Consider the following 57671-nt stretch of genomic DNA (forward strand, 5'->3'; position numbering starts at 1 on the left):
GAGGTGGGTCAGTTTTGATCCGCTGTCAGAGGGTCACGATTCACCCGTCGCCGACAGGCACGGCTTCGTGGGTGCCGAGGACGTGGTTGCGGGCGAATCGGAGACAGCGACGCGGGCGCGGGTGCACGAGTCCCTGAGCGCCGTGCGGGAGGCGTTCGGGCTGCCGCAGGAGCCTGCCCTGAGGGACGTGACCGTAGGCATCCGCCCGATCCCGACCGGCAACGGCATACTCTGCGCACCGCTGGCGAATGCTCCGGGAGTCGTCGCACTTGCCGCGCACCCCGGTGTGACGCTCGCGGCCTCGCTGGCCCAGCGAGCGGCGGAACACGTCGGCGACCCCGATCCCCGATGGCGAAGGGATGATGTGGGAGCCGAGGAATGAGGCGTGGGAGACGAAGCTCGCCGCGCTCCGCAGCTTCCACCGCCACCACGGGTACCTCGCACCACGGAAGGACGCGGTACGGGGCGAAGCCGAGGACGAACTGGTCGCCATCGGGCAGCTCATGGCGAACCTGCACCTCCACAGTCCCACGTAACTCAGGTGCGGGAAAGCACCGAGATTGAGGTTGGGAGCTGAACGGCCCGGCCCGCGACTGACCTGGTCTGCGGACGGGCAACGACAAGGGAACGCAACACGGCGTGACTCGTGGCCGCCGCAGAGTGGGCGGCAGCAACCTCGGCGACTCCTCCACCGCCCAGCAGGTGGCCTCCGGCTTCGGCGCCTCGAACCCGAACAATGGCGCGCAGTCCAACGGCTCCGGCTTCACCGCCCTCGGGGAGTCCAACTCCCACGAGTCGCTGGTCTGGAACCCTCTCCCGTAGCGACCGTCCCCCCAGCAACACCGGCACACAAGTTGAGCCCGTCCTCCGCACCAGAGGGCGGGCTCACCCACGTTCGCGTGGGCGTCGGACACTGTCCGAGTAGCTGCGCCACGTACGCGTGGTCCGTGGACGCTCCTGGGTACGCGGCAGTTCAGACGGCCCGGGTGGCGAGCGCGGCTTGCGGCCGGTCAAGGGGTTCGCTACCACACCCGCACCGCAGCGGCCCGGACCCAGGGCGAACCCTCAGGCGTCATCGCCATGGTCACCGCGGCAAGGCCATTGATGCCCTGATACGCCAGCGGTTCCGCCGCTTCTACCTGCTTCGTGACGCCGGTGGAGTGGCTGACCGGCATGAAGACGCAGGTCGCGTCCATCAACCCGACGGGACCAGCGCCAGCGCCTCGTTCAGGTGATGCTCGGCGATCCCCCGCATGAACTCCCGGTCGGGGAAGTCCCCGTCGAGCAGGCGCAGCGGGCCGGCTGTCAGCGACAGATGCTGGGTGAGTTTGTAGAGTGCGAGGCGGTCCTCGTCGAGGCCATCCACCGCCAGCTGCTGGTACTGGCTGTCGGAATGGCGGAGGCGTAGGAACACGTGCTCCCATTCGACATCGAAGTACAGCAGGTTCTCGATGTCGATCACGACGGGATGGCCGTCCCGGTCGACCCTGACGTGGTCCAGGCCCAGCTCGCCGTGGACGACGGAGTACTCGGCGCGCGGCCGCACCGCCGCGGTCAGCTGACGCAGCCGCTCCTCCAACTGATCGCGGGCGTCGGCGATCCTGTGGTCGCGCGCGGTCGCCTCGGCGAGGCAGCGCAGCGCGAAGGCGAGCGCCGCCTGCTCGCACGAGGCCGAGCGTGACGTGCCGCCCGCGTCGATCAGGGCCACCTTGCCGAAGGACTGTGCCCGGTGACCGCGCATCGTCGCCAGGCTCTCAGCGAGGCGCATCATGGTCGGCTCCGCGGCGCGCGGGTCGCGGTTGCGCAGGCCCATCAGGTCCTCCCCGGGCACGTCCTCGACGATCGCGAGTTCGGCCGGGTAGTGGGTACGGTCACGGTCGGCCAGATGGATCTCAAGGACCCGAAGGCCCAGCGCCTCCAGGCGCGCGTGCGCGGCCTCGAACAGGTCGAGCCCGGTACCGGGCGAGAACGGATCAGCGAGGTCGCCGTCGTGCTCGGTGGTCGGCCAGTAGTTCTCTGAGTCCTCCCACAGGTAGGCGATCGCCGTCCTGGCGTCGTCCATCGTCAGCCGGTACACACCCTTCGTGGTGCCGCCCGCAAGTCGCTCGACCGCCTCCAGCCGTCGCCCGCCGCCCAGCGCTGCCCGCGCCGCACCCGCCAACTGATCCCGCGTCACTCTCTTCGGCGCCACGCCGCAGCCCGCCTTCCTCATCGATGACTGGGGCACCTTACGCGAGCCCTCGTTCAATGCCGAACGAATTTCACCGCAGGTGTCATGCGCGATATAGGACCAGGCGCCAGGCAACGTGCCACCCCATGCGCTGACGTCATAAACGCTGCTCCCTGTCACGTACAGAGCCAGAGATGGCTGTACGTGAGATCAAGTTGCTCATGCCTGCCTTGGTTGCTCCGCCGGTGCCCGTCGGTTGTCTCGCCGCGTCTGCTCAACCGTCCTTGCCGAGGTCGGAAAGGCCGCCGGACACGGCTACGCAGATCCGCCCCCGGTCGACTCGTGTACGTGCTGCGGCATCGACTGGGCCGTGGGTAGATCCGGCCGGCGGTTCATACGGCTCTCCGTTCACGCTGCTCCTCGCGGTGAGCGAGCCGCCGCAGCTCCACCCGGGCGGCCGGGATCCGGTCGGGATTCGGTCGGGCGGGGTGAACCCGAACGGATACCACTGGATCCGGGAGGACAGGTCCGGGAGGCGACGGCGCAGGCCTGTCGGCGATCCGTAGGCGATGTGTCGGTGGCCGCTGAAACCATGGGTGCCACTTGCCCAACGGGGCAGTCCCAACCCCCTTCACCAGCACAGGAGCCCCCTCGCCATGTCGCCCACGCCCTCCACTCCGCCCTGGGACGTCCGACGGCTGCCTCGTGCCGATGACAGCGTCTTCCTGGTCACCGGCGGTAACGCCGGCATCGGGTACTTCGTCGCGGAGCAGTTGTCGGCAACCGGAGCCACCGTCGTACTCGGCAGCCGGAACCCCGACAAGGCCGAGGCCGCCATGGCTTCGATCCGTGCGCGTGTCCCCGGCGCACGGGTGCGGGCCGTCCGGCTCGACCTCGCCGACCTCTCATCGCTCGAAACAGCGGTGGAATCGCTGGAGGTGGAATGTCTCGACGCTGTGGTCCACAACGCCGGCGTCGCGCTCGACGTCCCGCCACGCAGGGAGACCGGGGACGGTCACGAACTCATGTTCGGCACGAATCACCTGGGGCACTTCGTCCTGACCCAGTGGCTCATGCCGCTGCTGTCGGCTGCGCCGGCGGCCCGCATGGTGACCATGGGCAGCTTCGCGGCGAAGTCCGAGCGGCTCGACCTGGACGACCTGCAGTCCCACAAGGACTACCGGCCCAAGCGCGCCTACGGACGCTCCAAGTTGGCGCAGATGTACTTCGGCGTCGAACTGGAACGTCGACTGCGCGCCGTCGGCAGCACGGTGGCGAGCGTGGTGGTCCATCCCGGCGGCGCGCTGGATTCCCTCACCCCGTCACGACCGCCGGTGCATGTGCGCAATACCGGCGCGCGTCTGAGCGCGGCACCTGCGGCCCTCCTCCTCCAGGGCAAGCACGCCGGCGCCTGGCCCGCCGTCCGAGCGGTGCTCGACCCGGCCGTGCGGGGAGGCCAGTTGTGGGGCCCACGCGTCTTCGGTCTGCGCGGCGAGCCCCGACGCGAACCGCTGTGGACCCACCTCGCCGACACCTCCGTCGCGGCGCGGTTGTGGGACGCAAGCTGTGATCTGACCGGCCTCGACCTCGGTGTCGCCCCCGGATAGTCGCAGCCACGCGCGTTGACCAACAGGCATGGCTGCGACCATCCCCCACTACAGCGCTCCGTCGCAGAACAAATGACTCGCCTGCCGGTCGGTGCCGCCCTGATCGCATGACTGAAGTGCAGTAGCGGCGGGTGTACGGCTGGGTCGGCGATGCGGCACAGCCCGCGTCGGAAGCACTGGATGAGGTGCTCAGCGGTGGCGATGTTGGGGAGCCGGCCTCGGCGGAGCGGGAACCAGATGCCTTCGACGGGCTGTCCTCCAGAAGTTGCCCATGTCATGTGCGCATGACCAAACCACCCCATTCGCTGCCATCCACTCCACACCGGTGTCCACATTGGGCGCCAATGGATAAATTAGGAGCGATTTGCCGAGATACAAATATCTATGAATTCGAAACGTGAATGAGTCAATTCAGGAAGTGACGTGAGTCACTTGACACGTTCATCGAACAGGTCTTTACTTCCCACGGCAGTTGAAATGAAGCCGGGAATTCTTCCCGGTCTCGACTTCTTCTGTCGCCGAATAAGTAGCTCGTTCACCACTAAAATGGAGGTGCTCATGAAGCTCGTTCGCATCATCAATAAGTTCCGCCCGGAAAAGAGCCTCAAGGCGTACGCCTGGTACGGCTGGATTTAATCAGGTAGTTTCCCTGCCGGGCTCGCGCCGGTCAGGAATTCTGGTCGGCGCGAGCTACCTACCCACGGAGTTCACCCATGCCTATGCACCGCGTTGGCGGGAGCGGTCGTGTCATCGAGTTTGCACCGAGAATCGACGAGCTGCTCACTCGTTATCGCGATGCATCGCTGTTCCGTCTGGAGCCCGACACGATCGGTATATCCGGCGCCGATCTGATGGACGGCTTGCTACGAAGCAGGCCGGCCAATGCGGAGGAAAGGCCTACCTTCAAACCCGTCCAGAGGCGGCTCGTCGGACGTGCCGATGCGGCCACCTTTATGCAAGCGGTGGGCTCGGACGTGCGAAACGCGTTGCAACGTCCCCTCGATGACACGGTCGACCTGACCGGCCGGTGGCCGCATGTGGCCCATGTGTACCTGCGGGATCTCGTATTCGGAAACGAACGTCTGCGATTCCGGGTTCTGGTCGACCGCCGACTGGAGTTGACACCGAAACTGACCTGGTCGGCCGTCGCCTCCGGTGCCGCTTTGCTGGGCAGGCCCGGGCAGGACGTGCCGCTGTCAAAGCTTGCCGCTCTCGTTCTCGATTCCAAGAGCTACAGTGACCGGCGCTATGCCATGTACCTGTACCGGCGGGTGGCCGCACCGGTGTGCTTCACCGTATCCGCGCTTGTCACCAACGCCCTGTGGCTGGGGGCTCCTTTCAGCGACGACGTGTCGAATCGGAACATCATCCTTGAGGCACTCCGGCTGCTTCCCCCTTCGTGGAACATCTTGCGAATGGCTTCGCCGGAGTTCTCGGACGTGGACGCACGGATCGGCCCGAAAGACGATGTCCTGCTGCTTCCTCTGCTGAGCCATCGCAACCCCAAGCTCTGGGACGAGCCCGACGCGTTTCTCCCCGACCGCTGGGACGAGCTGGACGGGGAAACACACCCCGGCTATCTCCCCTTCGGTCACGCAAGCGAACGATGCTGGGGTCGGCATATGGTCCTGCCCCTGGCCGAACGGCTCCTGGACATTGTGCGCCGGGACGGTCTCGTGGTGAGTCCGGACCAGACCAGGGGGAAGGTCGAACTCGACGGATTGCTCGAAGTGTCCGAAGTGCGGATGACTCGACCGTGACGGTCCTGGAACCTGGCGGCATATCCGCAGTGTGTCCGCCCAGGTAATCGCACGCAGATACTCACGTTGACCTCGTGGAGTCGTACGGGCTGACGACTGGACCCACCAGGTCCCGGCTCGCCGTGCGGTAGGGGCTTTGACCCCCAGATCTCGGTCGCTTGAGACGTGGACCTTGAGGGTCTGAGAACGGACAGGCTGTGGTCACGAAGTCCTGCCCGCCGGAGTTCACGGCGGACGCGGCCACGCTGTACGGGTCGCGGCCAGGAGCGACCACCAGGTCGGCCGCCACCGACCTGGGAGCAACCCGGAAGGCTGCGGATCGGGAGCCGGCACCCTACTGGGTACGCCGTCGCCCTGGCGCGTACGGCTATCCGCCCGCTCCAGCCACGGTGGCGAGTTCATCGAGCAGCGCGGCGATGGCGGCGTCGGTCAGCCGAAAGCCGTCGGCGGTCTCGACGATGTGGCCCGAGGCGATACGGGACTTCCACCACTCTTCGAGGAAGCCGGGGGCGTATCCGCCCGTGCGGAAGCCGTACGGCTCGGACACGAGGTCGAAGGCGATCATGAGCTCGTAGTCCGGCAGGGCGTAGGAACGCTCGTGCTCCGGAGGCGCGCTGACGTACCGCTCGAAGGAGTCGACCTGGTTGAAGCTGGTGAACAGCCAGAACAGGTAGTCGTACATCAGCATCGAGCGCGTGTCGGCGTGCAGGGCGAAGAACCCCTTGTCGCGCACGACGGTCTCCGCGAGCGCCCGCATGTGCCGGTCGGCGTCGGGCAGAACGTCCGCGACCTCGCGGAAGGCACGCAACAGGGCAGGGGAGAAGCCGCCGTCGCGCACCGTGGCCAGGGCGGCGAGCCGGTCCTGCTCCGAGGTGTCATAGACGGACCCGTCGACCAGGCCAGTGACGAACGCCTCGAAGTTCTCCGCGACCGAGGTGATCGCGAAGTCGCCCTCCTGGTCGACGTGCACCACCGTCGGCTCGCCGTGCCTGCCGCACGCGCGGTAGTCGAGGGCGAGCATGTCGTGGCCGGCCGAGGGGGTGTCGGCGAAGTAGACACCGATGTCGGGGTACTCCCACATGTCGATCCAGAACAGGCTGCCGTACTCGCCGCCGAGCGATTGCGGTCGGGTCCGCCCGATGCCCCGGATACCGGTGATCTCGATGTGGTCCTCGGCCCAGGACGTCGGCTCGGTCATGGGGAAGTGGACACGGGTCGGAATGCCGCCGTTGTGCGCGGTCATCAGCGCGATGTACGAGCCGGGCAGACGGTATCCGCCGAGCTCCTCCTCCAATGACGCGATCAACTCCCGAGAGGACGGGGCCTCCTCCACGTACTCCCCCAGCGCGTACGCCGAGTCATCCCAGAACCCCGCGACGTCGAAGCCCTCGAAGTACCCCACTGCGCCCTCCCGCACCTACTCGTCCGGCGATTCTATGTTCCGCTCCCAGACGCGACCGCGGCCGCCCCCGAGCTCACCGGTGCATCGGCATCGCTCCGATCACCGGACCGGAAAGGCTTCAGAGCCTGGGCCGGAGGAGCCCCCGTAGCCCATGTCGACGGCGACTCGCCGGATCAGTTATTCATGCTGTGAGGGTCTCGGGTCGTACGACGAGTGCGCCGCGTGCGAAGTGGGCTCGGCCAAGGGTGACGAGGTGAGGTGCGTTCACTGCTCGCCATCCGGCCCGATGCGCACCTCGTCCGGTCCCGTCCGGGCAGGGATCACCGCCCAGCAAGGGATCACGGAACATAATGCTGCCCATGAGCGACTCCGCAGACCCTGGTGACACCGGTGACACCGGTAAAGGCAAACCGTTGCACCGCCTGGTGCGCATGACGGGCCGTAACCCGGAGGAACACGGACGGACCTCCACCCCGTTGGAGCTCCTGTTCGACCTCACCTTCGTGGTCGCGGTCGGTACAGCGGCCGACCACTTCGCCGAGATGGTGGCCGAGGGGCACCCTGGGCAGGCGGTCACCGCGTTCGTCCTGGCAATGTTCGCGATCAGCGTCGCCTGGATCAGCTTCAGCTGGTTCGCCTCCGCCTTCGGCACCGACGACTGGCTCTATCGCATCCTGACGATGGTGCAGATGATCGGCGTCGTCGTGTTCTCGCTCGGCCTGCCCGCGATGTTCCACTCCGTCGATGAGGGCGGACACCTCGAACTGCGGGTCATGGTGATCGGATACGTCGTGATGCGCATCGCCATGCTGCTCCAATGGTGGCGCGCCGCCCGCGACTCCCCCGCCTTCCACGACGTCGGCATGGCCAACATCCGCTGGACCGCCATCGTCCAACTCGGCTGGATCGCGGTCGCTTTCACCCATCTCCCACTGGCCGCCGTGTTCACCGCCTTCGTCATCCTCGGAGCGCTGGAACTGGCACTGCCGCTGCTCACCCAGGGCAGCGCGGACGGCACCCCCTGGCACCCCCACCACGTCGCGGAGCGCTACGGCCTGTTCGCGATCATCGTCCTCGGTGAGGGCGTCGTCGGCACCGTCGCCTCCTCGGGCGGCCTTCTGGGGGGCGCGGACGGAATGCACTGGAGCGGGAACGGGATCGCCGTCGTCGTCGCCGGTGTCGGACTGACCTTCGGCATGTGGTGGGTGTATTTCGCCACCCCCTTCGGTGACGTTCTCGTGCACCGCCGCGGCCGCGGATACCTCTTCGGCTACGGGCACATCCCCCTGTTCATCGGAATCGCCGGCGCCGGTGCCGGACTGCACGTGGCGGGGCTCCAACTGGAGCACCACTCCGAGCTCAGTGATGTCGCCGTGGTCCTGTCCCTGGCCATCCCGGTCGGCCTCTACCTGTTGATGGTCTATCTGCTGCACACCCTTCTGCTGTCCGCGGCAGACCGATTCCATCTGCTCCTGATCTCTCTCACTCTTGTTCTGCTGCTGACGGCCGTCCTGCTGTCCGCAGTCGGCATCGCGATCGCGGTGTGCCTGCTCATCGTCATGCTCGCGCCCTTCGTCACCGTCATCGGCTACGAAACGATCGGCCACCGTCACCAGCAGCGGATGCTGGAGGCACTCGGCACGCACACGCTGAGCCGTTGAGCCGTTGAGCCGTTGAGCCGTTGAGCCGTCGGAAGTCCCTACCCCAGCGACCGTCCGACGCCCGGTTGGGCCTTGATCACCGACAGTAGACTTCCGCGAAAGCCATGCGAAGGCGTCTTGGCGTCGGCGGCCGGCCCCAAGCTCTCGGGAGGCTGGTCAGCCGCCTGTCCCGGGGATCAATGGCTCGGGCACAATCAGCAGCCATGCCTACCTCTCCCGATCCCGCGATCCTGTACCCCGACGTCGTCGGCTTCGGCAGCCTGGCCGCAGCCCTCAGGGCAGCGGCGGAGGGCTGCCTCGCCGACGTCCCTGTCACTGCCTCGGTCTCTGATCCCCTCCGCCACGCGACCGTCGCAAGCACCTTGCCGCACCGCGAGCCACTGGAGATCAGCGCTTGGTCGCACGAACGTCGGTGGTCGATCCGGGGCACCGAGCCGTTCCAGAGCATGCCTCTCATCGACGGCAGGACGGACGTCCTGGCGGACATCGCCAGGGCCACCCGGGCGTGGCACGACGGGCTGTTCCTGGACGACATTCGCCGGGCGGCTCCCTTCGTCCACCTGACCGGCCGGTTCGAGGTGCCCGACAACGATCCCGCGCGCTTGACCGAGTCCGAGTGGCAGGGCCTGCGCCAGGAGGCGGCCGAGCTGGAGTACGTCTGGCAGGAGACGCACCAGTCCCTGGTCGAAGCGGCCCACGCCGAGCCGGCGTTGCGCGCCCTCTACCCGTTCACCAGCCACTGGGCACTGCGCTTCTCCACCTCCACCCGCCCGGATCTGACCGTCGTCGGACCACGCCTGGGCGCGAACGCCGACGGCACGTACGGGGTGGGCAGCGTCATGATCGGCCAGGACATCGGCCAATTCGCCACAGCGCAGGAGGCCGTGGCCGTGGCAGTGCGCCTGCTGCCGTCCGGTCTCGGTCCCACCACGCTCGGCGGATGATCCCACCCCGCAACGGCCCGGCCGACCATGGAGGCGGGCGGATCGTCGCCGAACTGAAGTGGTGCGTCACGTAGATGATCGCCAAGCGGCCTCGGGCTCCCCAGCGTAATCGGTGTGTCCTACGGTACTGAGGGACAGTATGATCGGCCGCGTGAAGCTCCTGGAGATTCAGCACGTGGACGCCGATGTCGACTTCTACGGCCTCAGCCTCCAGGACGCCGATGATGGCTGGCTGTCGACAACGCTCCCCGAGGGTTTCGCCCAGGGGCGGTTTCTTTCGGAACAGCCGGGGCGTATCGACTTCACGAGCGCCGGGCACACGCAGACCGTGTCCTTCGACGCCGAGATCTGGAGCGGTCCCGCTCAAGTGCCCTTCGGTGAGTGGGACGAGTCCGCGACCGCCCGCATCGAGTGCCGCTCCGGTGAACTACGGCTGTGGGCTGTGGCGGGCGGGCCTGCCCCTCGAAGCATCGTTCTGCCGCACGCGTCGGCGACATGGAACGTGCGCGTCCGTTGCCGGGGCCGTGCGGCCGCGGCAAGGGCATGTCGTGTCGGTGTCCCTCATGGGCTGGAGCAGTACCTGGCGCAGTTCTGGCCTGTGTGATTCCGGTGTGGGCCGCCTGCTGCGGACCATACCCGCAGCACTGGTCAGCCGGTGATCTTGATCATGTATCCGTCGTCGGGTCCGCCGAGCAGGCGGTGCTTGGTACGGCACTGCCCGAGCGGGTTGCCGGCGTTCCCCTTCTCACCGAGCCCTGCTTGCATCCGTCGGCCGATGCGCCCTTGGCGGGCGACTCCCCGGAGTGGACCGCGGGCTGACGCCGGGACCGATGCGGTCCGACGACCGGAGGCACCGTTCGGACGCGTACCTGCGCCGGGACCAGGCCGTTCGCAAGGCGCCGCAGACCTGCGAGCGGCGTCCGCAGTAGCGCGTGCACCGAAGCACGGTGCGCTTCGCATATCTCGTACGCACGTGTGAGTGATGACAATGGTGACTATTGGCGCCCACCGTCGTTGTGACAACTTCTCTCTCGCCAGGAAAGAACTGAGCGAGGGGAACGTGCGTGAATCCGGAGTACGCCGCGTACTGCCAGGCGGACCGCCACTTCTACGACGCACCGCACCGCTCGGTCTCCCGGCCGGAAGAGGACCGCACGTTCTATGTACCGGTCCGCGGCGACGCTCCCGAGGGGTGGAGCCGCTCACGGCGCGGGGACTGGCTCTCCTACGCCCCCTCGGACATCCGGCTGCCCTCACAGGGCTGGAAGATCCATGTGTCCGCCGCCCTGGACAACGCCGAATCGGTGCTGCGCAGGGTCGTCGAGCACTGCCTGGCGCAGCGGCTGCCTTTCAAGTGCGTACCGACACCGAGGCTGTTGCACCTGCGCAACGCCAAGTACGCCGACCGGGCGGGCAGCGGCAAGTTCATCACCGTGTATCCGCCCACGCCGGAACGGTTTCCGGAGGTGTGCGCCGCGCTGACGGAACTCCTGGCCGGGGAGCACGGCCCCTACATCCTCAGTGATCTGCGGTGCGGAGACGGACCCGTGCACACGCGGTACGGGGCGTTCGCCGCCCGCTTCTGCCCCGGACCCGACGGGCGGCCGGTACCCGCCGTCGCGGACCCGCAGGGCCGTCTCGTCCCCGACGAGCGGGGGCCGTCCTTCCGCGTCCCCGGCTGGGTGACACCGCCCGACTTCCTGCACCCCTACCTCGAAGCACGGGCTTCGGTCGGGCTCACGGGGCTGCCGTACACCGTGGAGAAGGCCCTTCATTTCTCCAACGGCGGCGGCGTCTACCTCGGCCGGGACACCCGCAGCGGTGAGCAGGTCGTTCTCAAGGAGGCCCGCCCGTACGCCGGGCTGGCGGCCGACGGAGCCGACGCCGTCACCCGGCTCGTACGCGAACGGACCGCGCTGGAACAACTGGCGGGCCTGGACTGCGTACCGGCTGTCCGGGACGTGTTCGAGGTCGGCGACCACCACTTCCTGGTGCTCCAGTACGTTCCCGGCTCCCCGCTCAACACGGTCTTCGCCCATCGCTTCCCGCTGTCCCGGCAGAATCCCACGAGCGAACAGCTCGCCGAGCACGTGGCGTGGGCGGAACGGGTGTACGACCAGGTGGAGCGTGCCGTCGAGGCGGTGCACGCACGTGGCATCGTCATCAGCGACCTGCACATGAGCAACGTCATGGTCGACGAGGAGACGTCCCGCATCGTGCTCCTGGACTTCGAGGCCGCGTCCCGGACCGAGGAGCGGGCCCGCCAGATCGTCGCCAACCCGGCCTTCGTCGCCCCCACCGACCGGCGCGGCACCGATATCGACCGCTACGCGCTGGCATGCCTGCGGCTCGCACTCCACCTGCCGCTCACCACACTCTTCGCCCTCGACCGCACCAAGGCCGTCGGCCTCGCCCGGAACGCGGCCCGCGTCTTCCCCGTCGACGAGCAACTGCTGCGCCCTGCGGTGGACGAGATCCTGCGCACCACGGGCGATCCGGCGGGGCCCGCGGGCCCGGCGGAACCGGACCGGCGCCCGCCCGCGCCCGGGGACTGGCCGCGCAGCCGCGACTCGATGGCCCGCGCCATCGCGGCCTCCTGCACACCGGAGCGCGAGGACCGGTGCTTCCCCGGCGACATCGCACAGTTCGCCACGGCGGCGGGCGGCCAGTCGTTCGGCTACGGGGCCGCCGGAGTGCTCTACGCGCTGCACGAGACGGGCGCCCGGCAGTGCGAGCCCGCCGTCGACTGGCTGCTGCGCCGGGTCAAGGACCCGGCCTCCGGCACCCCGCTCGGTTTCTACGACGGACTCACCGGCATCGCCTGGACCCTGAACCGGATCGGCCGCCCCGCGGAAGCCTCCGACCTGATCCGGGTCGTTCTCGAACAGCCCCTGGAGGGACTGCCGGCCGGCCTGCACAGTGGTTACGCCGGTATCGCGCTCGCCCTCGACGACATGGCCCGTACCGCCGCCGTCGACGGCCCGGCCCTCAGCGCGGCGGCGGACCGCTGTACCGCTCTCGCCGTCCGCGCGCTCGTGGAGGATCCCCCGTCACCCCGGACCGGCCTCATGCACGGCGCTACCGGCGTCGCCCTGCTGCTCATCCATCGGTACGGGAAGACCGGCGACACCGCCCTGATCGACCTGGCCGCCGCCGCGCTGCGTCGTGATCTCGAACGGTGCCGGGCGGGCGACGGCGGACTGCTCGTCGTGGAGGGGAAACGGCTGATGCCGTACCTCGCCTCGGGCAGCATCGGCATCGCAGCCGTCATCGACGCCTACCTCGCCCGACGCCCCGACGCCGCCCTGGAGGCCGCCGGCCGCGCCCTGCTCCCGACCGCGCTGTCCGCCTTCTACATCCAGCCCGGACTCCTGCGCGGATCGGCCGGACTGCTCGCCCACCTGGCGGCCACACCGCTCCTGGAAGCTCCGGACCGTGCGCGGGCGATCCGCCTCCACACCGACCTGCTGGAAAGCCACGCCATGTCGTACGAAGGTGAACTCGCCTTTCCCGGCGAGCAGTTGATGCGCCTGTCGATGGACCTGGCCACCGGGACAGCCGGGTGCCTGCTCGCCCTGGGCGGCGCACTCGGGCAACCGGCCACGCTTCCCTTCCTGCCGCTCGCGCGGCACACCCTGCCGCGTTAGCGGCCCCAAGGACCGGCCCCATCAGGGGTCGTCGCAGTACACGCCGACACAACAGTCCCTGAGAAAGGACATCATCATGGCACTTCTCGACCTTCAGGCGATGGAGACCCCGGCCGACGAGGCCTTCGGCGAGCTCGCCACGGGCAGCCAGGTCTCGCTCCTGATCTGCGAGCACAGCTCGCTCAGCCTGACCCTCTGCACCCCGTAATGCCGGGCCGTCCGGTCCGCCGGTGATCCCACCGGCGGCCCGGACGGCTGCGGGTGTCCGGCGGTCCGGGCCCCAAGACGCGGAGCCCGCGCCACCGGAACCTGCGACAGACCGGGCCCGATGCCGCCGAGCCCTCAGGGCTGTCGTCGTACCGCCCGAAGCCGGAAAGGGACCCACGTGCGGCCGAACCCACCCGCCGGGGCGGCTCTCGCCCCCGTACCCGACCGGCCCCGAAAAGCTCCCCGGGAACGTGCCGGCCATTCGCCGCCGCCCTCCGGAGCCCGCCCCCTCGAACTCGCCCGGCTGCGCCCGGCCGCCCTCGTGTGCCTGCTGCTGTGCTCCACCGGCGGGACGCTCGCCGCCCTCGCCCTCCCCGCCGCGCTCGGCCACACCGTGGACCGGCTCATCGTCGGCGGCCCCGTGCCCTGGTCCGGACTGCTGCTGTGCGCGGCGCTGACCCTCGCCGAGACCGCGTGCGATGCGGGTGCGGCGGTGGTCGGGACGAGCACCACGGCCCGGCTGACCGCGGCGCTGCGCACCCGGACCGTGGCCCGCGTGCTGGCCGCCGAACCCCGCCGGACGCTCGATGTGCCCACGGGGGACCTCACGGCCCGGATCACCACCCAGGCCGCCGACGCCGCAGCCGCGCCCACTACCGCGGCCGGGTCCGTCGCGGGAGCCCTGCTCCCGGTCGGCGCGGTCGTCGGACTCCTGCTCATCGACCCGTGGACGGCGGCCGCCCTGCTTCTCGGCGCCCCCCTGCTCATCGCGCTGCTGCGCACCTTCACCCGCCGCACCGCCGACGCGAACGCCGACTATCAGCGGGCGCAGGCGCTCATCGCCGACCGTCTCACCGAGGCGCTCGACGGCGCCGAAACCATCCGCGCGGCCCTCACCGGGGCACGGGAGTACCGGCGCGTCCTCGAACCACTCGGGGCGCTCGCGGAGCACGGACGCCGCACCTGGGCCGTGTACGGAAAGGCGTCCGGCCAGAGCGCCCTGCTGCTGCCCCTGCTCATGCTGCTGGTGCTGGCGGTCGGTGGGCTGCGGCTCGACGCGGGCGCGATCGGCGTCGGCGACCTGGTCGCCGCCGCCCGCTACGCCGGCCTGGTGGTCGGCATCGGCTCGCTGACGGGTGCGCTCAGCTCGCTCGCGCGCAGCCGGGCGGCCGCCGACCGCCTCGATCCCCTCCTGGCCCTGCCGCCCGTGCCGCACCGCTCACTGGGGCCGGTGGACGGCGCCCCGGGAAAGCTGGAACTGCGCGACGTGGGCGTCGGACGCGAGGGACGGCCGCTGTTGAGCGGAGTCGGCCTCGTCGTCCCCGGCGGCTCCTCCCTGGCCGTCGTCGGCCGCTCGGGCTCGGGCAAGTCGGTGCTCGCCGCGGTGGCGGGACGGCTGATGGACCCGGACACCGGCACCGTACTGCTGGACGGCGTCCCCCTGGACGGCATGGAGCCGGACCGCCTGCGCCGTGAGGTCACCTATGCCTTCGCCCGGCCCGCCCTGCCCGGCCGCACCGTCGGGGAGACCGTCGCCTTCGGGGCCCGTACCGCCTCGCACGAGGAGGTACGCTCCGCCGCGCGCGAGGCCCGTGCCGACGACTTCGTGGCGCTGCTCCCACAGGGGTACGCCACCCCCCTCACGGACGCCCCGCTGTCCGGCGGGGAACGCCAACGCCTCGGCCTGGCCCGCGCCTTCGCGCATCCGGGCCGTCTCATGATCCTGGACGACGCACTGTCCAGCCTCGATACCGTGACCGAGCATCATGTGCAACGCGCGCTCGCCGGGCGAGCAGGCCGCAGCACCCGTGTCATCGTCGCCCACCGGCTCTCGTCGGCCGCGCGGGCGGACCGGGTCGCGTGGCTGGAGGACGGCCGGGTCCGGGCGACGGGCCCGCACCACGTGCTCTGGGCCGATCCGGACTACCGGGCCTTGTTCCGTACTGATCCTCCCGACGCCTCCGGGCTGCCGGGACCGGAGGAACCGTCGTCCCACAACGCCGCCCGGCCCGCCCCTGCGGACAGGACGGCGGACCGATGACGGCGTCCCGGCCGGCAACTGCCGCGCGGCGGGCGGGCCACGGGGCCCTGACCAGGGTGGCGGGCGACGCGCGCCCCTTCCTGAGGGACCGCACCGGCGTCCTTCTCAGGCTGTCCGGCTGGTCCCTGCTGGAGTTCGTCCAGACCTTCCTCGGCGGGTTCGGTGTCGCCAAGGCGCTCGACCAGGGATTCCTGGCCGGACACCCCGCGACAGGACTGCTCTGGCTGGGCGTCGCGGGCGCGGCCACGCTGCCGGCCCAGTTCGCCACCCGCCAGGTGTTCGGACGCCTCGCGGATCTGGTGGAGCCGCTGCGCGACGGACTCGTACGGCGCGCGGTGTCCCGGGCGCTGTCCGGCGCGCTCGCGCAGCCCCTCGGCGTCACCACCCGTTCGCTCTCCCAGGTCACCCACCAGAGCGAGATCGCCCGGGACGGCTGGGCGGGACTCGTCCTGACCCTGCGGTCCTTCGTGTTCACGGCGGCGGGGGCCGTGCTCGGCCTGCTGGCGCTGGAGCCCGGACTCCTGCTCCTCGTACTGCCCCCGTTGCTGCTCGGTGGCGCCCTGTTCGCCGCGACCCTGCGGCCGATGGCCGCCCGCCAGCGCGACTACCTCGCCGCGGACGAGGCGTACGCCGCGCACACGGGGGAACTGTCCGCCGCGCTGCGCGACATCGCCGCTGCGGGAGGGGGCGAGCGGATGGTGGCGGAGTCCCGGTCACTGGCCGCGTCGCAGGCCCGCGCGGCCCGTTCACTGGCCCGCTGGTCCGCGGTCCGGGTGCTGGCGCTCGCCCTGTGCGGCCGCTTCCCGCCGCTCCTGCTGCTGCTCGGCTCCCCCTGGCTGCTGCGCGACGGGCTCACGCCCGGCGCGCTGGTCGGCGCGCTGACCTATCTCACCCAGGCCCTGGCACCGGCGGTCCAGGCGCTCATGACGATGCTGGCCACCGTGGGCGGCCGGCTCGTCGTGGTGCTGGACCGATTCACGGACGCGCCCCCGCCGCCGGAACCGGACCATGAGGCCGCCCGCCCGGCACAGGTGAACTCCGAGGCTCAGTGCCCCCAGCCCGCAGACCACACCCGCCCGGACACTCCGGGCCGCGCCGGCCCGGACCGGAGGGCGCGCCCGCGTTCCCCGGTCGCCGAGCTGCGCGAGGTCACCTTCGCCTACGGGCCCGCCGCCCAACCGGTCCTGGACCGGCTCTCGTTGCGTATCGGCCGGGGAGAGCACCTGGCGGTGATCGGGCCGAGCGGCAGCGGCAAGTCGACGCTCGCCGCCGTACTCGCCGGTGTGGAGTCCCCCACCCGCGGCGAGGTCCGGTGGCACGGCCGCCCGGTGCACCGGGACGACGCCTCCTCCGTACGGGTCCTGCTGCCCCAGCGGGCATACGTGTTCACCGGATCGCTGCGGGAGAACCTGTGCTACCTCCGCCCCGACGCCCGCGAGTGCGAGATCGCGGCCATGATCGACGCGCTGGGCCTGGATCCGCTGCTCTCCCGGCTCGGTTCCCTGGACGCGGCGGTAGCACCCGCCCTGCTGTCCCAGGGTGAACGCCAGCTGATCGCCCTGGGCCGGGCCTATCTGACCCACGTCCCCCTCCTCATCCTGGACGAAGCCACCAGTCGGCTCGACCCGTCCGCCGAGACCCGGGCCGAACTCGCTTTCGCCGCCCGGCCCGGCGCGCTCGTGGTCGTCGCCCACCGTCTCAGCTCCGCCCGCCGGGCCGGTCGGATCCTGGTGATGGACGGCGCCCGCACCCAGTGCGGGACCCCCACCGACCTGCTGCGCGATTCGGCGCTGTACCGGGACCTCAACGGGCTATGGGCGCCGGAACAACCGGAGAGACCGTGACATGCGAGGGGCTCAGATCCAGCCGGCCGATTTCGCGAGCCTGATGGCATCCTGCCGATTGCGCGCCCCCGACTTCCGGATGGCGGCCGCCAGGTAATTGCGTACCGTCCCCGCTGTCAGATTCAGCCGGGCCGCTATGCCGGCCACGCTTTCGCCGCTCTCGGCCAGCGCGAGCACGCTCACCTCGCGCGGCGATAACGGCATGTCGGCCACCTGCAACAGCCCGAATGCCAGCGACTCGTCGATATGACGCCCTCCGTCCGCGAGTTTGTGCATCACCTCGGCCAGATCGTCCACCGGGCGGAACTTGTCGATGTAGCCCCGGGCGCCCGCCTCGTAGGCCCGCCGCAGCCCGCGCGGACGGTCACCGCGGGTCAGCACCGCCAAAGGACAGGGCCGGCCGTCCGCCCCGGTCAGTGGCTCCACCTCCTGGAGCACATCCATGGCGTCCGGACAGTCGAGATCGGTCAGGAATACGTCCGGGCATCTCCCGGTCAGCGCCGCGCGTATCGCTCCCCGCTCAGCGGTCCGTACGTCGATTCCCTCAGCCGCACGGAGCAGGGAGGCCAGCGAAGCACGCCACAGCGGCACTGCGTGAACCAGCAGAACGTCTGTCATCAAGCTGCCCTCAGCATTTCTCTCCCGACATGCGCATCGCAGAGTGCGATAGCACAGGTGCACCGGGTGACGAGTCTCCAGTGGAACGCATAGGCATTCCCGTACGCCGAGGAATTGGCGGAATACCGCGTCGACCCGGACGCGGAAGGGGGCGTGCGGTAGTACAGCGGGAGCGCACATGGTCAAGGCGCCGTGAGCCGAACACCTCCGAAAGCGCCCGCGCACGCCTCTCTCCGGTCCGCACTCCCCCGGCCGGTTCACGCGCCCCCCGGCATGTTCACGAACTCCCGGCCACCTTGCCCTCCCGATTCCCTGCACGCGCACGAGGACGTGCCGGATTGATCTATCCGAACACCAACTCTCCGTATATTCTGCCTACTTCACGTAACCAGCCGGGGGGACGGTTCGGGCATGACGTTCGATCAGGAGTGGGCCGGCCTCGTGTCCGAGGCGAAGGAACGGCAATCGGTCGGGATGCGGCTCAATACCGGGGAGACTCCTCCCGGCACCCCTGGGGCCGGTTCGTCCTACGACCTGGTGGTCACCCAGGACGACCTGGGCGCGGTCGGCAACCAGGCCTTCCTGCTCCACGCCGAGCTGCGAAAGAAGGCCGACATCGCCGGCGTGGGCAGTGACGCCGGCGGAGCCGGCTCGACCGCGCAGGCGGCGAAGGAGCTGTCGGCGCACAACATGACCATGGGGGACGAGTTGTACACGACGCTCTCGGTCTGGGACTCGCAGGTCAAGACCGTCCTGCAGATGTGCGCCCATATCTCCAACCACCTGAACTACTCCAAGAAGTCCCACGCGAAGGACGACGAGCTGATCGAGGCGTCCATGCGTGGCCGTGACGGCTCTCCGATGCCGGTGTCCGAGCTTTCCAAGTACGTGTCGTAGGACGATCGGGCTGAAGGGGGCGCAGCAGCGGTGTTCACGTACAGGGATCTCGTCGAGATGGATCTCGGCAAGCTCGGCACGGCCGTCGGCGGCTGGAAGACGATGGCCGACGAACTCGGCAAACTGCGGACCGAGGTCTACGACGGCTTGGTGCCGATGTCCGATTCGGCCAAGTGGGAGGGTGTCAACGCCACGGTCACCAAGGATTTCGTGCGCGGCACCGCGAAGGAGTTCCTCGATCTGCACGCGGAGGCACAGAGCATCCACCGGGTGCTGGAGGACGCGCACGCCGAGCTGACGCATATTCAGAAGCAGGTCATATCGCTGGCCGAACAGGCCAAGGGCGGGGATGCGACCGAACACGCCCCTCCCGCGCCGCTGATGGTGTCCGTCGGGTACGGCGGCGTCGTGCGGGTGACGGAGTTGCGGTGCACGCCGGAACCGGCCTCGCAGCGCACCAAGGACTTGATGCAGTGGTACGCCGACACGATCACCGGTCTGGTGGCCCACGCCGCGGAGATCGACGGCGCCACCACTCGCGCCCTCAAGGCGAGCCACGGGGGCGACCCGCTCAACGCCGGCCACGCCGCGTACACCTCTCTCGACGAGGACCAGCTGCCGCGCGCGATGAATCTGGCGTCGCTGGGCGGGAAGGCTACCGACCCGCAACGGGGCGAGCTGCGGCGGCTTTGGGAGTCGCTGAGTCCGACCGCGCGGGGTGAGCTGTGGATGGCGCGCAGGGACGATCTGCTGGCGGCGGGCCTGCTGGATCCCACGGTCAAGCGAGCCGCGCCGGATGCCGGATCGGGGCCGTACGACGTCAAGTCGCCGGGCTTCAAGGACCGGTGGACGAGGGAGAAGATGAAGATGATCGTCGAGGGCGCCGACTTCGGAGGGCTCGACAATGCCTCCCTCCACATGGCGCACTATCTGGACAACGACGGCGATCCCCTGAAGCTGCCCGTGGACAAGATGATGTCCGACGACAAGGACTTCGAGGCCCATATCGGCAAAACGGTCGTGGAGCAGGGGGCAGTGTGGCGTGAGCAGGCACTGGAGGAGTTCCGCAGGAACGGCGGACGGCCGGTCGCCATTCCGGTGGAGACCGGTAACGACGACTTCAGCTTCGCTCAGGACAAGGACAAGAATTGGTTCTATGCGGTCGGGTCGACGAGGTCCAACGTCACCGGGGTGGTGACGGTGGTGCCTGATGTCAACGGTCAGCCTTCGGTCCGTCTCGACTACCAGGCCAATGTGTGGGACCGCTACAACTGGGACAAGGACAAGGGCGTCACCATTCTCGGGATGGGGGTACCTGACGGGGAGATGGCGAAGATGCACACCACGGGCCTTGCCCAGGAGTTCGACATGTCGGGCAGCAGCTCGGTCAAGCAGTATGACCTGGGCGGATCCGCTCCGAACGAGCAACCGCCGCCCGCCCCGGACGAGCCCGGCCGGGACAACACGCGCGAGGACCCGGGACGGGATCAGCGGGGAGTCCGCGACGACGGCGGACACCGCTGAGGCGTTCGCCGCCGAGCCCCCTGATTCCGACCACGGCTGTCCGAACGTTCGTATTCCGTGCACGTCCCCGCATCCGTGCCCGCATCGTGCCCGTTCCCGAACCCACAACGCATCAGGAGCAGTCAGTGCGCCGTCCTGTCGTCGTCCTCTCAGGAGTGCTTCTCGCCGTGGCCGGGGGAGTTGTCGCTGTCGCGTTCGCCGTGCAGAACGCGCTCTCCGACCGCGTGGACCAGGAGGAGAACTGCTGCTGGTCGAGCGGTGTCACGCCTGCCTGGATGAGCGAACAGATCGGCATCGGGATCCCGGCGGCGGCCTCCGACCGACGCGCCGGGTACAAGACCGGGGAGCGTTACGACGTGGGTCTCCTCGTTTTCACCCTGCCCACCAAGGACGTCGATGCCTACCTGTTGCCATTGAGGCCGAAGGGAACCGAGATGATCCCGAACCTGTACCCCGAGCAGAAGGGCTACAAGGCGACAGCGGGCTTCTCCCACCTGGGTCTGGTGGAACCGGAGACGCTCATCGAAGGGCTGCGGGAAGGCGGATTCTGCCCGGGTGACGTCGAATCGCCCTACGGCAAGGACGTCCAGTACTGCGTCGACCTCTTCGCGCACGCGTACGAGCCGGGTCGTACGCGGGTGTACATCAGGTCGACGATCGAGTCAGGTGTGACGCCTCCTCCGGCGGTGCCGACAACGTAGGGCCTGCCGAACTGCGGGGCCGGCTGCCCTCCGAACGTGGACCGGCGCGCCTCGACGTCGATCCATCAGCCAGGAATGCCGCGATCATGCGCGTTCTGCGGGCGGAACTGGGCATTGGTCCGGCTGAAGTCAAGTCCGTGCCGAGTGAGGTCCTGGAGGGAGCCCACTCAGGCGCGATGCCCGAGATGGAGTTCCTGGCTCGCAGGCTGCGGGCATCCGGCATCGATGCCGTCGCTGCTCGGCCGTAGGACGATGACCAGCCAAGTCCAGCGGGCTGAACAACTCGTCGGCCCGAGCTCACCAAGACGCGCCGGGACCACACGTACAGTGGCGCACGCGAAGTCGTCTCGTGGTGCGGCTGTTCGGTCTCTGCCGGCCCTGGAACGCCTCGCTTCGCTCCATCTCGCCCTCGCGCCACGGCGTAGACCCGGATACCCGAGGCGGCTCACTCGTGCTCATCCACGAGAGCCAAAACGAGCGGGCGGCGATGTCGAGAACCCGTGACCGGCTCCGTCCCTGTAGTGAACGCGGCCACCATGGGCCGCACCAGTACCGAGGAGAACCACGATGGCCAAGTATCTGCTGCTGAAGCACTACCGCGGTGCCCCGGCTGCGGTCAACGACGTACCGATGGACCAGTGGACGCCGGAGGAGATCTCCGCGCACGTGCAGTACATGAACGACTTCGCGGCCCGGCTGGAGACGAAGGGCGAGTTCGTCGACGGTCAGGCACTCGCGCCCGAGGGGGCATGGGTCCGCTACGACGGCGAGGGGCGCCCGCCGGTCACCGACGGACCGTTCGCGGAGACGAAGGACCTCATCGCCGGCTGGATGATCATCGACGTCGACAGCTACGAGCGCGCCGTCGAGCTGGCCGGGGAGCTGTCGGCCGCCCCCGGGGCGGGTGGGAAGCCGATCCACGAATGGCTTGAGGTGCGCCCGTTCCTGACCGCGCCGCCCACCATCACGGAGTGACCACGCGGATGAACGAGGCCCTGCTGAGGAGCCTCACGCCGAGCGTGCTCGGGATCCTCGTACGCCGCGGAGCGGATTTCGCGGCGGCCGAGGACGCCGTGCAGGACGCTCTTGTCGAGGCGCTCCGGGTCTGGGCATCCGACCCGCCGCGGGACGCCAAGGGCTGGCTGGTCACCGTGGCCTGGCGCAAGTTCCTCGACGCGACGCGGGCCGATGCCGCCCGCCGGCGGCGTGAGGACCGCGTCGAGGGGGAGCCGGAGCCCGGATCGGCGCCCGCGGTGGACGACACGCTCCAGCTCTACTTCCTGTGCGCCCACCCGTCGCTGACCCCGGCATCGGCGGTCGCGCTCACGCTGCGCGCCGTCGGTGGGCTGACCACCCGCCAGATCGCCGAGGCCTACCTGGTGCCCGAGGCGACCATCGCTCAGCGCATCAGCCGCGCCAAGCGCACCGTCTCCGGCGTGCGCTTCGACCGGCCCGGCGATGTCGCCACCGTGCTGCGCGTCCTCTACTTGGTCTTCAACGAGGGCTACTCCGGCGACGTCGACCTCGCCGCCGAGGCCATCCGGCTCAACCGGCAGCTCGCGGCCGCGATCGACCACCCAGAGGTGGCGGGGCTGCTCGCCCTCATGCTGCTCCACCACGCCCGACGTGCGGCCCGGACCGCGTCCGACGGCAGCCTGGTGCCGCTCGCCGAGCAGGACCGCGGCCGGTGGGACACCGCGTTGATCGCCGAGGGCGTCGGGATCCTGCAGGCGGCCCTCGCCCGCGACCGGCTGGGCGAGTTCCAGGCCCAGGCCGCCATCGCGGCGCTCCACGCCGACGCGCCCACCGCGGAGGAGACCGACTGGGTGCAGATCGTCGAGTGGTACGACGAGCTCGCGCACCTGACCGACAGTCCGATCGTCCGGCTCAACCGCGCGGTCGCCGTCGGGGAGGCCGACGGACCGCGCGCCGGTCTGGCGGCGCTCACGGCGCTGGAGCCCTCACTGCCCCGCCACGCCGCGGTGGCGGCGTACCTCCACGAGCGCGACGGCGACCTGGCGACGGCGGCACGGCTGTACGCCGAGGCGGCCCACAAGGCGCCCAACCTCGCCGAGCGCGACCATCTGACGCGCCAGGCCGCCCGGATCAACGCCCGCCGGTGTCACTGACGGGTCGCGTTCGGATCCGTCCGCGGCACTTGGCGCGGCCCTGTGGCCAGATCGGTCGCTTCCCGAGGCATGGACGACTATGCCTCGTATTCCAACTTACGTTCTTTGCTGAGCAGTTGCTTCAACTCCGGGGCGACGCCGACCAATGGGCACAAAGCACCAGTTCAGGCTTGGACATGGGGTGCAAATATGTGCTTATATCGCTGGCGTAAAGAAGCTTTGCTAACCGCAATGATCTGTGCGGCCGGCGAGCTCAGCAAGGGGAGTGCATAAGTGAAGACGACTTGGCGCGCGGGGAGCGTTGCCTTGATCACGGCCGGGGCGGTTCTGCTGTCCACGCCGTACCTGGCCGTTGCGGACGGCCGCGGCGAGAGCGCGGAGTCCGAGGAGGAGAAGGCGGTCACCGAGCTGCTGGACACTGCTGCGGAACTCGTGAAGAACCCGATCCGCGAGGCAGAAACCGCCGAGGCGGCTTTGACCGCCGCGAAGATGCAGGACCGCCGAGTCGAGGTCCTGCAGATGCGTACGGAGACCGACACGGTCTACGCCAACGCGGATGGCACCCTGACCCGAACCTCCGCAGCCGGACCGGTCCGCATGGTCAAGGACGGCCGCTGGGTGGACGTCGATCTCGACTTCAAGCGCACCGCCGACGGGGACGTCGTGGCCGCCGCACACCCGGAGGGTCTGCGGCTGGCCGGTGCCGGGGGCACCAAGGCACGCTCCTTGAAGGCCGCCGCGGCGGCCCCGCAGGACACCGCCCGCGACCTGGTCGTGCTCGGAAAGGGCGACCAGAAGATCGCCATGCAGTGGAAGGGCGGCTTGCCCGCCCCGCAGCTGTCCGACAACACGGCCACCTACCCCGAGGCCGTGCCCGGGGGCGACCTTGTCGTCGAAGCCACGCGCACCGGCTTCGAGCAGTACCTCAAGCTGCGCAAGGCCCCGCAGGACGGCGCTCCCTTGGTACTGCCGCTCGTCCTCCCGGAGGGCATGCAGGCCAAGGCCGCGGCCGACGGGGGCATCGACTTCCGCGACGCGTCCGGCGAGACCGTCGCGACCATGCCCGCGCCCACCATGTGGGACAGCCAGGTCGACCCGCGCTCGCTGGAACACACCAACCGCAAGAAGGTCGCCATGGAGGTGACCCAGTCCGGCAACACCGCGGAGCTGAGTCTGCGGCCCGACACCGCGTGGCTGCGTGACGAGCACACCCGGTACCCGGTCGTCATCGACCCCTCGACCGATGCCCTTGACGTCCTGTTCGACACCTTCGTCCAGGGCGGCGACACCACTGACCAGTCGGTGAACACCGATCTGAAGGTCGGGTGGCCCGGTGACTACGAGGGAAGCACCAAGCGCGTCGCACGCTCCTTCCTCACCTTCCGCACCTCCAACTTCGCCGACGCGCTTGTGTCGAAGGCCTCACTGAAGATGTGGAACTACCACTCCTGGTCGTGCGAGAAGCGCGACTGGGAGGTGTGGGCCGCGGGCACCGCGGACAAGAACACCCGCTGGACCAAGCAGCCCTCGCGCCTTGAGAAAATCGCCACGTCCTCGGACACCAAGTCCGCGGCGTGCAAGACCGAGGGCTGGGCCACGGCCGACATCACCAGGCTCGCCCAGACCTGGTCCTCGGCCAAGGCCGAGACCGGCAGCATCGCGCTGAACGCCGCCAATGAGTCCGACACGTACGGCTGGAAGCGCTTCTACTCCGCCGATGCCGCCGACCAGACCAAGGTCCCCACCTTGGAGGTGACCTACAACTACCGGCCCCGCAACGGTGCCAACCTACAGGCCGGTGCGCCCTTCATCTCCAACGGCGGCATCTTCAAGGTCAACACCACCACCCCGATCCTGCGGTTCTCCACCGAGGACACCAACGGCGACGACGAGATCATCGGCACGTACGAGATCACCGACATCGCCACCGGCAAGGTCGTGGCCACCGTCAACGCACCTGCGGCGGCATCGAACGCCACCTCACAGCTCAAGGTGCCCGCGGGCAAACTCACCTCCGGCAAGACCTACAGCTTCCGCACCACCACCTTCGACGGCGAGCACTACGCCAACGGCTGGTCCGACCCCGTGCGCTTCACCGTCGACACCTCCTGGAAGCCGACCGCCGCCGAGAACACGCTGGGCCTGGCCAACACCTACTCCGACGCGGCCGACATCACCGCGGCCACCTCCTCCGACTCCACCTACGCCTCCATCGCCGTGACCGAGGACAACGTCGTCTCCGTCCCCTGGGACGGCAAGAACAAGTCCATCGACATCAAGAACGGCATCATGCCCAACCAGCTCTCCATCCCGGAGGCCGGTTCCCAGGGCACCCAGGTCGGCGGCAACGTCGTCTATACCTCCACCGGCCCCGTCGACACCGTGGTGCAGCCCACTGCGGACGGTGGCTCGCGCACGCTGAACATCCTCAAGAACAGCACGGCGCCCAAGGTCTACGAGACCAACTTCCAGATTCCGGCCGGCATGTACGCCGTCACGCACGACGACGGCTCCGTCTCCCTGTACTCCACAGGCGACGACAACGCCGACAAGGCCCCCGCGAAGGAGGCCGCCGCCTTCTTCGACGCCCCCTGGGCCAAGGACGCCCAAGGCATGGACGTGCCCACCAGCTACAAGGTCGTCGGCAACAAGATCGTCCAGAGCGTGGAGTTCTCCTCCGCCAGCGCCTTCCCCATCGTGATCGACCCCGGATTCTGGTCGACCACCTGGAAGATCACCAAGTGCGCAGCGGCCATCGCCGGCGTCGTCTTCAGCCTGACCCCGATGGGCTCCTCGACGCGCATCTGGACGGCCGTCCGGCTGGTGAAGCGGATCGGCGTCAAGAAGACGGCGAACCTCATCCGCACCTACGCCAAGCACCGCAAGATGACCTCTGCCCACCGCAAGGCCGTCACAGCGCTTCTCGGCATCACCGCGATCAAGAACGCCTGCAAGTTCTAGGAGTCGTGCACCATGTTCGCTCTCACAGCGCTGCTGGCGCAGCTCACGGTGATCTTCATCCACCGGGCGAAGAACAAACCCCGCTCCCGGCCCGACTCGTACGCGCTCTGCACCGGCCTGTGCCTGCTCGGCATCGCGATCGGCTGGCTGGCCATCGGCCGCCCGGAGATCACCTGGAACGACGGCCCTCTCGTCCTCATCAGCGGCCTGCTGATCACCGTCGAAGCGGCCGACGCGACAGTGAAGCTGGGCGCGCCCCGGTGGGCGGACAAGGCGGTGTGCCTCCTGTGCGGGGCCGCGGCCGCGACGTGGATGGCGCCCGGCTGGATCCCTTGGGCGTAGCCACGGCGGGGGGCCGGCGCCACCGCCGTCCCCGCATGTACAGCTCGCGGGCGAGCCTCCAGGAGGGCACCGCGTGAAGAGGGGCCCGTGATGTCGGACAACTGACACCACGGGCCCCTCTTCGCGTCAGCCGGCATGTCCGGGCCGCGCGCACAAGCGACGGTCGGGCAGGGGCCGGAGCGGCACCGGGTGGTTGGGGTCGTTCGAGGTGGCGACGGTGGGCTGTCTCAGCGGGCGGAAGCGGGCCCCGACCACGTTGGCCCAGGACGCGAACGTCGGGGTGAGGCACAGCTCGCCCCGCCCTCGCAGGGCCTCACCTCGGGAAACCGCGATGCGGCCCCGAGTAGCTCTGCATAGTGCTCCGACTCCGTGGCATCCGGCCACACCACCCACGCAAGAACCCATTTGGCGGACCACGGCGACCGCTGCTATTTTTCCGGAGGCCGTGCGAGAGAACGAGGAGGTGGTACCCGTGAACGCAGTATCGACATGGGTGCTCCCCTCCGGGGTCACGGTCGGGCGATAGGTCGTCCGGGAGCGCCGTTCAAGAGCACTCCCGAAAGGCACGACCATGCAATTCACTTCTGAACAGCGCCTCCCCGACGGCGTCCTCGCACGCGAATTCACCCTCGGCGAGATCCCCGGCACCCTGTGGACGCCCGGATCCGCACCGGCCCCGCTGATCCTGATCGGCCACCCCGGCGGCTTTCACAAGGGGCTTCCCCGGCTGGTGGCCCGGGCCCGGCACTACGCGGCGCAGTACGGCTTCGCGGTGGCGGCCATCGACGCCCCCGGGTGCGGTGACCGGCCCCGTTCCGCCGTCGCTGAGCAGTCACGCGCCGACCTCCGCCGGGCATCACAGGCCGGCGAGCCGCTCGACGAGATCCTCGACGCCATGATCGTCCCGCTGGTCGAACAGGCGGTCCCGGAATGGCGGACCACCCTGGACGCCCTCCTTTCGCTGCCCGAGATCGGCGGAGCGGTCGGGTACGAGGGGATGAACGCCATCGGCATCCGGCTGGCGGTGGTCGAACCACACATCGCGGCCACCGTTCTCTTCGCCGGGAGTTTCGTACCGGGCCTCCTGCGCGAGGAGGCCCGGCAGATCACCATCCCGCTGCAGTTCCTGCTGCAGTGGGACGACGAAGGGAACGACCGGCAGGCGGCCCTGGACCTGTTCGACGCCTTCGGCACCAAGGAAAAGACGCTGCACGCCAATCTGGGCGGGCACACCGGTACCCCGTGGTTCGAGGTGGACGACGCGGCCCGGTTCTTCGCCCGGCATCTGAAGTGAGGCCGGACTGTCAGGCCGGCAGCAGGCGGTAAGTGGTAGGCGGTGTCGGCCAGGATGCTGCTCTCGTCGGGGAGAGGACCCGGCCTTCGCCGCTCGCTGCAACGTGGGCCCCTGCCAACTCGGCAGGGACCCGCGAAAAGTGATCCGTCCCCCAGTGCGGTGCGGCTGACAGTACGGCCCGTGGAAGTAGTGCTCCGGCTGGAGGAGTTGCTGTTCCCGACATCGACTCACCGACCGCACCCGCACCCGCACCCGCACTGAGCACATGGCCGTCTTCGCCGGGTTCCCACCCTGCCCTCACATACCGGCTTCGTCGAAGGGCGTGGCAACCGGTTCAAGCTGCTCAACGTCAGATGTTCGGCCGCGCCGGATTCAAGCTCCTCCGGAAGCACGTGCTGCTCTCTCCGTGAACAAGGTGCCGACGCTCAAGACAGAGGTCACCTGAAGCGGCCAGAAGGCGAGAAGCTGGTGCCATGCACACAGGAGAGCAGGATTCTGGCCGACTCCTACGGGCTCGATACCCCCGAGCGCGGCAACCTCGTCGACGCCATCCTCGACCGCCAGAACCGCAACGCCCTCTGGTGGCACCACCGTCTCACCGCTCCCGACCGCCGCGTGGCTGACAGCGAGCAGATCCTCGCCCGGATCGCCTGGTCCCGGCGTGAACACGAACACACAGCCGCCAACCGCGCTGTCTTCGCGAACGCTCTACGCTGACCGGGATCGACGGGATCGAAACGGGGCTGCAGAACTCGCCTACGAACTCGCCGCCATGGCGGGGCGGTCGGCTCCGGGCCCCGGGCTCGCAGGGGGACCGCGCGGGCGCAGGACGCGGACAGGGCGTCGCAGAGCCCGCCGTGCCCACGACGGTGTTCACCCACCAGCGACAGCTCTACCTGCGGCCGGATCGAACCATCGGACCATCGGCGCACAACACCGCGTCCGCGAGTTCGAACAACGCGTCCGCACGCCTGGTCAGACAGGAGTAGAAGTGAACCCGGAAGCCGGACAGTTACGCGTGATCAAGTACGACGAACCGTTCGGACTCCGAGGTGGAAGATCGAGCCGGGCGACGTCAGTGGTGGCCCATGGCAGGCTGGGCGCCATGACTGACTCAATGGCACGCCCGGGACAACCGGTAACCGTCCTGCGGGACGGCAGACTTCGGGCCGCGGGCCTCAGGTGGGGGGACGTCGTCGCCTATGACTGGGGCTTCGAACAACAAGGACAGCACTACATACAACGCAGCTTCGTGTTGCTCGACGACGGGATCCAGATCAATCAGCCGGTCCTCTTTCCTCCTGAGCAGCAGGGCTGGTGGTACTGCGATCTGGTTGCTGTTGTCCAGGACGGTGGGCTGCTGCGGGTTGACGACCTGTGGATCGACGTCATCGTCGGGCCGCCCGACCACCCCTACCGTCTCCTCGACCTTGACGAATACGCTACGGCCATGGCCGACGGCCAACTGAGCCCCGCTGAGGCCGCGGACGGCCTGATCCGCACCCAACGCTTCCTGGACCGACGGTTGAACCGCCGACACGAAGGAGAACGCGGCTGGCCGGACTTCCCACCCGCCGAGGTCAAGGGCATGCTGTCCATCGACCTTCCTCTCGACTGGACGCTGATGGAGAGCTAAGAGGTCGCACAGGTGGGGCTCGGTCCGGCAGCAGAGAGCGGCCATGCGTCACCATGTGTCTCGGCTGTCGGCCATCGGCGTACTAGGGCGTGGCCTACGCTGAGCCAGTGTCGGACAACGGCGAATCGCCGAGAGTCCCGGGCATTGACGAGCCGGGCATTGGCGTGGACCTGCCCGCCACGCTGCACATCGCCGGGCTTGCGTTGAGACGGACGGAGGGCCCTCCATCCCTGGCCTGCTGGGCCGGCTACTTCCCGGGGTCGGCAGGCGGCAACCCTGCGGGGATCAGTCTGGTGATCGAGCCGGCCGCGCCACCTGAAGAGGCCACCCTCCAACTCGCTCACGAGGTTGCGAGCCATTTCGACGTCCTCGTCGCCCAGGCCCTGCGGTACTGTCGGGCCCGACTCCGGGAGTCGCACTTTGAACTCACACCCGAGGAACTGAGCTGGCTGGACCTTCCAGAGTTGCCATTGGCAGTTCCCGAAGCAGTGGTGTGGGCCGACCAGACCTGGGCAATCCGCTTCACGGAGAGCAGGCTCCGGCTGGCGGACCCATACGGAATCCTCGTGACCTTCAACGGAACGCAGCCTGTCGACGTCCAGGGCGTCGAGGACGAACAATGAACCGCTCGTCCTGCCGCGTCCTGCGGCGAGGACGTGTTCGCGCGGACTGACCGGCCGGGTGCGGTAACAGGGCAGCAGTCGTGGGCACGAGCCCTCCATAGGGCGGCTTGTAGGGTTCAACTGTTCCGGCATGAGCGGTCATCTCACCATGTACCGGCGGGCTGCCGCCTCCGCCGGTAATGCTTACCCTCGGGAATCCGGCAGCAGGCCCAACGGCGGCTGCCTGAGCCTCATCCGACTCCGGGGCAGGAAGAGACGCCAGGGATGCCCCTGGCATGACCGGCAACGGCGACTTCAGCATGTGTCCGGCCCCGGTCTGGACCGGGTCACCAGCACGACCGCGGGTCTTGTACGTGCTCTGGCGAGTGCCGGTCCTCTCCCCTGCCCAGGCCGGTCCGGACCAGGAAGCCGGGGTCCGCGTCCCACGGCGGGGCAGCGATGTGCACCCGCTGGGTACCGGGGATGCCCACCTCGACGAGGACCCCGCCGCGGAACATCCACAGACCGAACAGGTCGTCATCCTCGTCGTGCAGCATGACCTGCACGCAGGCGGGCTCGTTCCACGGCAGGGACTCCAGGTCCTTGAGCACGCCGCGGCGCCGGTTCCACCGCTCGAACTCGATGTACCAGCCCCATGCCCACATGTCACACCGTGCCGGGTACCGAGGGCAATCGCTTTGGGACCCGGAGCCGTCGGGGCTCCTTCCGTACGCGGAGTTCCGCTGCCCAGGACTTGTCCGGTCGGCCATGTTCGGAGCCAGCTGGTGAGGGCTGCGGCGGTAGCGGTGCCGAGGTAGGCATAACGGCGTTTGTCGTAGTGGGTGGTAACGGCTCGGTGCTGGTTGCCGGTTGACGGCCCGTTCGACGGTGCTGCGTTTCTTGTACCGGTCCTCGTCGAAGGCGGGTGGTCGTTTGCCGCGTGAGCCTTTGCGCAGACGGACGGCCTGGCTGTCGGTCTTCTCCGGGATCGTGTGCCGGACGCCCCGGCGCCGCAGGGGTCGTTGCTGTAGGCCTTGGCCGCGACACTGTCCGGCGTCTTGCGTGGCCTACCCGGGCCGGACTTCCGGACGCGGGTCTTCTCCAGAACAGGCTTGAACTGGGTGCAGTCCGCACGTCGGCCTGGGGTGACGATCAAAGAGAGCGAGCGTCAGCGGCCGTCCGCGCTCAGGTGAAGCTTGGTGGCGAACCCGCCGCGCGAGCGGCCCAGGCCCCCACCTCCCACACCGCCTCCACCAGCGGGCGTGCAGTCCCTGCCACGCGGTTTCGTCCTGGCATTCTGGGACTTTGCCCCCTTTGAGAGGCGGGTGCCGACAGCCCGCAGTTTTCTGCCGTGTTGGCCGGGGTGCGGGTGCGCGGGCCGGTCGGACGTTCGCGCAGCCGACCTGGCACCGTGGTCGGCGACACGATGTACTCCTCTCGCGCCAACCGCGCCCACCTGCGGAGACGGAAGATCAAGGCTGTGATCCCGGAGAAGGCGGACCAGGCGGCCAACCGGAAGGCGCCGACGTCTCCCGCTCAGCGAGGACCGCGCTTCTCGCGTTCGGCTTCGATCAGCTCCTCCATGAGTTCCTCCGGATCCACCGTGTACTCGGTGTCATCGAGGCCGTCGTAGTCCTGAGTGCTTAGCGGCAGGCCGAGCTCGGCGAGTTCGACGGCCAGTTGTGTGAACGCGATTCGCTCATCGGGCTCGTCCTGGTAGCTTGCCTGCTCGGCGGCGGACCCCTCGGTCAGGGTGAGGCCGACCAGGCTCCAGAAGGTGAACTCGGTGTCCAGCTCTATGAGGTGCCAGGCACGGTCCGTGGGTTCGTCGGGGTGCAGCCAGTAGCCGATCCACCCCTTTCCGCCCTTCGCCACGAGCTTGACGTACTTGGCCATCTCCGCGGTTCCGGCGTTGACGGCCTGCATCTCCGGGTCCGCGAGTTCCTTTTCGCTCAGATAGCTGGTGTCCAGGAGCGGGTGGACTTCTCCCGTCTCGAAGAAGTCGAGGTTGAGAAGATGGGTGAAGTCGGTGCGGCCTTCCCACTGCGCCACCAGCAGCACGCGCAGATCGTCGGGTATGGGACGGCCGTCCAGCCGCTCGCGGGAGAACTCGGCGAGCCGTTCGTCGTACATACGCCCTCTCCAGAGGTCGAAGCAAGATCCTCGCGCCAACGTAGCAGCGGGGTCTGACAAGAGGTCGGGTGCTCCGGCGACTGCCGACCACCCCGTGATCCGGACTCGGAGCGGGTCCTGGCAGACGCCGCCCAGCAGCAGTGGGGGTAAGGGGAGTGAATTTCGGCGTTCCGTGGGGGACCGGCGGGCCCGCCGGTCCGCCACGGATATGTGGGTGTGGAACGCTTCAACCGATGGTGTCCGTGCTGGACGGTCGCGTCGGCCGGGTCAGCCCCGGTGACCCCAGTCCAGGCGGTCGGCGAGCCCCACTGCGGTGAAGGCGGCCACCAGGTCGTCGCGGCCCTCGGTGAAGTGGGCCCAGCTGTCGTAATGGACGGGCACCACGCGGCGGGCGCCGAGAAGCTGGGCGGCCTCGGCGGCCTGGGCACTGTCGAGGACGATGCACTGCCCGTCGAAGAGAACGGGGAAACGGGGTGCGCCCGCGAAGAGGACAGCGGTATCCACGGGGCCGAACCGTTCGGCGATCTGCTTGACCAGGTCGAGCGAGGCGTTGTCACCACTGACGTAGACGGTGGGCAGACCCGCGCCGGTCAGGACGAAGCCGACGACCTCCCCGGCGAACGGTTCGACCTCCTCACGTGCCCCGGGCCCGTGAACGGCCGGCACGCCGGTCACAGTGATCGTGCCGCCGCCCGGGCGGTCCAGTTCGACGGACTCCCAGTCGGCCAGCCCCTGCGCCTTGCCGCCGAGGCGCTGACCGGCACTGGGGGTGGTGAGGGTGAGCGGGACATCCGCGAGCAGGGCGCGTCCGGAGGCGTCGAGGTTGTCGGCGTGCTCGTCGTGGGAGAGCAGGACGACATCGATGGGGCCGAGGTCGGCCGGGCCGGCGGTGGAGGGATGGGTCTTGGTCAGAGTCGGGCCGGCCGACGGGTAGTCGCCGGGGCCGTCGAAGGTCGGGTCGGTGAGAAAGCGCAGGCCGCCGTACTCGAAGAGAGCCGTCGGGCCGCCGAAGACGCGGACGGGAAACTGCCCGGTCACTGCGGTGGGGGAAGGCATAAGAAACAAACCTCACGGATAGTCGTGGTTCAACCGTGAGGTAACCTTATCCAGACCTCACGGATAAGTCCACGCCCAAGCGTGAGAGTCATGGATGAATGAAGCTTGTACCATGAGAGTCATGGAAGAGTCCGTGACCCCCGAATCCGGCCTGCCGCCCGCACCGGGCGCGGAGCAGTACCCCGCCCTCGCCCTCGCCAACAGCGCCATCGCACTGCCCGGCGGGCACTACACCGACCAGCTCGGTACCCCCGCGGGGGCGAACGAGTGGCTGACCGAACGCGGTCTCGCCCCGGTCGAGATCGGGATGCGGGAGATGTGCGCGACACAGCTGCGCTCCCTGCGCGAGCAGATCAGGTCGCTGCTCGCCTCCCGCGTCGACGGACTGCCCGCCCTCCCCGCCGCCCTGGGCGCCGTCAACGACGCACTGATCCGAGTCCCCACCGCCCCCCTGCTGCAGTGGGACGACAAGACCGGCCCCTACCGCGCCGCCCCGCACCCCACCACACAGATCGTCGACCACGCGCTCGCAACCCTCGCCGCCGACGCCGCCGACCTGCTCACCTCTCCCGACGCCGAACGCCTCACCGCCTGCGGCTCCCCGCCCTGCAATCGCTACCTGCTCCGCCACGGCCGCCGCCACTGGTGCTCCACCCGCTGCGGCGACCGCGCCCGCGCCGCCCGCGCCTACGCCCGACGCGGCAGCACCCCCCAATAACAAGGCACACGACCACGAACCACCGGGCCCACTCGGCTTCCCTCAGAACCCGTAGAGGAGGCACGAGCAGCTGAGGAAGACCGGCGAAACGCATCGACATCGACGGCAGTCGCCATGCGGTGCCGATCGAGAAGATCCTCGAACGGGCCCCGGAGCCCTTGGCCATGTGCGTCCTGTTCCTTGAAATGCCGGGATGCGCCTCCCCGTTGATCCACATGATGGACGACTGCGAACAGTCGGGCGTGTGTCACATCGGTTCCGGCAGCACCCGCCCCCGCCGAACCCCGGACGGGCGTGACGCTTCGGGTTCCAGGAGTAGCCCTCCCACGGCGCCGCGAACCCGTGCCCCGTGAGCGCCGCCCGGTTCCGCAAGCACACCGCCGCCGGCCGGCCTCTCAGAACCCATCGACCGGAACGTCCCTATGCGCAGTAGGTCCCGCCTCCTCCCGCGCCACCACCGCCCTCCTCCCGGAGACAGGGAAGCCGATCGGTCGGGCCCGATTCCTGGCCATTGCGAGGACCCTGTCGGCGAAGTACCCACCCGAGCGTGCCCATGGCCGATAACAGCGCCGAGAAAGGGCCTATCCAGTCACGGCACAAGCACCTCTCCCGAAAGAAGCGGCCTTTCCCGAGGTGACCCGAGCAACATTCCAGCCATTCCCACTCGGTAGACAGTTTACGAGGTTTTAACAGTGGTAACGCGAGAGGCGTGAGGGACTCAAGTGACGTGCGTGGTTTCCTATCGGCCCGAACAGTTGGCCGGAAAATAGACTTCCTATCGCCCCGGGCGGGACGATGAGGCTGTTAGTGTGAGTCCGCCAAATACCCAGGAGGGTGGTTATGCGTTCCGTTGGAATACAGGCCCTATCCGTTCACCTGCCGGACACCGTGCGCACCAATAAGTGGTGGGGTGCGGATTCCGCTTCCGTGGAGAACTCGCAGCCCGCACAGCCGTCCGGACCGAGGCCGCGAAACTTATTCGACGCCGCAATGCAGCCGTACATCGACGATCCATTCTTCGGGAGCGTCGAGCGCCGAATAGCCGCTCCCGGTGAGGGATCGGTATCGCTGGGAATTAAAGCTGCCCGCAGCGTGCTGGAGACCGCGAATATCGGGGCCGACGAAGTGGACGGCCTGATCTCGGTGTCCATGTTCCCCGACCGGGTCGGTGCGGGAGACGCCGGCTACCTCGCCCAGGCTCTGGGCACGGCCGGAGGCGCGTTCAGTCTGGAGGCGACCTGCTCCGGTTCCATGTCCGCACTGCTGACGGCCAGTTCGCTGGTGCAGTCGGGACTCAAGGAACGGGTTCTGGTGGTCGTCGCGTCCATGCTCTCGCGGGCCATCGACGCGGACGACGTCACAGCGCGACTCTGCGGAGACGCCGCGGCGGCCTTCCTGGTCGGCCCGGTGGACGACGGCTACGGGCTGCTGGGTTCCAAGACCCTGCAGACGGGCGAGACGTGCGGCACCTGGCTGCTGGACACCGTCGACGAGCCCGAAGGAACCACCGCCGGAGGCCGCCGCATCCGTCTGCGGGTCGACCCGACCATCACGCACGTCCTGCGCGCCACCGCGAAGCCGTATCTGCTGGGAACGGTCGAGGGCGCGCTCGAAGCAGCACAGCTGAAGATCGACGAGATCGACGTGGTGGTACCGAACACCCCCACCGCCTGGCACGCACGGTTCAGCGCGGACGCTCTGGGCGTGGACCCGGACCGCGTGGTCAACACCTTCCCCAGCGTGGCCAATATCGGGCCTGCCCTGATGCCGGTGAACACCCACCTCGCCGCGGTCGAAGGCCGCATCAAGCCGGGCGACCGCGTGCTGCTCTACACCTTCGGAGGCCAGGCGGAGGCGGGAGCCGCCGTCTTCCGCTGGCCCTCGGTACTCCTCGGCCCGGCGCCGGCCGGGGCGACGACCACTCTCCACTCCATCGGAGGCAACCATGGCTGAGGTACGCGACCAGATCCGTTCCTTCATCATCAAGGAGATCCTCAAGGGCGGCAGCGAGGACGACCTGGCCGACGACTTGAACCTCCGCGAGTCGGGGGTGCTGAACTCGCTCGCCACTATGCAACTGGTGACGTTCATAGAGGACGAATTCGGCATAGACGTCGCACTCCACGACCCCCGGCTGCACTTCACGACCGTCACCCACCTGACGCAGTACGTGAAGGATCGGCAGGCGCAGCCTGATGAGCGATAGCCCCGCACAGGCGTTGGAGGAGGCCGACCTCGCGGAGTACCTCGATGCCGCCGCGCGTTCGCCGCTCAGCCGCGCCGTCGTCGGACCGGACGGACAGTCACAGACGTACGGCGAACTCTCCGCACAGGCCGACCGGGCGGCGAGCGTCCTGCACGGGCGGGGCGTCGGCCGAGGGGACAGAGTCGGGCTCCTGATGCCCAAGAGCGTGCGGTCCGTGGCCCTGATCTTCGGCATACTCAGGCTCGGAGCGGCCTATGTGCCGGTCGATGCGTACGGATCCCCGCAGCGCGCCGCGACCATCTTCGAGGACTGCCAGGCGCGAATCATCCTGGCCGACGAACGGTCCGCGGGGCGGCTGGAGGAGGCTGCTCCCTCTCTCGCCGCGCGCACGCTGATCACCGGCGACTCCTGGCCGGACCCGCACGCTTCGGGGAAGCCGAGCTATCCGCGCGCGGAGAAGGACCCCGACCGTCTGGCGGCGCTTCTCTACACGTCGGGGTCGACCGGGACGCCAAAAGGCGTGATGATCACCCACCGGAACGCCGTGTCCTTCGTCGAGTGGGCGTCGGCCACGTTCGGGATCACGGAGACCGATGAGGTCGCCAGCCACGCGCCCTTCCACTTCGATCTCTCGGTCTTCGATCTCTTCGTGACCGTCAAGCACGCCGCGTGTATCCACCTGATCGACACGGATCTGGCGGCCAGCCCCCGGCACCTTCCCGAGTTCATCGCGAAGTCCGGTATCACCGTCTGGTATTCGGCCCCCGCGATCCTGGGAATGATCGCCGAGTCGCCCAGAGCGGAGAAGTTCCGGCAGAACAGGCTCAGGCTCGTCCTGTTCGCCGGTGAAGTCTTCCCGATCGACAAGCTGCGGCGTCTGCTGCACCTCTGGCCAGCACCTCAGTACTACAACCTCTACGGCCCGACCGAGACGAACGTGTGCACCTACTACCGGGTCCCCGAACAGATCCCGGCCTCCCGCACGGCCCCCCTGACCATCGGCCACGCCTGCTCCCACTGCGACATCATCGTCGTGGACGAACAGCTGGAGCCCGTCCCCCCGGGACAATCGGGGTTTCTGAGCGTCGCCGGCCCCTCGGTCTACCCGTCCTACTGGAACCTGCCCGCACGTACCGCGGAACGCACATTCCGGTTCGGGGGGCGCCGCTGGTACAACACCGGCGACATCGTCCGGACGACGCCGGATGGCTACGCCTTCCTCGGACGTGCGGACCGCATGGTCAAACGCCACGGCCACCGTATCGAGCTGGACGAGATCGAGCACAGCCTCCGGCACAACGACGCGCTCGCCGACGCGGCGGTCGTCAGCACCGGAGTGCCCGGCGAGGTCACCATCACCGCGTTCGTCGTGGCCTCCGGCGTCGAGCCTTCCAGCGTCGAGCTGCGCCAGTACTGCCACAGTCGGCTCGCCCGCTACATGGTGCCCGACGACTTCCAGTTCCTGGACGAGCTTCCCCGCACATCGACCGGCAAGACCGACTACCAGGAGCTGAGCAGTCGCTGCGGGGTAGCCGAAGCGGTGCGCGGATGACCGCGGGAAAGACGATGGCCGCAGGAAAGACCTCGACCACCAGCCCTCACGAACGAGCAGGAGGACACAGTTCAGTGAACGCAGGGGTGGCTATGTGGAGTGGATGGGACGACCACCGCTCAGCTCTCTATCAAGGCGCGGATCGATTCGCCCGTGAGGACCTGAGCTCCGACACCGCCGAACGCGATGCGCGTGGGGAGTTCGACCGGGCCGGCTGGAAACAGTGCGCGGAGTTCGGACTTCTGAAGATGCCCGTTCCCGTGGACCACGGCGGCACGGGTGCGCCTCTGGGCGACCTCCTCGCGGTCATGGAAGGGCTGGGACACGGGACGGAGGACCAAGGGCTCCTCTTCGCACTCAACGCCCACCTGTGGACAGTGGTCCTGCCCCTGTCCGTCCACGGGACACCGGCCCAGCGAGCCCAGTACCTGCCGATGCTGATGCAGGGATCGGCCATCGGTGCGAACGCGTCGACCGAGGACGAGGCCGGGTCGGACGTGTACGCCATGCACACCCGGGCGACGAAGGACGGCGACAGCTACGTCCTGAACGGGACGAAGAGCTACATCACCAACGCGCCCGTGGCCGACCTCTTCGTCGTGTACGCGACGGTGGATCCGGCGCTGGGCGCTCTGGGAGTGACCGCCTTCCTGGTCGACGCTCGGACACCGGGACTCCGCCAAAGCCCTCCGGTGGAAAAGATGGGGATGCGCACGGCCCTCATGGGACGCATCACGCTGAAGGACTGCCGTGTCCCCGCGGACGCCGTTCTCGGCAGACCGGGACGCGGTGTCAGCATCTTCGACGGCGCGATGGAGTACGAACGCGGCTGCATACTCGCCACCTCCCTGGGGGCCATGCAGCGTGAACTGGAGCAGTCCATCGAGCACGCCCGTACCAGAAGGCAGTTCGGGCGCCCGATCGGAAAGAACCAGGCGGTCTCCCACCGCATCGCGGACATGAAAGTCACGCTGGACGCCGCGCGCGAACTCATCCATCGCGTCGGTGCGCTCAAGGACGCCGGAAAGAGCATCGCACTCGCTTCGGCCGGCGCGAAACTGTTCGTATCCGAGGCCTATCTGAAATTCTCCGTCGATGCTCTGAGAATTCAAGGGGGCCGAGGCTACCTCACCGGAGCCGAATCCGAACGGCACCTGCGGAACTCCGTCGCCTCCGTGCTCTATTCAGGAACGTCCGACATTCAGCGCAACCTCATCGCCACTCATCTCGGCCTCTGACCGATCCTCACCGAATTCCGGCGAGGTACGCACCGCCTCGCAGAATAAAACCGCGCGACGACCATCGGCCTCCCCTGCGGCCGGCACCGGGCCGATGTGACTGCTTTCCCAATCGACCGGAACGCTGTCCAAGCCGCGCGGACTGCCCGGGAATCGGGCAGGAGTTGACGGAACCGTTCCTCAGCAGTGTCCAGGAGTGGGCCTTGTGCCCACGTCCCTGAACTGCTCGCATCCTGAACGGTTTTGGATGCGCTGATCCCCCGCGTTTTCGTTGCCCCGGTCCGGCAACGCGCTTCGTGTGCAAGCTCCGTGACGAGGCAGCGGGATTCCTCACGCCCTCGGTCACCACGATCGGCCTGGACGGTCCGATGCCCAGCACCACCGATCCGGTGATGCTGGGGCGGTGCCGTCCGTCACCGATCGGGTGCCCGGGGGCGCGGGCACCATCGATCTGGTGACGGCGGGGTGGTGCTGGTCGTCCCGCATCGAGGTGCATGCCGGGTCGACGGCGACGACAGCGACGCCGGGTTCGCCGGCCATGGAGACGATGCGGCATCCGTGACCGGCGGGGTGGGTCTCCATGCCCCGTGTCTCCTCCCACGATGAGCAGGCAGACGTGGAGCGGGCGGACCACCCGCCTTTCGCATCGGCCGCGTAGGCCGGGCACAAGATTGTGCAGGCCGCATCGGAGATCGCCTCGGGCGTGAACAAACCCCTTTCTCTGATCCACTCCCGCGCCCAGGTGGCGGTCAGTCATCGACACTGAGGAAACGGGTCGTTCGCGTGAACGGCTACGCCTGGGGCTTCAGCAGGGCCAGCGCCTCGCCCACCTTGTCGATGGCTTCGCAGACCTCCTCGGGCTGACGGGCGGTGAAGCAGAGGCGGAAGAAGCCGGGCTCGGAGCTGTGCATCACACCGCCGGGGAGCAGCGACACCTCGGTGGGCGCTGTGCGGAGGTAGTCGAAGAGGCACTGCTCCCTCGGGTCCAGGTCGGTGGCGGTGAGCGGGAAGGGCGTGGCGTCGCCCTGGTTGGGCGGCACGCACAGGTCGAGATAGTCCCGGAGATCGAGCCAGAAGAACTGCGCCGCGTTGTCGCCGTCCTGGTGGATGTACTTGATGCTGTGGTGCTCCAGACGGGCCTTGACCTTGTCGAAGCTGGTGCTGAGGAGGTCACGGTAGGTCCGCATGGCGTACGTCGTGTACAGCTCGGATCCCGGGCCGTTGACGGAGGCGGAGAGGACGGCGCCGACCACGTAGTGCTTGAGCGAGTCGACCGGCGTGAACCAGGACATCGGGTGCCGTTTCTCCGCCCCGGTGTCCGTGCTGCCCAGCATGGCGTCCTGGACCACGGTGTTCTGGGAGATGATGAATCCGGTGCGGAAGCCGGAGAGCCCGAAGTCCTTGGCGAAGCCCCAGACGACGTGGATGCGACTGGGGTGCTCGGCGTAGGCGTCCAGGGCCACAGCGCTGGTGAACGGCGTTGTACTGCTGGCGAGTTGGGAATGGCAGTAGATCTCGTCGGAGATGATGTGCAGGTTGGGGTCGCCGAGCGCCCAGGCGTAGATCTCCTCCAGCAGCTTCTTGGAGTAGTTGACACCCAGCGGGTTGTGCGGGTTGGTGAGGACGAGCAGCCTCGGCGCCTTGCCGGTCCGCCTCTTGTGCTCCTCGTACTGTTCCTTGATGAGGTCGAGGGTGAGCTGGAAGGCGTGGGGGCCCTCGGTGGGAAGGTGCACCGGGACGCAGGTCAGCTTGGGACGCTGCTCGAACGACCAGTTGAAGCCCTGCCAGTACGGCGCCGGAATCAGCACCGCGTCGCCGTCCACCAGTGGCGGCGGGCCGCTGGGCTCGCTGTTCTTGAGCGCGAAGGCCAGGCACTCCAGCGCGGAGGCGACGCCCGCCGTACCGAAGACATGCTCCGCCGGCACTCGGCGGCCGAACGCCTCCGTCAGCAGGTCGGCCACCTGTTGACGCAGTTCCGGGGTGCCGTACGGGGAGAAGTAGTGGATGTACTTCTCGGGCAGCAGGCTCGTGTTGGCGAACACCATCTTCTGCATCGAGTCGTCGTAGACGAGGACGTTCTCCGCCACGGACAGGTCGATCGCGGTGTCGGGTGCCACATGGCGGTGGTAGAAGGCGAGCGCCTGCTCCAGGTCGGGCATGCGCGCCAGAAGCGCGGCGGCTTCCTCGGGTGGGGTGCTCGGGTTCTGGCCGGTGGAAACGGGATTGGTCGTCACGGTGCTGAAGTTCCCTGTCCTGGTAACGGTCCGACGGGCCGTGCGGCGAACCTCTCAATGGGTCGCGCACGCATTGGACAAGCGGACCACGTGCCCGGGACGGCTACCAACGCTCGGCAGCCGTGCGGAAACAAGGCGGGGCAGGCGTCCGGCGGCTTGACCAGCGAGTCCACGGCGGCCGAGGAACACAGCCACTACACCCGAACGAGTACTGCTGGACGCCGGCATCGCATCAAGCAGCCAGGAAGCAGGCAGTGCTTCTGTCGCCGTCCGACGCATTTTTGCCGTCCGACGTGTGTTGTCGACCGACGCGCGTGGTCGACCGTGAAGTGGCAGCCGCCGCTCGCCCGCCAACCGACGGGGCCGCTACCTCAGCCCTGAAGGTGCACATGCGGCCGCCGCCGAAGGAGAGCGCCGTGACCGGATCCGTCGACCGATTCGATGAGCCGGCGGACTGTCTCGTCGTCGGTCTTTGCATACGGTGCAATCAAGAGGGACTTGAGATCTGTCGACACAAACAGATCATTGAGGACCTCGCTTCTCCTTCGGCAGGGAACTTCGGTTGAGCAAGCTCGAAGGGTCTCGCTGTGCGGCAACGACCTCGTGCACGTTCAGCAGAAAGCGCTGGACTGTCGCCAGCTCCGTGTCGGAGAAGGTCCGCGTCGCAGCGACGATCTCTGTGATCAACGGCCCGAAGAACGACTGTCCGAGGGTGACCGCCCGTTCATCAACTTCGAGCAGCACACGCCGTCGGTCGCGGCCGTCCCGTGTGCGCCGCACATGGCCGAGCCTCTCAAGCCGGTCGACAAGGGCCGTGGTGCCCGCAGAGTTCAGGCCGAGCTGCTGCCCGAGCCAGCCGGGCGTCGCGAGCGTGTGCGTCCGAGCGGCGTCCAACAGACAGATCAGAGCGCGCAGGTCGGTTGGGTGCAGGCTGTTGCGTTGCGCGAACTCGGCTCCGAGCAGGTCCAGTTCGACGGTGACGGCGCGTAGCTGATGAACAATCCGCTGCCCGGGCACTCCTTCATCCATGCCGTTCCGTCCTTCCACGATCGATCCCGCACGCATAATATCTCGTTCGACGAGATACTCGGTCAGCGACCTACTTCTTTGAGGGCGTCCCATGGCAGCGGACCTGACTCGCTTTCTGGCGGCGCACGACGCCGTCCTGAACCAATGGCCCGTGCCCGTCGACCGGATGGACCTGACGTCGGCGTACGGCACAACGCGGGTCACGGCATGCGGCCCCGTGGACGGGGAGCTATTGGTGCTCCTGCACGGTGGCGGCATCACTTCGGCAGTGTGGTACGCCAACGTGGCCGACCTGAGCCGCACCCGGCGCGTCTACGCCGTCGACCGGATCGGCGAGGCCGGCCGCAGCCTGCGCGGGGACCTCCGCGTCCGGACCACCGACGACCTTCTCGACTGGCTGGACGGCGTACTCGACGGCTTGGGCACGGGGCGCGCCGACCTGTGCGGGCACTCCTATGGCGGATGGATCGCCCTCGCCTATGCTCTGCGCACACCGCAGCGGATCCGCAGGCTCACGCTCCTCGATCCCACCCAGTGCTTCGCCGGATACAGGGCCGGGTACCTGCTACGCGCTCTTCCCATGCTCATCCGGCCCACCGCCCAACGGGCCCGCGCGTTCCTCGCCTGGGAAACGGATGGCGCGGAAGTCGACCCCGCGTGGCTGGACCTGTACGGGCTCGCCGCCGATTTCCCGCGTACGAAGGTCGTCGTGGGCAAACGCCCCAGGCCCCGGCAACTGCGGGGCTCGACGGTCCCCACGCTGGTACTGCTGGCCCAGGACAGCAGGGCACATGACGTTCGGCGCGTCGAGGCAGCGGCGCGGCTGCACCTGCCGCACGTCCAGACCGCGGTACTCCCAGGTGTCTCGCACCACAGCATCCCGTTCACCCGGGCCACAGCACTCAACAGCATGGTCCTGGACTTCCTCGGCAAACCGTGAACCGGGATGGGGAGCCACATCATTCCAGAACGGGCCCATCTACTGGTCGGTGGGAAGCGGCGCGCACCCCGTGGTGAACCACTTCTTCGCCGCCTGGCAGCGCAACGGCCGGGAAGCCGGGCCGCTCGGATATCCAACGTCGGATGAGATCGTCAACTCCGACAACATCGGTCGGCGCCAGGACTTTCAGGGCGGCACCCGGTGTCGCCGTGGGGCTGCGGAACGAAGGCTCGCCCGGAAAGATCGAATCTACCTGCATCCGATACGCGCAGGAGGCTCGGATCGTGCCCGAGCCGGACCCGATCGATCTCACCAACCCGAACGGGATCGACCTCATCGCACTGCGGCACCTCTGACCTGAACGGTACGTCCGCCCCGGACGTTCTGGCGCACCACTTCGCGTACAACTGTCGTCCTCACATGCTCCTTTGGCTGGAGGAGGCGGCACGCTGTCAGCGGCCTCGAACACTGCCAGTACAGGCGCTGTCAGTGCTCCATCGGGGCCCGTGCGGCGTGCGCATCGTCATAGTCTGGCTGAATGCCCTTCGCAATCATTTTCCAGCGATTACGGCTGTGGCCGGTCGCTCTTCTAAGGCGCGTATTGAGTCGTGATCAATTGGTTCGTGTGAGGTCCTTGATCCAGATCATGGAGGCACGGAGATGGAGGCCGGCGAGGTAGCTTTCGGGTGTCTTGTCGTAGCGGGTGGCGATGCCCCGCCAGGCTTTCAGTCTCTTGATCAGGCGTTCGACGGTGTTCCTCTCTTTGTAGAGGTCGGTGACGTGGCTGACGGGCCGGCCGCCCCGGGCTGCCTTTCCTCTTCCGGTTGGCAGCCTGGTCCTTCTTCTCCGGGATGACGGCCTTGATCTGGCGTTTGCGCAGGTAGGCACGGTTGCCGCGGGAGGAGTACGCCTTGTCCCCGGCGACCGCGTCCGGCCGGGTCCGGGGACGGCCGGACCGGGCCACGGACCCGGATCTTCTTGAGCACGGGGATGAACTGGGGGCTGTCGGCGGCTGTCCCGCGGTCAGGACGATCGCGAGCGGGCGGCACTTGCGGTCGGCTGCGAGGTGGACCTTGCTGGTCTGCCCGCCCCGCGAGCGCCCGAGCAGGGCGGCCTTCAGCCGGAGTTTGTGTCGGCGTCGGTTACGTCGCCGCTCTTCGTGGGCGGGACCACGGTCGGCGGATCGCCCGGCTTGTCCTTCCGCCCCGCCCCCTTTTGCCGGGCCTTCTCCTCCTCGGCGGCGGCTCTTTCCAGGGCGGTCAGGACGCTCTCGTCCAGGTGCATCCCGGCAGCATCGTGGTGGGCCCGGGCGGTGGTGGAGTCCACGCTGACCAGGGACACGTCCGCCTCGCCCCGCCTCGCGGCTTCGGCGATCAGACCCTCCAACAGGGCCTCGAAGACCCCGCCGTCACGCCACTGCCGGAAGCGGTTGTGGACGGTCGGCCAGGGACCGAACTCAGCCGGCATCTCCCGCCACTGCCCGCCTGTCCTGAACTTCCAGATCACGCCCTCGAACTGCTGCCGCAGCCGCTCGGGATACGGGCCGTACCCGCCGACCGGCAGGTACGGCCCAATGAACTCCCACTCCACGTCCGCCAGTTGCACTTGCGTCATACAAGAAGGTCTACCGGTCCAAGCGTCGCCACGACGGCGAATCCCGCAGATTGATCACGACTACATACGCGCCCTAGCCCCGCGCCAGACCTGTATCCGGCTCTGCAGGACGCAATCACGGGGCTGTACGCGGTGCCGTACGACACCATGGTCGAGGTCTGCGCCACCCGGTTGCTCCTCGGCCGGTGGGTCCCCCCGGCAACGGCGCGCCGCACCGGGCCGGTGAACCCGCCCTCCACCGTAAAGAACTCCTCGACGGTGGAGGCACGGTGTGGGAGCCGGGGACGAAGCGTAGGAGCCGCCCCCGCCCGTCCCGTGACGGCGGGCACGGCGAAGGCAGCGCATGGGCGAGGAGTTCGCCGACATCGCCGGCCAGGAGCACGTTACTCGCGTCAGGAGGCGCTGCCCGGGGCATCCGGTCGCGTCCACTCGCCGGCCAGGCCCGCAACTTGTCCAGGCTGTGGCCCCTGGAGATGCATTGCCGCTGATGAGTTCTGGCGGTGCTGGAATCTTCACATCGAGATCCTTGGACCCAGGAGGCCGGGGGGAAGGGCGTGTCGTGACTGCGGTGTCTCCCCGTGGCCCCATTCCCGTCGATCACGAACGTTTCTTTGCGGCGTTGTATTACGTTTTGGGCGTTAAGAGACTTGAGAAAGCTGCTCGGAGGCTGCTGTGAGTGTCATCCGTCGTCCGGCGATGCGCGTGGTCGTGGTCCTGCCGTATGCGCTGATCGTTCTCGTCATCGTGGTGGATGTCCTCGCGGGGTCTGCCATTCTGCTGTCGCTGCTGGCGGCCCCGGCCGCGCTCGCCTCCGCCACCGGCCGCCCTCGCTCCGTACTCTTCGTGGGCGTTCTGGCGTTTGCCGTGTGCGTCGGAGCATTCTTGGCGGACGAGGGGGTCACCGCGGAGCGAGGGGCGGTGGCGCTGAGTGCGGTCGCGCTCGTCGCGCTGGCCGCCGCGTACGCCAGCGAAGTCCGGCTGAGAGCCGAGCGTCGGCTGGTGAGCGTCCAGACAGTCGCCGACGCGGCCCAGAACGTGATCCTGAGACAGGTGCCCCGGCGCAGCGGCCATTTCGAACTCGCCGTCTCCTACATCTCCGCGACCGTCGGCGCCCGCATCGGCGGCGACCTCTACGAGGCGCTGCCCCACCCCGGGGGCCTGCGCATCATCGTCGGCGACGTCCAGGGCAAAGGCCTCACGGCGGTCGGGTCCGCCGTCACGGTCCTGACCGCCTTCCGTGCGGCCGCACCGGCCGACGACTCCCTCCAGGAGGTGGCCGAACACATCGAGGAAGCACTGGGGCGCCGTGAACAGGGCGAGGAGTTCGTCACCGCGGTGCTGGCCGATTGCACCGAGCGGGGGGACGTGACCCTCCTGAGCTTCGGCCATCCGGCGCCTCTGGTGCACCGGGCCGACGGCACCGTCCTGACGGCGGAACCGGAAGTCCCGGGGCCGCCTCTGGGCCTGCCTGGAGGACTCGCCGCTCTGCACGAAAACGGACCGGGCAGATACGCGCTCCGGTTGGAGCCCGGGGACCGGATGCTCTTCTATACCGACGGCACTACCGAGGCACGCAATGCCGAAGGCGACTTCTTCCCCCTGCCGGACCACGCGGACCTGCTCGGCGAACCGGACCTCGCGGACGCTCTTGCGGGGCTGCGGGACCAACTGGCCGCCCATGTCCAGGGACCGCTCGACGACGACGCGGCCATGCTGCTGCTCCGGTTCGCCGGTCCACCGGACGGGACCTGAGAGACCCGGGACGCTGAGCTGCGCGGGCACGGACACGTGTGCGTGCCCCTGCCGGTCACCCGGTCCGAGGGCGACCGGGCGCAGTAGTGGGCGGCCGAGAAGGGGATGGCGGTCTCCGCTCGCGTCGCCGCGCGCGGAGCAGGAGGGGGTCGGCAGCAGTCGTGGCCGAAGCCATGAAGCTCCCAGCACTCCTCGGAGTACACGGTCTGCTTCTCGGGCGTATGCCGGGCCACTGGCTGTAGCGACAAGTGCGGCAGCCACCTACGCCAGCCCGTATTCGGCCGTTGGGGTGGGGAAACGATTCCGCGACCGGACGGATGCGCGTCATGAGGGCATTTCGGGCCCACCGGCGGGCGCACGCGGTAGTTGTGGCGGATGGACGATCCCTTTGCCTTATGCCCAGTACGGACAGGCGCAGCTCCGTCGGACGATTCGCGCCGCTCCGATGGCCAGGAAACCGGTCCGGTTCGGACAGCTGCCTCGCCGAAGGCCGCAACGGCTGACGCCCGGTCAGTACCGTGGCAGCCGGGCTGAGGAGGCGCGGCCCCGCTCGATCAGCTCGACGGCCTGACGCTGCCGCGGGAAGCTGCGCATGTGCTGGAGCATGCGGGCCAGCGCACGGCCGACCTCGTTGGAGCCGACGACATGCGGGTAGTGGTCGAGGAAGATGTGCCAGTGCGTGCAGGCCGCTTCGAGCTGGCCGTCGGCCACCAGCGCCTCCGCGAGGCGGGCCTGGGTGAGAGCGTAGGGGCGGTGTTGGCCCGGGTCTCGGTGCAGGACTGAGGACTGGAAGGCGAGTACAGCCTCGCCCGGACGTTGCAGTACTTGCAGCGTCCGGGCGCGTCTGTACTCGATGCCCGCCTCCGGGTAGGCGGTGAACGCGCCACCGTGGCCGTCTGCCCGGCCATGGGCGTCGGCGCTGTCCACGAGGTCGGCCATCGCGCCTTTCCCGTTGTGCCGTGCGGCATGCGTGTGGCCGCGCTGGGCGAGGACGAAAGCCAGGACTGCCGGATCGTTTCGCCCCGCGCACTCGACAGCGGAGTCGGCAAGGCAGTGTGCCTGATGGATATGGCCGAGGCCGAGGGCCTGGACGCTCATGGCGCGCAGAGTGATCGCATAGGCGGCCCGGTTCCCGGCCTCGCGGGCCAATTCCAGGGCAAGGCGGTAGTATCGGTCGGCCAGACCGTGATGCCCACTGTCGGCCGTCATGAAGGCCAGCAGGTGGACCAGCCGGGCACAGTGGTTCAGTATGTGGGGATTGACGTTCTCCCCTGCCGGAACCGATGTCAGCCGGGCCGCGTTGTCCGCCAGGTAGGCCGCCAGGGCCGAGCGGATGTAGGCACCGCCGTGAGCGCTGACCAGGCCGGCGAAGAGCTGCACCATGGTATTCAGGAACTCCTGGTCCGCCGACGCGTGCAGTTCCCCGCCCGGCCCGGGATGAAACGGGTCCGGTCTCCATACCGGCGGCGGAACCAGCAAGTAGGAGATGCCGACGAGGGCCGCCCGTTGATTCGGGTCGGCGTCCTGGCCGCACAACGCGATGAGCACGGGAAGTCCACCGCCGCCTTCCCGCCCGGTACCGGGCGGCAGACGACCGGAACCCGGCAGGCGGTCAGGATGGGTGAGCCCGGCGTCCTCGGCCGAAATCAAACGGCCGGCCCGGAGGCTGAGCGCCTGGGCGACCAGGTCGGGCACCGGTCCACGGGGCCGGGAGCCCCTGAGCCAGTGCGCCACGGACGTACGGTCGTAGCGCAGCCGCAGCCCCCGAGCCTCCCCCAGCGCGTTCACCGCACGGGCCAGATCCGCGGCACTCCAGGATGTGGCTTCAAGAAGGACAGCGAGCTTCTCGTTGGCAACGCCACGCGGCATAACCATGTCCCCTTCCGCTCCCACCACGCGGCGGGTACGCGCATGTCGCGGGTCCAGAACTGATGCCCGCCACGCCGCTCTGTACGCGCACCGGCCGAATCTGCGGTCAGGGGCGTCCGTTCCTCGCAGGGTGATTCCGAACATGCCGTCAGCGTTGAAGTACACGCTCTTCCGGTGGCGGGTGCCGCGGGTGGGTGACCAGTCATGTCACACCATCGTTGCGAGCATCCGGCTTTGGTCCGGGGTCAGTTGCTCACTGTCTGCGGCCGTCATCATCTCCTGGCTGGTGCGGTCTGATCCTGGGAATCTTCCCGTTGCCTTGTGGAAAGGCTTCTTCGATCTCGTCGGCACCGTGGGCGCGGCACAGTCGCCGCAGGGGTGCCGCAACGACGTACCAGACTGCCGGGTACGGGCTGTCGTAGTCGTGCCCGAGGTTGAACCGGTCCCGCACCGCATCAAGCCCTTCCGGGGCTGCCCCGGTGTGAAGCGATTCCGGTCCTGTCCGGCGGAAGGGCGCCCCCGCCGGAACTCACCAGCCGGTCCGCCGTCACCCACCACGGCCGTCCCTCCATGCCACCTCCTCATCACGCCTGTCGGCCCACCCCGGAAGAACACCGAAAGCACGGAACTTGGCCAGCAGGAGGACGCGTTCGCTTCGGCTGCGACCAGTTTCGGCGCATTCTCCGGCATGTGGGTTGAGCATTCAGGCGATGTGGGGCCCTCCCCGTCCGTCGGTGGTCGCGACGAGGTAGTAGCAGGTGTTGCTGAGGGAGTACGAGCCGTCGCCACAGCGGTAGGGCGCGATCGATTCGGCGATGGCTTCGGCTACGTGGCTCTGCCCGGAGTGGCTGATCGCCTGTGCTGCCGGGCCGGTCGACAGGAGGCCGCGCAGTGCGGTGCCCAGATCGGGGTATTCCCAGGGGCAGTGCACCTTGCGCCATGCGGACGGGGTCAGTCCGGCCCTGGTCATGAGGGCTCCGGGTGCGTCGAGGTCGGTGGGGTCGAGGGAGGTTGGCCGGCCTGGCGGTCCTTGCGGCATCAGTGAGCCGAGGTCGAGCAAGTAGGTGATGGCATCGCATTCAGAGGGCGGACCCCACGTCGCGATCACGATGCTGCCGCCCGGGCGGGTGACCCGTATGGCCTCCGCGACGGTGGCTGCGGGGTCGGTGGCGAAGTGGAGACTGTTGAAGGCGGTCACGACGTTGAAGGCGTCGTCGGGGAACGGAAGGTACTGCATATCACCGACACGGAACAGGCCGGCGGGGTTCCGCTTCCGGGCGATCTCGATCAGTGCGACGGAGGCATCCAGCCCGCTGACCCTCGCGCCCAGGCAACTGGCCATGCCCACGAAGTCGCCTGCGCCACAGCCGACGTCCAGCAGCGTCCTGCCCTGCCAGGTACCCAGTTCACCGAGGACGGTGCGACAGACCGGCCGGATGGTCGGCTCCTGGACGTCGGCCCAGTCACGGGCGCGAGCTCCCCAGAGCGCGCCCTCCTGTTCCGCAGGCTTCATCGTCCTTCCGTCGCCGCGTTCGCCGGTCGGGCTCACCCGCCGGCGATCGCGGTGAAGAACTCGATACAGTCGTCCTCGGACAGCGGCATGTCGCCGTCGGGCCGATTGACGATCTCGCTGTTGAGGCACACGCGGTGCGCTTGACGCAGCTGTCCCCTGTTGTCCAGCAGGAGTCTCTTCAATTCCGGGAATTTCGAGGTCAGCTCGTTGAGCGCATCGCTCAGCGTGGTGGCCGTGATCGACACCGTGCGCTGATGGTCGGCTGCCCGAAAGAGCATTCCGTTGAATTCGAAAGTCATGGACGTCTCCGTTCTTCTCGTGTCATGAGGCCGGCACACGGATCGGGCCAAGGTCTGTGGAGCCAACTGCTTCTTGGACCGTCGGCGTGCAAGCCCGGGTCCAGGACCCGCGCGCCGCCGCGACGTCCTGCCGCCGGTGATCGGGGTCCCGGTGTTCCGATCGCGCTTTTCCTCGCCATCTGCACGGCCGTGGGCCTCCCTGCCGTCAGGCTGAGGCCCATCGGGCGGTGCGACGGGACTCCGGGTTTGTCCTTACAGCGCCGAGTGCGGCTTGTCGGCTGGCGGTTTGCCCGCGCGTGCCGCCACTCCCGCCCCCAGATTGACTTCGAGGATGTCCTGGGTTCCCGCGAGCAGAGAGAGTCCGGAGAAGTCGCGCATGTACCTTCCCAGGTCCGGAGTCCCGTAGAAACCGTGGCCACCCAGCAGGACCTGGGCCCGGTCGAGCACGAACCGGACCTGCTCCACGGCGAAATACTTGGCTGCCGCGACCACCGGATCGAATACCTGCTCCGCTCGGCCGGCCGCGACGCGCCCAAGTGCGTGATAGAGCACGGCCCGAGCCGTCTCGACCGCCACGTACATGCGCCCGAGGGATGCCTCGACGTTCTTCAGCCCGGCGAGAGGTTCGCCGTAGCGGTCGATGGCGGCCAGCCGTGTCGCGCAGTCCTCCAGGACCGCCTGGGCTCGGCCGAGCGGCGCACACGCGGCCCACAGCCGCTGGTAGCTGAGGAAGCGCTGAGCGTGCGTCAGCCCGTCGGTCGCCACGAGTATGCGGTCGGCCGGCAGCGGAACCTCTTCGAAGGTGATCGAGGCCGCGCCGGCCGTCCGCATGGCAACGGGCTCGGCGGCCGTCACTGTGACGCCGGGATCATCGCGCTGCACCATGCAGGCCTGCATGTCCCCGGCCTCGTCCAGCGCGTAGGTGAGGAACACTTCGCTGATCAGCGCGCCGGTCACATAGGTCTTGTGGCCGGACAGGACGTAGTCGTCGCCTCTACGGCGCAGCAGGGTGCGAAACGAGAAGGCGTCGACATCCTCTGTGTACGCGATACCCGCACCTGACCGGCCCTGGGCGAGCGGAACCGCATACGTCTCGATCAGGTCGGCGCGGCCCGACGCGCACACGAGCCTCGCGATATCGATCTGATGATTGATGATCAGCGGAAGTGCGGAATCCGCACAGAGATATCCGATCTGTTCGAGCACCATCCCCCAGGTCAGGGCGTCGGCGTTCTCCCCGCCCACGTCTCGCGGCAGCGAGAGCGACAGCAGCCCGGTGGAACCCGCCAGAGCCATCAGATCGCTCGGCGGTGGGAGCCTCGCCTCATCCCGGTCGACCACGGTCCTGCCGACCTCGGCCAGCAGGACCCCCCAGCGGTTACGGACGAATCCGGCCACCTCGTCACGACGGTCCATGACATCAACCATGCACATGCCTCCCTCGACGAACCCACTCCAACGCCGGCAACAGGCTCCATCGGCGGAGACGACCAGCCGCATGCCCACGCTGAGGGCAATAGCTGTAGCCAGGACGGATCCCGATGGCGGGGTGCTGGCTGATTGCCGCCCCCAGGTGGGCACCTCACCATTAAGCACCCGCTTCACGGGAGCGGGAACGGGGCCCGCACGACCGAGGCATGCACGCGTTGAACGCTTGTGAACATGTGCGTCCTCTACGGCGAGAGACAGAGGCTCTGGCGTACAACACCCGCCCATGGCCCCGGGCCCGGAGCAATGCCGCAGGTCATGGGGGAAACACAGAAACGGTGTTTCCCCAGCTGCCAACCGGCACATCACGTTCGGGTACCGCGGCGGCCAGGAAATGCAGCCGTTGAAGGGGATGGGACGAGCACCCCGGGTGGCGGCCCGCTCATAGCGCCTGCACGTCCCGTGGCCCTCAGCACGCGGGTCCCGATTGGCCGGTAGTCACAGCCGCTACGACCGTGACTGCCCTTGGAGAACCATGCGTTTGCGAACCTCAGCGGGCGACAGGACGTTCGTCTCCCGGTACAGACCGGTACGGATGGCGGTCCCGCTGGTCGGCAGCCCCCCGACGAAGCCGGCGTACCTTTTGCGCCACATCTTTCGCCCGCCCTCCAGGTCGGGGTCGCCGAGCTCCGGTTCCTCGCGGAGGCTCGTGATCCTGAGCTGCCGGAGAGCACGCGCCGCGGCCCTGTGAGCCCCCTGGTGCTCCAAGGCCTTCTGCGCCGCGAGCTCGGTGTGAGGTTTCGGGGCACGCCCTGACCCGTAACTGAGCAGCCGTCATGGCCGACACCACCACCGCTGTCCGGTCCGTCGTACGGGGCGAATCCCCCACCGCGCACGCTGTCGAGCCCGGCCCCATCGGCGCCGCCGACCTCGTAGGACTCCGGGCCGCACTCGATGCATCTTCGACAGTGACGGTCCCCGTGGCGTACTGCGGCGCGAGAACCTCACCTTCCGCACCACCCGGACCACATGGGCGGCCCGCCGCACCTGACTCCCCGTCCGGCGACTATATGTTCGCCGTCGCGGATCTCGTGATCATCAACAAGATCGACCTGCTCCCGTACGTCGACTTCGACGGCGACCAGTGCGAGAAGTACGCCCGGTCCATCAATCCGGACCTACAGGTGCTGAAGGTCTCGGCCACCACAGGAGAGGGGATGACGGACTGGTACGACTGGTTGGGCGAGCGGTACTGACGCCCTGCCGGCCGCCCCGGTGGTGCTTCAGCGGCGCCGAGGTGATGTCGCCCTTGGTCCGTGGCTGTGCCTGTCGGTTGCGGGGCAGCCGGGGGCGGCGGCCGGTCGCTGACCCCGGGTACCGCGGACCGGAAAGATGAGTACGACGGCTCACGCCCCGGCGGCGCCCGCCACCGACGATGAAGAGCAACATCATCATCGAGACCGGGGACCACACATGCTCAGCCGCATAGCCGACATCCTGGCGCCGGGCGTCGGGCGACTGTCGGTCACCACCGACTCCGGCACCGAACTCACGCCGGGCAGCATCATCGCCGTGAACCACACCTCACTCGCCGACCCCGCCGTCGTGCTCGCCGCCCTGTACCGCCTCGGCATCGAGCCGGTCGTCATGGCGGCTGCGGGGCTGTGGCGCATCCCGTTGCTCGGCCGCACCCTCGCCCGTGAAGGGCACATCCCGGTGTTCCGCGGAGACCGGCGAGCCGCGACCGCGCTCGACCTGGCGGCCGGGGCGCTCGACCGTGGCCGGCTGATCCTCATCTACGCCGAAGGCGGCCTGCCCCGCCGCAAGGACGCCGCGGAGGCGGCCCCCGGTGCCTTCCACAGCGGCCTGGCCCGGCTCGCCGAACGCACCGGCGCCCCCGTCGTACCCGTGGGCCAGGCCGGCGCCCGCCGGGTGACCTCGGGGAGCGTGGCGAAGCAACTCGCCGGCCTGGCCACAGCGCCGCTGCGCCGACCGGGCCTGCACGTCCATGTAGGCGTACCGCTGGAACTGACGGGCGACCGCGCCGTGTGCACTGCGCGCGCCCGCACCGCGGTGACCACAGCGTGGCGTACGGCCGCAGCCCGCCTCGGTGAACCCGCCGCGCTCACCGCGGATCTGTCGTAGCGGGCCGGCCGGCGACGGGACCGGCCGCAGCGGGCCGCTCATCGCGGGAAGACCCGGCCGCTGTGTCTCGCTGATCGACGGGTCCCCTACCGATGACAGCCTGGGCGCAGGGGGGTCACAGCATGGCCGCGCCGGTCACCATCGCCGCGACCCCGCCGACCAGAAGGATGATGATCACACCGATGGACCTCTCGTTGCCACGGCGATCGGCCGCGAGGTCGGTCGTGTAGACGGCCAGGTCGGAGGGGGCGTAGTAGAGGGTGAGCTCGCGGCCGAGGGACCGGCCCGGGGCGGGGATGCCGTCGCGGGACAGGACGGTGACACGGGTGCCCTCAAGGGTGGTGAAGGTGACGATGGGGGCATGGTTGACGATCTCTTGGCCCTCCCCGTCGGTATAGACGTCCTTGGTGACGGCCACGACACGCGCCGGAACGGCGACGGCCGAAGCCAGCAGGGCATCGCGGGCGCGCGCCAGCCGGATGTCGGGGCTGGCCGCCGCGAAGGCCGTGACGAGGGCACCGAAGCCGAGCAGCGCCGCCGGCCAGCCCCGGATGACGGTCGCGTGGATCGCCAGCCCGATGAGGAGCAGGGCGACCGTACAGTTCGGGCCGATGCGGCCGTTCTTCTCCCCCGCGATGTCCAGCACCACGCGGAACCGGTCCGGCCGCCCGGGTGGGTAGCGCACCTCGAACTCACGGCCCACCCAGGCTTCCTCGATCGCACTGCCGTGCTTCCCGGCGTTCGGCAGGATGAACTCCTGCCCTGTGGCAGGGTCCCGGAAAGCGACCGTCACCGGTATCCCGGGCTCCTTGGAAGCGCCGTGTGCCGGCTGCCCCACCTCGACGATCCGTGCCTTCACCCAATACGCCCGCTGGGCGCGGGTCAGCCCGGCCAGCGAAAGCACGTAGCCGAGCAGCGCCAGCCCCGTGGGCACCACCCACCACAGCGCAAGCATGTCGTCAACACTCATCCGAGCCCCCGCCCTTCTCCGCAGAAGTCAGTCTGTGGAACCGGCGGAAGGCGCTTCGTACCTCGGCGCCGGAGTCACGGTGTCACGCCGCTTCCGGCATAGAGGTAACCACCGGGCCGGGCAGGATCGGCGATCAGCAGTACCGGGTCGCCGACGCGCGGGATCAGCAGCTTCGAGACAATGGTCTGGAGGGTGATGCGGTCGGCCGTACCGGACAACTGGAGCACCAGGTCGACGATCGGGTCGAAGTTGACCAGCTTGCCGGTGTCGGCGATCGACACGACGACGGCGGGTATGGTCGGCACCCCCGCGGCGAGCAACTGCTGCACGTCCAGAGCGGAGTGATGCGCGCCGATCGACTGCTGGACCCGGGCGAAGTCCTCGTCGCCGAGGAAGGCGCGCGTGGCGCGGCCGTAGAAACCCTTGCCGCCGGCCACCTGCTCGGCGATCTCGGCGGCCCGCTCCTCGCGGCTCTTGCGCTTCCCGAAGATTCCCATGGTGTTCTTCCCTTCTGGTGATGTCAGGCACAGGGGGCGGCCGACGGTCGACCGACCACCGACCTCGTCGTACGGAGCCACGAAGACGGCCGGGTCGCGTGGACGAACGTTCCGGTCATGGGTTCCCCCTCGTTGTCGGCCCTGGCTGACGGTATGGACGCTAGGCGGCCGGGGACGCCTACCGATCCCAGGTTCGTCCGCCCGTTCCCGTCGGCGTACCCTCCTCCCATGCCGCCCCCCAGCCAGCCGACCGGCGAGCGCCGACCGCGCGCCATGGTCATCGACCACGCCTGGCGTGGTCTCGGGCCGTTGGCACAATCGCTGAGCGGCCCGGGCGGGGCACCGTTGACCCGGACGGTCAAGCTGATCGTGCTGCCGCTGATCGTCAGACCGGCGCTGCGTCCCGAACTCGCGGCGGACTTTCTTGGACCGGCGCAGGCCGCGCGCCTCGACGAATTGATCCGGGAGTCCGGTACGCGCCTTGCGGCGACGGCGCAGTGGTTCACGCTGCTCAAGCAGACCCGCCGGGCGCTGGGCATCGTGGCGGGCAATCCCCAGGATCTGTACTTCCAGCGCTGCTTCGAGCTGGCCACCGAACACGGGGCGCCCTCGGCCGGTGCGGACGCGATGGCCAGGGCCGTGGTCGAGGACGTGGCGGACACGGCCGACGGACGCACGGTGGAGGCGTTGAAGAGCTATCTGGCCGACGCCGCCCGGCGCTCCCGGCTCGACGGAGAGCTGGCCACCGCCTGGGACAGCCGTCCCCCGGCCCCGGCCGCCGACCCGTCCGCGGCGGTCGCGCTGGCGGCCGAGGTCCTGGACGCCTGTGGCGCACCGGGCCGGACAGGGAACGCACCGGCGTACGTGTCCATGGTCGAGGCGGGACTCGGAGGCCTGTTCGGCAGGGCGCTGTGGGAGCACGCGAACGGTGCCTGGGGCCGCGATGACCTGCCGACGCATCTGGGGCTGACCGTGCGGCAGGTGCCGCCGCGCCCGGAGGTCGGCCGGGGCGCGTCGACAGCCACGCTTCCCGCGCCGCTGGACCGCACGCTCTTCGAGCGGCTCTTCGTCGTCCTGCAGTCGTCGGCCCGGCGGGAGGAGTTGCCGACGGTGCCGGAACTCGTCGGACGGGAGGCGGGCCGCAGTTGCGCTCCGCTCGGCCTGAACGACGAGAGCCTGCGCGTCGCCGTGGTCCTCGGCGGCCGGCTCGCGGTCGGCCTCGATCCGCTGGGCACCGGGGAGCACACGCCGGGGCGGACGGCGGCGCACCGGGCCGTCAACAGCCGCTGGCGACGGGAGGCCTCGGTCCTGCGCGCCCGCAGGATGACCGTTTCTCCCCGCCCCGACCCGGACGGCGGCGTTCTGGACGCCCTCGCCCAGGACCTCCGTACCCCGTGGGCCGCCTACATGCGGCGGCTGTGGGTACGGCTGCACGGGCGGGACGTCCGCGACGCACCGCTGGAGGACCTCGCGTCGGCCTGGGCGGTGCTCGACGGGGTCGCCCGTTCGGTGATGATGGACCACCGTGCCAGAGTCCGGTCGGCGCTGCGCACCCTGTCGGCGGCCCCCGCGCGGGCGGCCGAGTCGAGGAGCGTGTGATGGCGCGGGCCCGCATGGACGTCGATGTCACGGGGGCCGAGGACGGCACGATCCGGATCGCCGCCCCTCCCGCCCTCCGCCACGCCGGGGCCTACGACGATGCGGTCGCCGCGGGCCCCGACTTCACCCGGGCAGTTCTCGATGTCGCGGGCGCCGTTCTGAGCTGGCCCGTCCTCGGCGACCCCGGCCCGCCGTCGGCGGAGGTCCATGACACAGGACGGGCCCAGCAGTGGCTGTGGGCGCTGTACGGCGAGCGCGTCGCCGCCGCCGTCCACGACTGTGCGCCGGGTGAGCCGGCCGGCATACGGGTGGCGGCGGACTCGACCGCCCTCGCGGGCAGCGCCGCCCGGCTCGGCCTCGGGCACTGGGCGGCCCGCTGGTGGCCGGCGTCGTACACGGACGGAATACCGGCGCTCGAACCGGACATGCTCGGCCTGGAGCTGGCCGCGCTCACCCACCGGTGCCAGCAGCTGTTCGACGACGACGATCAGTCCGACGACTGCGCGGCCGAACTGATCGAGGAGCACCGGGCCGCCCTCGAACCGCTGATCCAGTGGTGGCGCTCGGCACCGCCCGCGGACACGGCACGCCACCTGGAGAGCGTGCTGCGGCTGATCGACGACGCGGCGGACAGCGCCGGGCTGGACGGGCCGGCGCTGCGCCGCCTCCGGTCCGCCCTGAGCCGGCACGGTCCGGCAGGTACACCGGCCCGCTCCGGCGCGCCGCTCGCACGGTACGACGGCTACGCCCTCGCGGCGGGCGGACCGCCCGACGCGGGCGGCCGGGTGATCGCCCGGGGCTCGGGCACCAACGACTGGCGCCGCTACCCGCCCGGCTTCGTCGACGCGGCCGAGAACGCGGTGTCCTGGACCGCTCGCGCACTCGGCGCGCG

The 57671-nt window shown here is 68.9% G+C and carries 53 protein-coding genes and 3 pseudogenes (1 of these 56 running past the window's edge); 38 read left to right on the forward strand and 18 right to left on the reverse strand.

Annotated features, from left to right (window positions below; all coding sequences use genetic code 11):
* The 3 genes from A6A29_RS46110 to A6A29_RS44920 all read left to right on the forward strand — a co-directional run.
* On the forward strand, positions 1-382 hold a 382-nt coding region (locus A6A29_RS46110; RefSeq protein WP_206745373.1), incomplete at its 5' end, for a hypothetical protein.
* Entirely contained in the window at positions 360-536 is a 177-nt protein-coding gene (locus A6A29_RS45395) for a hypothetical protein (RefSeq protein ID WP_158074458.1), read from the forward strand. The genes A6A29_RS46110 and A6A29_RS45395, both read left to right, overlap by 23 nt.
* A 103-nt stretch (positions 537-639) precedes the next feature.
* Positions 640-822: a hypothetical protein gene (locus A6A29_RS44920; protein WP_143197060.1), complete on the forward strand. Its 183-nt coding sequence runs from the start codon at positions 640-642 to the stop codon at positions 820-822.
* Positions 823-1022: 200 nt separating this feature from the next.
* Here A6A29_RS44920 and A6A29_RS45400 read toward each other — a convergent pair whose 3' ends face one another.
* Both A6A29_RS45400 and A6A29_RS23850 read right to left on the reverse strand, forming a co-directional pair.
* On the reverse strand, positions 1023-1196 hold the full coding sequence (locus A6A29_RS45400; RefSeq protein ID WP_158074459.1) for a hypothetical protein: 174 nt from the start codon (positions 1194-1196) through the stop codon (positions 1023-1025).
* The gene (locus A6A29_RS23850; RefSeq protein ID WP_073722654.1) at positions 1196-2176 is read right to left on the reverse strand and encodes a phosphotransferase; all 981 of its coding nucleotides are present in this window, start codon (positions 2174-2176) and stop codon (positions 1196-1198) included. Before A6A29_RS23850 ends, A6A29_RS45400 begins: the two co-directional genes overlap by 1 nt.
* Positions 2177-2826: 650 nt before the next feature.
* Between A6A29_RS23850 and A6A29_RS23855 the strand changes: the two genes are divergently transcribed.
* From A6A29_RS23855 to A6A29_RS23860, 3 genes are all read left to right on the forward strand, one after another.
* A complete protein-coding gene (locus A6A29_RS23855) occupies positions 2827-3777 on the forward strand; it encodes an SDR family NAD(P)-dependent oxidoreductase (RefSeq protein WP_073722655.1) in 951 nt (316 codons plus the stop codon).
* Positions 3778-4335: 558 nt separating this feature from the next.
* Positions 4336-4413: a tryptorubin family RiPP precursor gene (locus A6A29_RS48185; protein WP_365196473.1), complete on the forward strand. Its 78-nt coding sequence runs from the start codon at positions 4336-4338 to the stop codon at positions 4411-4413.
* A gap of 77 nt (positions 4414-4490) precedes the next feature.
* A complete protein-coding gene (locus tag A6A29_RS23860; protein ID WP_073722656.1) occupies positions 4491-5537 on the forward strand; it encodes a cytochrome P450 in 1047 nt (348 codons plus the stop codon).
* Between the two features lie 367 nt (positions 5538-5904).
* Here the strand turns inward: A6A29_RS23860 and A6A29_RS23865 are convergent, their stop codons facing one another.
* Positions 5905-6954, reverse strand: coding sequence for an SMI1/KNR4 family protein (locus A6A29_RS23865; protein WP_073722657.1), 1050 nt, complete (start codon positions 6952-6954; stop codon positions 5905-5907).
* 344 nt (positions 6955-7298) lie between these two features.
* Between A6A29_RS23865 and A6A29_RS23870 the strand changes: the two genes are divergently transcribed.
* From A6A29_RS23870 to A6A29_RS23900, 7 genes and pseudogenes are all read left to right on the forward strand, one after another.
* Positions 7299-8600, forward strand: a complete 1302-nt coding sequence (locus A6A29_RS23870; RefSeq protein WP_073722752.1) for a low temperature requirement protein A — start codon at positions 7299-7301, stop codon at positions 8598-8600.
* 203 nt (positions 8601-8803) lie between these two features.
* Positions 8804-9544: a DUF6193 family natural product biosynthesis protein gene (locus tag A6A29_RS23875; RefSeq protein WP_073722658.1), complete on the forward strand. Its 741-nt coding sequence runs from the start codon at positions 8804-8806 to the stop codon at positions 9542-9544.
* Positions 9545-9695: 151 nt separating this feature from the next.
* Entirely contained in the window at positions 9696-10148 is a 453-nt protein-coding gene (locus tag A6A29_RS23880; protein ID WP_143197062.1) for a hypothetical protein, read from the forward strand.
* A gap of 460 nt (positions 10149-10608) precedes the next feature.
* Positions 10609-13222, forward strand: a pseudogene (gene lanKC, locus A6A29_RS23885) (class III lanthionine synthetase LanKC); the annotation flags it as partial.
* A 45-nt stretch (positions 13223-13267) separates the two neighbouring features.
* Positions 13268-13399, forward strand: coding sequence for a SapB/AmfS family lanthipeptide (locus A6A29_RS44250; RefSeq protein WP_073722753.1), 132 nt, complete (start codon positions 13268-13270; stop codon positions 13397-13399).
* Positions 13400-13702: 303 nt separating this feature from the next.
* On the forward strand, positions 13703-15439 hold the full coding sequence (locus A6A29_RS23895; RefSeq protein WP_241838635.1) for an ABC transporter ATP-binding protein: 1737 nt from the start codon (positions 13703-13705) through the stop codon (positions 15437-15439).
* Entirely contained in the window at positions 15436-17283 is a 1848-nt protein-coding gene (locus A6A29_RS23900) for an ATP-binding cassette domain-containing protein (protein ID WP_073722660.1), read from the forward strand. The genes A6A29_RS23895 and A6A29_RS23900 overlap by 4 nt, the downstream gene beginning before the upstream one ends.
* A gap of 12 nt (positions 17284-17295) precedes the next feature.
* Here A6A29_RS23900 and A6A29_RS23905 read toward each other — a convergent pair whose 3' ends face one another.
* A complete protein-coding gene (locus A6A29_RS23905) occupies positions 17296-17901 on the reverse strand; it encodes a response regulator transcription factor (protein WP_073722661.1) in 606 nt (201 codons plus the stop codon).
* Positions 17902-18312: 411 nt separating this feature from the next.
* On the opposite strand from A6A29_RS23905, the gene A6A29_RS23910 reads away from it, so the two are divergent.
* The 9 genes from A6A29_RS23910 to A6A29_RS44255 all read left to right on the forward strand — a co-directional run bounded on the left by A6A29_RS23910 (position 18313) and on the right by A6A29_RS44255 (position 28466).
* Positions 18313-18798, forward strand: coding sequence for a hypothetical protein (locus tag A6A29_RS23910; protein WP_073722662.1), 486 nt, complete (start codon positions 18313-18315; stop codon positions 18796-18798).
* A gap of 30 nt (positions 18799-18828) precedes the next feature.
* A complete protein-coding gene (locus A6A29_RS23915; RefSeq protein WP_241838632.1) occupies positions 18829-20322 on the forward strand; it encodes a hypothetical protein in 1494 nt (497 codons plus the stop codon).
* Positions 20323-20447: 125 nt separating this feature from the next.
* Positions 20448-21023: a hypothetical protein gene (locus tag A6A29_RS23920; protein ID WP_073722664.1), complete on the forward strand. Its 576-nt coding sequence runs from the start codon at positions 20448-20450 to the stop codon at positions 21021-21023.
* A gap of 567 nt (positions 21024-21590) precedes the next feature.
* Complete coding sequence (locus A6A29_RS23925; RefSeq protein ID WP_073722666.1) at positions 21591-21998, forward strand: YciI family protein; 408 nt, start codon at positions 21591-21593, stop codon at positions 21996-21998.
* Positions 21999-22006: 8 nt separating this feature from the next.
* Positions 22007-23152, forward strand: a complete 1146-nt coding sequence (locus A6A29_RS23930; RefSeq protein WP_073722668.1) for an RNA polymerase sigma factor — start codon at positions 22007-22009, stop codon at positions 23150-23152.
* Between the two features lie 273 nt (positions 23153-23425).
* Positions 23426-26113 (forward strand): DNRLRE domain-containing protein, encoded by a 2688-nt coding sequence (locus tag A6A29_RS23935; RefSeq protein ID WP_073722670.1) that lies wholly within the window; start codon positions 23426-23428, stop codon positions 26111-26113.
* A 12-nt stretch (positions 26114-26125) separates the two neighbouring features.
* The gene (locus A6A29_RS23940) at positions 26126-26455 is read left to right on the forward strand and encodes a hypothetical protein (protein ID WP_073722672.1); all 330 of its coding nucleotides are present in this window, start codon (positions 26126-26128) and stop codon (positions 26453-26455) included.
* A gap of 571 nt (positions 26456-27026) precedes the next feature.
* Positions 27027-27749, forward strand: coding sequence for a dienelactone hydrolase family protein (locus A6A29_RS23950; protein ID WP_073722676.1), 723 nt, complete (start codon positions 27027-27029; stop codon positions 27747-27749).
* Positions 27750-28217: 468 nt separating this feature from the next.
* Positions 28218-28466 carry a hypothetical protein gene (locus tag A6A29_RS44255; protein WP_107468305.1) on the forward strand — a complete coding sequence of 83 codons (249 nt, stop codon included), beginning with the start codon at positions 28218-28220 and terminating at the stop codon, positions 28464-28466.
* A gap of 83 nt (positions 28467-28549) precedes the next feature.
* Here the strand turns inward: A6A29_RS44255 and A6A29_RS46895 are convergent.
* A pseudogene (locus A6A29_RS46895) lies at positions 28550-28761 on the reverse strand (NF041680 family putative transposase); the annotation flags it as partial.
* Here A6A29_RS46895 and A6A29_RS23955 point away from each other — a divergent pair.
* Positions 28741-29385 (forward strand): DUF402 domain-containing protein, encoded by a 645-nt coding sequence (locus tag A6A29_RS23955; RefSeq protein WP_198953179.1) that lies wholly within the window; start codon positions 28741-28743, stop codon positions 29383-29385. The pseudogene A6A29_RS46895 and the gene A6A29_RS23955 sit on opposite strands and share 21 nt — an antisense overlap.
* A gap of 107 nt (positions 29386-29492) precedes the next feature.
* The gene (locus tag A6A29_RS23960) at positions 29493-30008 is read left to right on the forward strand and encodes a hypothetical protein (RefSeq protein ID WP_198953182.1); all 516 of its coding nucleotides are present in this window, start codon (positions 29493-29495) and stop codon (positions 30006-30008) included.
* Between the two features lie 326 nt (positions 30009-30334).
* Here the strand turns inward: A6A29_RS23960 and A6A29_RS23965 are convergent, their stop codons facing one another.
* A complete protein-coding gene (locus A6A29_RS23965; protein ID WP_241838633.1) occupies positions 30335-30652 on the reverse strand; it encodes a hypothetical protein in 318 nt (105 codons plus the stop codon).
* A gap of 665 nt (positions 30653-31317) precedes the next feature.
* Here A6A29_RS23965 and A6A29_RS23975 point away from each other — a divergent pair.
* Positions 31318-31506, forward strand: a pseudogene (locus A6A29_RS23975) (IS5 family transposase); the annotation flags it as partial.
* A 17-nt stretch (positions 31507-31523) separates the two neighbouring features.
* Here the strand turns inward: A6A29_RS23975 and A6A29_RS23980 are convergent.
* Entirely contained in the window at positions 31524-32120 is a 597-nt protein-coding gene (locus A6A29_RS23980; protein ID WP_073722680.1) for a hypothetical protein, read from the reverse strand.
* Between the two features lie 267 nt (positions 32121-32387).
* The gene (locus A6A29_RS23985) at positions 32388-33176 is read right to left on the reverse strand and encodes an MBL fold metallo-hydrolase (RefSeq protein WP_073722682.1); all 789 of its coding nucleotides are present in this window, start codon (positions 33174-33176) and stop codon (positions 32388-32390) included.
* Between the two features lie 121 nt (positions 33177-33297).
* Here A6A29_RS23985 and A6A29_RS23990 point away from each other — a divergent pair, with 121 nt between their 5' ends.
* The 6 genes from A6A29_RS23990 (at position 33298) to A6A29_RS45405 (ending at position 39452) form a co-directional block, all read left to right on the forward strand.
* A complete protein-coding gene (locus A6A29_RS23990; RefSeq protein ID WP_073722684.1) occupies positions 33298-33894 on the forward strand; it encodes a CGNR zinc finger domain-containing protein in 597 nt (198 codons plus the stop codon).
* 1092 nt (positions 33895-34986) lie between these two features.
* A complete protein-coding gene (locus tag A6A29_RS23995) occupies positions 34987-35847 on the forward strand; it encodes a 3-oxoacyl-ACP synthase III family protein (protein WP_198953185.1) in 861 nt (286 codons plus the stop codon).
* A complete protein-coding gene (locus tag A6A29_RS24000; RefSeq protein WP_073722688.1) occupies positions 35840-36100 on the forward strand; it encodes an acyl carrier protein in 261 nt (86 codons plus the stop codon). The genes A6A29_RS23995 and A6A29_RS24000 overlap by 8 nt, the downstream gene beginning before the upstream one ends.
* Complete coding sequence (locus tag A6A29_RS24005) at positions 36090-37652, forward strand: amino acid adenylation domain-containing protein (RefSeq protein ID WP_073722690.1); 1563 nt, start codon at positions 36090-36092, stop codon at positions 37650-37652. Before A6A29_RS24000 ends, A6A29_RS24005 begins: the two co-directional genes overlap by 11 nt.
* A gap of 92 nt (positions 37653-37744) precedes the next feature.
* Complete coding sequence (locus A6A29_RS24010; RefSeq protein ID WP_073722692.1) at positions 37745-38890, forward strand: acyl-CoA dehydrogenase family protein; 1146 nt, start codon at positions 37745-37747, stop codon at positions 38888-38890.
* A gap of 403 nt (positions 38891-39293) precedes the next feature.
* Positions 39294-39452 carry a hypothetical protein gene (locus A6A29_RS45405; protein WP_158074460.1) on the forward strand — a complete coding sequence of 53 codons (159 nt, stop codon included), beginning with the start codon at positions 39294-39296 and terminating at the stop codon, positions 39450-39452.
* Positions 39453-39681: 229 nt separating this feature from the next.
* Here A6A29_RS45405 and A6A29_RS24020 read toward each other — a convergent pair whose 3' ends face one another.
* Both A6A29_RS24020 and A6A29_RS24025 read right to left on the reverse strand, forming a co-directional pair.
* Positions 39682-41124 carry a pyridoxal phosphate-dependent aminotransferase gene (locus A6A29_RS24020; protein WP_073722696.1) on the reverse strand — a complete coding sequence of 481 codons (1443 nt, stop codon included), beginning with the start codon at positions 41122-41124 and terminating at the stop codon, positions 39682-39684.
* A 522-nt stretch (positions 41125-41646) separates the two neighbouring features.
* Positions 41647-42153 (reverse strand): MarR family transcriptional regulator, encoded by a 507-nt coding sequence (locus A6A29_RS24025; RefSeq protein WP_073722760.1) that lies wholly within the window; start codon positions 42151-42153, stop codon positions 41647-41649.
* A 91-nt stretch (positions 42154-42244) separates the two neighbouring features.
* Between A6A29_RS24025 and A6A29_RS24030 the strand changes: the two genes are divergently transcribed.
* Both A6A29_RS24030 and A6A29_RS24040 read left to right on the forward strand, forming a co-directional pair.
* On the forward strand, positions 42245-43093 hold the full coding sequence (locus A6A29_RS24030; protein WP_073722698.1) for an alpha/beta fold hydrolase: 849 nt from the start codon (positions 42245-42247) through the stop codon (positions 43091-43093).
* Entirely contained in the window at positions 43014-43454 is a 441-nt protein-coding gene (locus tag A6A29_RS24040; RefSeq protein WP_274535829.1) for an LGFP repeat-containing protein, read from the forward strand. The genes A6A29_RS24030 and A6A29_RS24040 overlap by 80 nt, the downstream gene beginning before the upstream one ends.
* A 228-nt stretch (positions 43455-43682) precedes the next feature.
* Here A6A29_RS24040 and A6A29_RS48190 read toward each other — a convergent pair whose 3' ends face one another.
* Together A6A29_RS48190 and A6A29_RS48195 are read right to left on the reverse strand one after the other, a co-directional pair.
* Entirely contained in the window at positions 43683-44213 is a 531-nt protein-coding gene (locus A6A29_RS48190; RefSeq protein ID WP_443333362.1) for a transposase, read from the reverse strand.
* Positions 44210-44707, reverse strand: a complete 498-nt coding sequence (locus A6A29_RS48195; RefSeq protein WP_443333361.1) for a transposase — start codon at positions 44705-44707, stop codon at positions 44210-44212. The genes A6A29_RS48190 and A6A29_RS48195 overlap by 4 nt, the downstream gene beginning before the upstream one ends.
* 672 nt (positions 44708-45379) lie before the next feature.
* Between A6A29_RS48195 and A6A29_RS24055 the strand changes: the two genes are divergently transcribed.
* The gene (locus A6A29_RS24055) at positions 45380-46459 is read left to right on the forward strand and encodes a PP2C family protein-serine/threonine phosphatase (RefSeq protein WP_073722702.1); all 1080 of its coding nucleotides are present in this window, start codon (positions 45380-45382) and stop codon (positions 46457-46459) included.
* 510 nt (positions 46460-46969) lie between these two features.
* Here the strand turns inward: A6A29_RS24055 and A6A29_RS24060 are convergent.
* From A6A29_RS24060 to A6A29_RS24075, 4 genes are all read right to left on the reverse strand, one after another.
* Positions 46970-48328, reverse strand: coding sequence for a tetratricopeptide repeat protein (locus A6A29_RS24060; RefSeq protein ID WP_073722704.1), 1359 nt, complete (start codon positions 48326-48328; stop codon positions 46970-46972).
* 703 nt (positions 48329-49031) lie between these two features.
* The gene (locus A6A29_RS24065) at positions 49032-49841 is read right to left on the reverse strand and encodes a class I SAM-dependent methyltransferase (protein ID WP_073722706.1); all 810 of its coding nucleotides are present in this window, start codon (positions 49839-49841) and stop codon (positions 49032-49034) included.
* Positions 49842-49873: 32 nt separating this feature from the next.
* A complete protein-coding gene (locus A6A29_RS24070) occupies positions 49874-50140 on the reverse strand; it encodes a MoaD/ThiS family protein (protein ID WP_073722708.1) in 267 nt (88 codons plus the stop codon).
* 252 nt (positions 50141-50392) lie between these two features.
* Positions 50393-51568 (reverse strand): acyl-CoA dehydrogenase family protein, encoded by a 1176-nt coding sequence (locus A6A29_RS24075; protein ID WP_073722710.1) that lies wholly within the window; start codon positions 51566-51568, stop codon positions 50393-50395.
* A gap of 836 nt (positions 51569-52404) precedes the next feature.
* Here A6A29_RS24075 and A6A29_RS45910 point away from each other — a divergent pair.
* Positions 52405-52824, forward strand: a complete 420-nt coding sequence (locus A6A29_RS45910; RefSeq protein ID WP_079182986.1) for a GTP-binding protein — start codon at positions 52405-52407, stop codon at positions 52822-52824.
* A gap of 217 nt (positions 52825-53041) precedes the next feature.
* Positions 53042-53713: a lysophospholipid acyltransferase family protein gene (locus tag A6A29_RS24090; RefSeq protein WP_073722716.1), complete on the forward strand. Its 672-nt coding sequence runs from the start codon at positions 53042-53044 to the stop codon at positions 53711-53713.
* 115 nt (positions 53714-53828) lie between these two features.
* On the opposite strand, the gene A6A29_RS24095 is transcribed toward A6A29_RS24090, so the two are convergent.
* Positions 53829-54683, reverse strand: coding sequence for a DUF3592 domain-containing protein (locus A6A29_RS24095; protein WP_073722718.1), 855 nt, complete (start codon positions 54681-54683; stop codon positions 53829-53831).
* Between the two features lie 74 nt (positions 54684-54757).
* Positions 54758-55180, reverse strand: a complete 423-nt coding sequence (locus tag A6A29_RS24100) for a hypothetical protein (protein WP_073722720.1) — start codon at positions 55178-55180, stop codon at positions 54758-54760.
* A 228-nt stretch (positions 55181-55408) separates the two neighbouring features.
* Here A6A29_RS24100 and A6A29_RS24105 point away from each other — a divergent pair, with 228 nt between their 5' ends.
* Together A6A29_RS24105 and A6A29_RS24110 are read left to right on the forward strand one after the other, a co-directional pair.
* The gene (locus A6A29_RS24105; protein ID WP_079182988.1) at positions 55409-56779 is read left to right on the forward strand and encodes a hypothetical protein; all 1371 of its coding nucleotides are present in this window, start codon (positions 55409-55411) and stop codon (positions 56777-56779) included.
* Positions 56779-57671 carry the 5' portion of a hypothetical protein gene (locus A6A29_RS24110; RefSeq protein WP_073722724.1) on the forward strand. The gene runs 415 nt beyond the window's last position, so 893 of the gene's 1308 nt are visible here — the first part of the coding sequence; the start codon lies at positions 56779-56781; its stop codon lies beyond the right edge, outside the window. The genes A6A29_RS24105 and A6A29_RS24110 overlap by 1 nt, the downstream gene beginning before the upstream one ends.

Origin of the sequence: Streptomyces sp. TSRI0281, from assembly GCF_001905125.1 — a bacterium.
Lineage (GTDB): Bacteria > Actinomycetota > Actinomycetes > Streptomycetales > Streptomycetaceae > Streptomyces.

Bases quoted from the DNA above. Each gene is read 5' to 3' on its own strand.
- A6A29_RS24030 (WP_073722698.1), top strand. From the start codon at position 42,245: ATGGCAGCGGACCTGACTCGCTTTCTGGCGGCGCACGACGCCGTCCTG.
- A6A29_RS24100 (WP_073722720.1), bottom strand. From the start codon at position 55,180: ATGGGAATCTTCGGGAAGCGCAAGAGCCGCGAGGAGCGGGCCGCCGAG.
- A6A29_RS23905 (WP_073722661.1), bottom strand. From the start codon at position 17,901: ATGACAGACGTTCTGCTGGTTCACGCAGTGCCGCTGTGGCGTGCTTCG.
- A6A29_RS48185 (WP_365196473.1), top strand. From the start codon at position 4,336: ATGAAGCTCGTTCGCATCATCAATAAGTTCCGCCCGGAAAAGAGCCTC.
- A6A29_RS23940 (WP_073722672.1), top strand. From the start codon at position 26,126: ATGTTCGCTCTCACAGCGCTGCTGGCGCAGCTCACGGTGATCTTCATC.
- A6A29_RS24105 (WP_079182988.1), top strand. From the start codon at position 55,409: ATGCCGCCCCCCAGCCAGCCGACCGGCGAGCGCCGACCGCGCGCCATG.
- A6A29_RS44250 (WP_073722753.1), top strand. From the start codon at position 13,268: ATGGCACTTCTCGACCTTCAGGCGATGGAGACCCCGGCCGACGAGGCC.
- A6A29_RS24060 (WP_073722704.1), bottom strand. From the start codon at position 48,328: ATGCCGCGTGGCGTTGCCAACGAGAAGCTCGCTGTCCTTCTTGAAGCC.
- A6A29_RS24025 (WP_073722760.1), bottom strand. From the start codon at position 42,153: ATGGATGAAGGAGTGCCCGGGCAGCGGATTGTTCATCAGCTACGCGCC.
- A6A29_RS24010 (WP_073722692.1), top strand. From the start codon at position 37,745: ATGTGGAGTGGATGGGACGACCACCGCTCAGCTCTCTATCAAGGCGCG.
- A6A29_RS23855 (WP_073722655.1), top strand. From the start codon at position 2,827: ATGTCGCCCACGCCCTCCACTCCGCCCTGGGACGTCCGACGGCTGCCT.
- A6A29_RS23900 (WP_073722660.1), top strand. From the start codon at position 15,436: ATGACGGCGTCCCGGCCGGCAACTGCCGCGCGGCGGGCGGGCCACGGG.
- A6A29_RS24065 (WP_073722706.1), bottom strand. From the start codon at position 49,841: ATGAAGCCTGCGGAACAGGAGGGCGCGCTCTGGGGAGCTCGCGCCCGT.
- A6A29_RS23875 (WP_073722658.1), top strand. From the start codon at position 8,804: ATGCCTACCTCTCCCGATCCCGCGATCCTGTACCCCGACGTCGTCGGC.
- A6A29_RS23950 (WP_073722676.1), top strand. From the start codon at position 27,027: ATGCAATTCACTTCTGAACAGCGCCTCCCCGACGGCGTCCTCGCACGC.
- A6A29_RS23870 (WP_073722752.1), top strand. From the start codon at position 7,299: ATGAGCGACTCCGCAGACCCTGGTGACACCGGTGACACCGGTAAAGGC.
- A6A29_RS24005 (WP_073722690.1), top strand. From the start codon at position 36,090: ATGAGCGATAGCCCCGCACAGGCGTTGGAGGAGGCCGACCTCGCGGAG.
- A6A29_RS45910 (WP_079182986.1), top strand. From the start codon at position 52,405: ATGGCCGACACCACCACCGCTGTCCGGTCCGTCGTACGGGGCGAATCC.
- A6A29_RS45400 (WP_158074459.1), bottom strand. From the start codon at position 1,196: ATGGACGCGACCTGCGTCTTCATGCCGGTCAGCCACTCCACCGGCGTC.
- A6A29_RS24095 (WP_073722718.1), bottom strand. From the start codon at position 54,683: ATGAGTGTTGACGACATGCTTGCGCTGTGGTGGGTGGTGCCCACGGGG.
- A6A29_RS24070 (WP_073722708.1), bottom strand. From the start codon at position 50,140: ATGACTTTCGAATTCAACGGAATGCTCTTTCGGGCAGCCGACCATCAG.
- A6A29_RS23925 (WP_073722666.1), top strand. From the start codon at position 21,591: ATGGCCAAGTATCTGCTGCTGAAGCACTACCGCGGTGCCCCGGCTGCG.
- A6A29_RS23910 (WP_073722662.1), top strand. From the start codon at position 18,313: ATGACGTTCGATCAGGAGTGGGCCGGCCTCGTGTCCGAGGCGAAGGAA.
- A6A29_RS23985 (WP_073722682.1), bottom strand. From the start codon at position 33,176: ATGCCTTCCCCCACCGCAGTGACCGGGCAGTTTCCCGTCCGCGTCTTC.
- A6A29_RS24075 (WP_073722710.1), bottom strand. From the start codon at position 51,568: ATGGTTGATGTCATGGACCGTCGTGACGAGGTGGCCGGATTCGTCCGT.
- A6A29_RS23980 (WP_073722680.1), bottom strand. From the start codon at position 32,120: ATGTACGACGAACGGCTCGCCGAGTTCTCCCGCGAGCGGCTGGACGGC.
- A6A29_RS45395 (WP_158074458.1), top strand. From the start codon at position 360: ATGATGTGGGAGCCGAGGAATGAGGCGTGGGAGACGAAGCTCGCCGCG.
- A6A29_RS23860 (WP_073722656.1), top strand. From the start codon at position 4,491: ATGCCTATGCACCGCGTTGGCGGGAGCGGTCGTGTCATCGAGTTTGCA.
- A6A29_RS23965 (WP_241838633.1), bottom strand. From the start codon at position 30,652: ATGTGGGCATGGGGCTGGTACATCGAGTTCGAGCGGTGGAACCGGCGC.
- A6A29_RS24090 (WP_073722716.1), top strand. From the start codon at position 53,042: ATGCTCAGCCGCATAGCCGACATCCTGGCGCCGGGCGTCGGGCGACTG.
- A6A29_RS24000 (WP_073722688.1), top strand. From the start codon at position 35,840: ATGGCTGAGGTACGCGACCAGATCCGTTCCTTCATCATCAAGGAGATC.
- A6A29_RS48195 (WP_443333361.1), bottom strand. From the start codon at position 44,707: ATGACGCAAGTGCAACTGGCGGACGTGGAGTGGGAGTTCATTGGGCCG.
- A6A29_RS23990 (WP_073722684.1), top strand. From the start codon at position 33,298: ATGGAAGAGTCCGTGACCCCCGAATCCGGCCTGCCGCCCGCACCGGGC.
- A6A29_RS23930 (WP_073722668.1), top strand. From the start codon at position 22,007: ATGAACGAGGCCCTGCTGAGGAGCCTCACGCCGAGCGTGCTCGGGATC.